Here is a 57,671-nt window from a genome sequence, read left to right on the forward strand (position 1 = left end):
GAATCCGCAGTTTTCCGACGACACCGCGGCCTGCATCATCATCGATCAGAATCTATTCGTGATGTTGCTGACCGAGGCGAAATTCGCCGGCTTTACACCCAATCCGGTGTGCGATGCACGCCAAAGTACCGAAGTGCTGGTCTGTCTTGGCTGTGACAGTCGAGCCGAGGTCGATGCCATGGTGCAGAAAGCGCTTGCCGCCGGGGGCAATACCTACAAGGAACCGGAGGATCATGGTTTCATGTACGGTCACGGCTTCCAGGACCCTGACGGTCATATCTGGGAGCTGATCCACATGGACGTCGGCTGAGCCAGGGGCCGGCGAACGTCGTCAGGGATCCAGCGGCTGGCTCGCCTTCTGAACCAGGCGATACTGCACCCGTATCAGCGCCAGCTGGCGGTAGAAGTTCAGCAGATCCCGGCTTGGCCCGGTTAGGCGTTCATAGCCGGATATGAAGGCGACCAGGGTTCCCACCTCCGCCTGGCCCTCGATCACCAGCCAGCCGCCGACGACCAGCACGCTCAGTGGCCCGAGATGGTTGGTCAGGTTATTGAGTTGCTTCACCGCGTGTTTGATCAGCGTGAAACGCAGTCGAAGCCGGTAAATGCGTTCGATCAGGCCGTCCGTTTCGGTTTCGTCTGTCCTGAGCAGGGCTTGTCCGAGGTCCCTGATCGCGCCGATCTTGCGCTCCGACAGCCGGTTCAGTAGAGGCTGGGTGAAGCCGACGAGCAGCAGTGACGGAATCAGAAAAGCCAGCGCGCCCAGGGCGATCAGGGGATCGACCAGGAGCATGTAGCCGGCCACGCTGATCAGGGTGCCAAGCTGCAATAACGGATTGGCAATGCTGTCGGCGACAAATCCGCCGATCTTTTCGGCTTCCGATGCCGCGATGGACTGGCGGGTGCCATCCACTGAAGCGGTATCAAGCGCTTCGGGATGGGCGACCCGGTGACGCAGTTGCCGGGTCACGCCTTCGGCGACGCGATCCATATAGGCATTGCGCAGAAACTTGAGTCCCGCCCGCAGCAGCGTCAGCAGCAGGTAAAGGGCGCCAAGCTGCACCAGCAGCTCGGGATCGCGCCCGACGATGGCATCGTCGATCAGCCGCCGCTGAAGCTCCAGTGGCGCCACGGTCAGCGGAAAGACACCGAGCGTCAACAGGCTGAGTCCCAACTGATGCCGGTGGCTGATTCGCCAGATGTAGCGGTAGAGGGACCGGGGCATCTGCGGCAATGGATGCCTGTGCACCGCCGGCAACAGGCGCCAGACCGAGTCGCTAAAGGGTTGTTTCCGGGCCACGGCAGGCACTGCTCCCTGTATCAGAATGCTCTGAAGAGCTTAGCAACCGAACGCTATCCCGGCGCCCTGATCAGCCGGCTCGGAAGCTATACTGGTGGTCAGATTCGTCCAGAGCGATGGGCCTTCAACTTACTGATAGCGGAGGGACGTTGAGGTGGCACATGCGGATGTTTTTCAGGACGCACTCGAACGTATCAGGGAATTGAGCGACGATGCGGAGATCGACGCCGACGTGCTCGAATCGCTGCTGCATCCGGCAATCATGCTGGAAACCACACTGCCGGTGCGCATGGATGACGGGGCCACCCGGTATTTCCAGGGTTTTCGCTGCCAGTACAACGACGTCCTCGGGCCGACCAAGGGCGGTATCCGATTCCATCCCGGCGTCCATCGCGAGGAGGTTCAGGCACTGGCGCTCTGGATGACCATCAAGTGCGCGCTGCTCGGTCTGCCATTCGGCGGTGCCAAGGGGGCGTGGTGGTGAATCCCAAGAAGCTGTCGCCGATGGAGCTGGAACGGCTGTCCCGTGCCTACATGCGCTCGGTGGTCGACTTCGTGGGCCCCGATACCGATATTCCGGCGCCTGATGCCTACACCAATGCGATGGTGATGGGCTGGATGGTGGACGAATTCGAGACGATCCGGCGGATGCGGGCACCGGCGGCCATTACCGGCAAGCCGATTGCGCTCGGTGGCAGCCAGGGACGGGAAGAAGCGACCGGACGGGGGCCTGGCTCTGCATCCGCGCGCTGGCCGAGCGGCAGCAGTGGCGGCCGGAGCGGATGCGCGTGGCCATCCAGGGGTTCGGCAACGGCGGTTACCACGCGGGCCGGCTGCTGCAACAGGACGGCTACCGTATCGTTGCGGTCAGCGATTCCAAGGGCGCCATCTATTCCGACGAGGGTTTCGACATCGAGCGCCTGTGGCAGGTCAAACAGCAGAGCCGAAAGGTCAGTGCGGTGTACTGCGAAGGATCTGTGTGCGAGACGAAAGATCACGAGGAGATCAGCAATGCCGAACTGCTGGCGCTCGACGTGGACCTGCTGATACCCGCTGCCCTCGAAGGCGTGATCGACTGCGGCAACGTCGAACGTATCCGTGCCGGCACCATCGTCGAGATCGCCAACGGGCCTGTGCGTTCAGATGCCGAAGCGGCGCTTGCAAAGCGGAATATCCGGGTGGTGCCCGACGTGCTGGCCAACGCCGGTGGCGTGACCGTCAGCTATTTCGAGTGGGTGCAGAACCGCTCGGGCTACCCCTGGTCCCTGGAACGGGTACGGGAGGAACTCAAGCGTTATATGACCCTTGCCTTCGACGAAACGTTCCGTATCGCAGAGGAGCAGGGCCGCACACTGCGCAATGCCGCCTACCTGCTGGCACTGCAGCGCATCGCAGACGCGATGCGGGCCCATGGCACCCAGGAATATTTCCAGAACGGCAAGGATTAGTCGATCGCAAAGGTTGCCAGCCAACCGCCCGGCGATTGCAGGTCGAGCCGACCGGGCTCCCGCGAGGCGCGGCCGGACAGCAGGTAGCGCCGGTCACGCCAGCTCCAGACCCGCAGGTCGCACCAGAGGCGGTGACCCTCGTCGTCCTCCAGGACCTCTTTGTCGACCCGCTGCTGGGCCACGTAAAGCTCGCCCCTGGCCAGTAAACGGCGCAGCCGGCTGCGCCCGACCTGCCGGCTGTCGAGTACGCCGAGGCCGGCATGACGCTGGGCCGGCTTGAACACCAGCTCATGCTTGCGTGCCGCCAGCACCTCGACGTTAGCCTCGGTCAGGCACCAGGTTGCGGGGACATGGGCGTCGAACAGGGCTCTTTCATCGCCGAGTATGCCGAGTTCGTTATCCCGCTCCGGGCGCGATAGCCAGGCAAACAGTCGTTTGTCGCTACGGGTCGCATAGCTGAACGGATTCGGGGCAACATAGACCCGTCCCGCTTTGCGGGCCTGTTTCAGCGCATCGAAAGCCGAAGATTGCCAGAGAAAATCGGTCGAACGGTTGACCACGAAGTCGACCGCAGTGCCGTTGGCCTTTAGGGCGCTTCCTGTCCAGACCAGCGCTTGCGGGGTGGCGATCACCGTTCTCCATCCATCTTTCGCGACCAGTTCGGCCAGCCGGCGATGCTCGTCGCGGAACTTGCCGGTCTTGAGCGAATCGGCGTCATCGAGAATCAGCAGGCCGTTACCGGGCGGCCGGGTAAGGAGGGCCCTGGCTTCCTCGTGGATCATCGCCAGTATTCGCTGGCCAAGATGGCGCTCTGTTTCGGGCGCCTGGATGCCGGGCGCGTCTGCCAGCATCAGTCGATGGCGCAGACGGTTGATCCGGGATGCGAACAGGAAACCGGAGCCGTTGTCGTTGAATTCGATCAACTGCCAGTCATGGGGTCTGCCCGGCGGCAGGTGAAAATCCCAGGCGCTGAAGAAGCAGTATTCGTCCCCGGGCGTGGGGGACGCGTCCGGCGACAGGGCCAGGGCCTCGCGTACCCAGGCGGGACGGGACGTGACGCGGTCGAAGAGGGTGATGAAACGGTCGATTTCATCCAGCACGGCAGCCGGAATGAACTGCTGTGCCGACGCGACCGAAATTTCCTGTGGCAGACCGTCGGCACCGCTGTAGAGCGCCTGTTCGAAACTTTTGGCCGAGACCGACATAGCGCCGGTTCCTCCGGATCATGACGACAGTCTCAGTGTAGCAAGGTGCTGATCCTGAACCGCGGCTCAGCCATGCCCGACGGTGGTAATCGAACGCAGTTTGTAGCGGGTGCCCGGATGGGTCAGGCAGGCGAAGCTGATAAGCCGGCCATCGGACCAGGTGCGCCGGTTGACCTGGATGCAGGGGGTATTGGCGTCGATATCGAGCAGATCCTGGACCTTTTCACTCGGCAGCACCGCTTCGACGATATGCTCGATGCTGGAGATCGGGCACATCTTTGACAGGTATTCGTTGGGCGTGTGCTCGGAAAAGTCCTGTTCGAGGTAGCCGGGCACCAGGGAGGCGATGACATAGCGGTTCTCGAGCTGGATGGGCAGGCCGTTCTCAAGATGCACGATCACCGAGCGGTACACCCGGGTCCCGACCGGTACCCCCATCTGCATCGCGACCGTCTCGCTCGCGGCGGTTTCCCGCAGCTTGACCAGCCGGCTGCCGTATTCGTGGCCACGCTGGCGCACCTCGTCGGCGATGTTCTTGATGTCGGCCAGCGGCGATTCCGCCTTGGCATCCGAAACGAAGGTACCCAGACCCGGGTAGCGAACCAGCATATTGTCCTGTACCAGATCCCGGATCGCTTTGTTGACCGTCATCCGGCTCACGTCGAACTGCTCGGCCAGCTGGGTTTCGGTCGGGATCTTGTTGCCCGGGCGGTAGGTCTGCTGCTTGATCCCGTCGAGGATGAAGCTCTTGATCTGCTGATAACGCGGCTTGTTGTTCACCCGGCCCCCGGATAATGCTGAAATTGACGATTGTATATACTTTTGTTTCCTATCACAACGCCCCATCTTGTTCAATATTGACCCGGCAGTATTTTATCGGGATTGCCAGGCTTGGCCGGGGCCTGCATGTCCATGCCCGGTCTCACTGAGCGTACGGTATTGTATTGCCGGTTCAATAGAAGCCATTTTGTTCAGCTGCAGCGCTGCCGATTTGCATAAAACAGTTTACATTCCAAAGTCGAATGTATATACATATACATACAAAAGGAAATCGGGCTCCTCGAGGTCCGGGCAGGATGCGTGTCGCGACGAACGGCAGCATGGCGCTGACGGTCGGCAAAGCGGCTTGGCTGCAGTGATTGAGGCTGCGGTTCGCAGGACGGGCAGGCGGGCCACCGGCCCAGCCGTCCCCCGACTGCTGGCATATTCCGATAAACCTGCGGGAGTCGAAAACGGTGAAGCGGCTGCAAGGACACGGTGCTTGTGGAGGGCTCGGGTCTGCGAGCGGTGCGATCGCCGTCGGGCTTCCTAGAATAAAGAAGATAGGCATTTCCATGAACAAGAATGGAACAGCGAGCTTGGTTTCCTTCAATCCGCTATCGATCGCCAAACTGATTCTGTTCAGTGCGGTCGGTATATTTTTCTTCTTCGTGCCGGTAGAAGTGGGGGCAAGTCCACCATCCCGCTTGACCATATCGTCTCTTGGATTCGCAGCAACCAGGCTGATAGCGCCGCGATCTATGCGCTGCTGGTGATCATCGCCGGCGGGCTCTATCCGTTCATCAAGGGTTCGTGGCGCAAGGATGCGACCCATATCGTGTTCTCTTTCTTGAAACTTGCGGGTGTCGCCGTCTCGATGATGGCCTTCTTCGAGTTCGGGCCGGCGCTGCTGTTCGAAAAGGACATGTTGCCGTTCCTGTTCAACAAGCTGGTGATCCCGGTCGGCCTGATCGTGCCGATCGGCGCCATCTTCCTGGCGTTCCTGATCAGCTACGGGCTGCTCGAGCTGATCGGGGTGCTGTTTCAGCCCATCATGCGGCCGCTGTTCAAGACCCCGGGCAAGTCGGCCATCGATGCGGTGGCGTCTTTCGTCGGCAGCTACTCGATCGGCCTGCTGATCACCAACCGGGTCTACAAGTCCGGACAGTACTCGGCGAAGGAAGCGGCCATCATCGCGACGGGCTTCTCCACGGTCTCGGCCACCTTCATGGTGATCGTCGCCAAGACCCTGGGGCTGATGGATATCTGGAACCTGTTTTTCTGGTCGACACTGGCGATCACCTTTATCGTCACGGCCATTACCGTGCGAATCTTTCCGCTGTCGCGGATGGATGATCAGGCCGTAGCGCCGGAGCACGAGGTGCTCGAGCATCACCGCCTCAAGCAGGCTGTACTGGAAGGGCTCGAGGCGAACGAAAAGGCATTGCCGTTGCTGGTCAATATCCGTCGCAACTTCGTCGAGGGCCTGCTGATGGCCATGAGCATCCTGCCGTCGATCATGTCGGTCGGGCTGATCGGTCTGCTGGTCGCCAAGTACACGCCGCTGTTCGACTGGATGGGTTACCTGTTCTATCCGTTCACGGCCCTGGCGCAGCTGCCCGACCCGCTGCTGGTGGCCAAGGCTTCGGCGACCGGTCTTGCGGAGATGTTCCTGCCGGCGCTGCTGATGGCCGAAGGGGCGATCGCCGCCAAGTTCGTCACCGGCTGCGTGGCGATCTCGTCGATCCTGTTCTTCTCGGCCTCGATTCCCTGCATCCTGTCGACCGAGATTCCGCTGACCATCCGCCAGATGCTGATCATCTGGTACCAGCGCGTCGCGCTGACCATTCTGCTTTCGGCCCCGGTGGCCTTCTATGCTGAAAGCCTGATCGGTTGACGGCTTTTCATCCGCACCCGAAAGCCCGGAACGGTTGACGCCGTTTCCGGGCTTTTTTCGTGGTGCGCGCCCACTATTGCCATTCCTTGCCTACTGCGCCTGCTCATCCTGCGCAAACATCGCCCTGATCTCGTCCATCACCGCCTGGGCAATCGGGGTCGGTGAGAAGTGGTGGGATTGCGCCATCACCAGTTTTTGGGTCGGCAGCTCGTCGGCGATGGGCCGGCAGACCAGGGTCAGGCCGTCGTAGGTCAGTTCCGACGCCGGGCGGGTGACCAGCAGCGAAACCCCCAGTCCGTGGGCCACCATGCCGCGTACCATTTCCAGCGAGGTCGTGCGGTAGGCGATGACCGGCTCCAGGTTGTAGTGCCAGAACGGCGACATCAGGAATTCCCGGCTCATGGGCAGGTCGATCTGGATAAAGTCCTCCTGAGCAAGATCCCTGAGGGAAACCCGTTCGTGCCGCGCCAGGGGTGGTCCCGCGGCAGCGCGGCATAGAACTGGTACTCCTTCAGCAGATGCACAAGGGGGCGTTCGCTCATGCCCAGATCGTAGGTCAATGCCAGTTCGACCTGTCCGGTATCCAGCATGCGGCTGATCGAGGCGAGATCGCCTTCGCGCAGTTGGACTTCGACCTTGGGCAGGTTGTCGCGCAGGCGGCGGATCAGGCGGGGCACGTACGAGGGGCCGAGCGTGGCGAAATAGCCGATGGTGATCTGTCCGCGCAGTTGCGAGCCGGCATCCGGCGGCTCGCCGAACATCTCGGCCCGGGAGAGCAGGGACCGGGCCTCCTCGAGCTTGCCGCGTCCGAACGGCGTGATCGCCAGCCCTCTGGGAGGGTTGCGGATAAAGAGTTCCGCGCCAAGCGCATCCTCCAGGGTGCGGACAGTCAGTGAGACCGCGGGCTGCGACAGGTGCAGGGCGCGGGAGGCGCCGGACGTGCCGCCGCATTCGGCCACCGCGACAAACACCTTGAGTTGATGAAGGGTAATCACTATCAGATTTATATATATTGAATATTGGTAACTAGTATTTTACGCAATAGTAGGGGGCTGGCAAACTCGATTTCAAGATCACCGAACGAACAAGCGAGTCCGCCCATGGAACAGAACAAGAATCGCCAGCCCCTCGATGGCATCAAGGTCGTCGACCTGACACGGGTCCTGTCCGGCCCTTTCTGCACGGCATTGCTGTCGGACCTTGGCGCCGAGATCATCAAGATCGAACCGCCCACCGGTGACGAATACCGTCATGTCGGTCCCTTCAGGGCAGGGGAGAGTGCACTCTTCACCCTGATCAACCGCAACAAGAAAGGGGCGGTCGCCGACCTCAAGAACCCCGGGCACCTGAACCGGGTGCTGGAGCTGGCCCGCGAGGCCGATGTGTTCGTCGAAAACTTCAAGCCCGGTGTCGCCGACCGTCTCGGTGTCGGCTACGAGGCGGTCCGCGCGATCAATCCCGATATCGTCTATGCCAGCATTTCCGGCTTCGGCCAGAGCGGCGAGAACAGCCAGTTGCCGGCATACGACCTGGTGGTGCAGGCGATGTCCGGGATGATGGCGATTACCGGTGAAGCCGATGGCGAGCCGACCAAGGTGGGAGAGTCCATCGCTGACCTCGTGGCCGGTCTTTATGGCTCCTGGGCCATTCTCGCGGCACTGTTCGACCGTCAGCGCACAGGCCTGGGGGTGCATCTGGACGTGGCCATGCTGGATTGCCTGTTTTCGCTGATGCCGACACCTGTCGCGCAGTGGATGTTCAGTGGCGAGGCGCCCGGGCGTGTCGGCAACCGGCATCCGCTGTCGACGCCTTTCGGCTCCTTCAGTGCGCGGGATGGCCGGGTCATTATCGCGGTATTGAACAACCGGCAGTTCAGTGCCCTCTGCGTTGCCATGGGGCGGCCGGAGATCGCCGAAGATCCCCGTTTTCGCTCCGACGAGGAACGAACCCGCCACGAACCGGCGCTGCGCGATCTGATCGAGTCCTGGCTGTCCGGACAGACGGTGGAATCGGCCATCGATACCCTGTCCGGGGCCGGGATTCCGGCGTCGCCGGTGCTGGAAATGCGCGATGTGCTGGCCCGCGCCAGCCGTGGTGAGCGCCAGTTGTTGCAGACCCAGCAACACCCCCGTCTCGGACCTGTTCCGGCGATGATGCAGCCCGTGCGTGCCAGCGCCTGGGCAAGGCCGGAACCGAACACGGCACCGGAGCTCGGCGAACACGACGACGAGTTGTTCGGCTAAGCCCCCCAGGGACCTCCGACTCACACTATCAGCAACGAAACACCCGCCTCCCGGCCGGTGGTGCGGATGCGTGCGGGCGAAACAAGCCGCGCGCAGCCGTATTGCAGGCGAATCGGGACTCTCAGGAGAAAAACGATGAATATCACCATCACCGAAGACGATCGCATGCTGTCAGACGCGTTGAATCGCTTTTGCCAGGAAGTGATTGCGCCAAAAGCTGCTGAAATCGATGAAGGCAGTCTGTCGTCTACCTGTCACCGTCAGGCGTTGTCCGATATCGGCATCATGGGCATGAATCTGCCGGAAGCCTGTGGCGGTACCGGTGTCTCCGCGGTGGCCCTCTATCTGGCCGTGGAAAACCTGGCCGGCGCCTGCGGCTCGACGGCATCGATGGTCACCGCCCATTTTCTTGCCACCGACTCGATTCTGCTCGGTGGCACCGAAGCGCAGAAACAGGCCTGGCTGCCGGATGCTGCCACCGGGTCCAAGCTCGGCGCTTTCGCGCTCACCGAACCGGCGGCCGGCTCGAATCCGGCGGCGATGCGCACCTTTGCCGAGAAGACGGCAACCGGTTACCGCCTGCGGGGCGTCAAGCACTTCATCTCCAATGCCGCCGAAGCGGACTTCCTGGTCGTCTATGCGAAGACCGACAAGAGCGCAGGTCATCGCGGCATCAGTGCCTTTATCGTCGACCGCCACTCGGCGGGGATCGAGGTCGCGTCGCCGGAGCGGACCATGGGGCTGAAGGGGGACATGTATTCGAAGTCGCGCTGGACTGCGAAGTGCCGGCGGAAAACCTGCTCGGCGGCGTCGAGGGCAACGGCTTTCGTACCGCCATGCAGGTGCTCGACAACGGTCGTGTCGAAATCGCCGCCAGTTGCACCGGCATCGCCCGCGCCGCCTATGAGGCTGCGCTGTTCTGGGCCAATACCCGCGAGGTCAACGACCATCCGATCGGCGAGTTCCAGGGACTGCAGTGGATGATCGCCGACATGGCCACCGATCTGGAAGCCGCGCGCCTGTTCGGTCTGAAAGCCGCCACCCGGCGCGAAGCCGGGGAGCGCTTCTCCCTCGAATCCGCGATGGCGAAGCTCTATGCCTCGGAGGCGGCCGGCCGCATTACCGACAAGGCGCTGCAGCTTCACGGCGGCTACGGCTACACCCGTGAAATGCCGCTCGAGCGCTATGTTCGCGACGTGCGCATCATGCGCATCTACGAGGGCTCTTCCGAAGTTCAGCGCAACATCATCGCCCGCACGGTGCTGAAGGGCTGAGGCTGTTGGCGGCCCCTCGAACTCGCCCGGGGGCCGCCAGCGAACGCATAACCGTAAAGGGGAGGATGATCCGGGGGATCGAGGCCTGTAACCTGGGGCGAACCCATCGCGCCAGCTATCAGTCCGGCGGCGCCTTCGCGGCTCGCGGGGCGACCGAGAATAATCATAATACTGGAGACAAAGCGATGAATAACGCTGAAGTGATGCGCAAAAGCAGCAGTGGCGGTGCCTTGAAGGCGCTTGTCGGCAGCCTGATCGGCCTGTCGATCTTCTTTATTCCCATTGCCGGCAACGAGGAGCAATCGAAGGTGCCGCTGGTCAGCATCATCGGTGCAATCAAGGACCTGCTGGGCGGGAGCCTCGAGTACCTCACGCTGGGCATTACGCTGCTGCTGAGCCTGACCTGGATCGGATCCCGGGTGACGGCGAACAGGGCGCTGAAAGACTATCACCGCAAGGACAACGGCATCGTCGGGTTCCTGTTCCTGCTTGGGGCGGTGTTCGCGGCGCTGCTGGTGTTCAAGGTCGGGCCCGACTGGTTCCTGCACAAGGACGTCGGCGGGCTTGCGCTCTACCTCGGCGGCAGCGTGTTCCTGACCGTGACCGTGGCCGGTTTCTTCGTGCTCTTCCTCACCGAGTTCGGGTTTCTCGAGTTTGTCGGCACCCTGATGGAGCCGCTGATGCGCCCGCTGTACCGGCTGCCGGGGCGTTCCGCGGTCGATGCGGTGGCGTCGTTTGTCGCGGCCCCTGCCGTCGGCATCTTCATCACCAACAAGCTGTACAAAAGCGGCCACTATACCCAGCGCGAAGCCGCAAGCATTGCCACCAACTTCAGCATCTGCAGCCTGGGCTTCTTCGCATTGCTGGCGTCGATCGGCGGTATCATGGAATACCTGCCGCACATGATCATCTCCTCTTTCATCATCAACTTCGTGCTGGCGGCCATCGTCACCCGCATACCGCCACTGAACAACAAGCCGGATACCTTCTTCGACGGCTGTGCGGCGCAGGACAATGACGACGACCGGCCGCAGACCGGCAATATCCTGGTGCGTGCCTGCAGTGCCGCGGCCGAGCGCGCCTCCCAGACCAGGTCTGACGTGTTTCAGAAGTATCTCTGGGAGGCGACCACCTTTGCCCAGAAGATCGTTGCCTACATTCTGTCGATCGCAACCCTCTCGCTGATAATCGGTACCTATACGCCGGTATTCGATTACCTGGGCGTCGTGATCGAGCCACTGATCAACCTGTTCAACCTGCCCGATGCCGACAAGATCGCGCCGACGGTGCTGATCTCGATCGCCGAAATCGCCTTGCCGGCGATCATGATTTCCGGTGGTGACGTCGCGCCGATGAGCATCTTCTTCGTCTGCACCCTGTCGACCATCCAGATCATCTTCTTCACCGAAAGCGCAAATGCGATGCTGGAGTCCGATATCCCGCTGTCGGTGAAGGACCTGGTCGTCATCTTCCTGATCCGAACCTTGCTGGCGATCCCGCTGGTGGCCGGGGCGGCCCATCTGATCTTCTGATTATTTGCCAAGAGCCGAACGACGGTTCGCACCGGGGCGGCGCTCCTACGGGACGGTGCGACCGTCACTGTGACGTAGGAGCCTCGCCCCGAGGCGAATGATGTCGGCACGGTGGTTAATCGCACCGGGGCGTCGCTCCTACGGGACGTGCCACCGTCATGGTGGCGTAGGAGCCTCGTCCCGAGGCGAATGATGTCGGCACGGAGGTTATTCGCACCGGGCGCCGCGAAGCCTTTCTGCGCTATATGTATATACATAATTATCTGTCTTCCTGCTGCACGACATCGGAAGGGCGTTGCCGGCATGCCTTCAAAGGCGCTGCCGGCGCGATTCTGACCGCTTTCGTCAAAGCGCCGCAGGAACTGCGGGGTGCTTCATAAAAAGCCATATATAACAAATAGATAAGTCAGTAAGTTCGACGTGTTCAAAGCCGTTCCGGCAAGGCTGTGAGGTGCAGCCTGAAAAAAATCCGGCAAAAGCTTTTGCCTTCTGAAAATCTTGTGGTATATATATGTATATACAAATCAAACGGCACGAAAAAGGTGGATGCAGTGTTCAAGACCTGTGACCGAATCTGGACCAACGCGAACCTCGCGACCTTCGATGGCGACATCGATCAGCCCTACGGGGCTCTGTCGAATCAGGCGATCGGGGTGCGCAGTGGTCGTATCGTCGCGATCGCGCCGATGGACCGGTTCGATTCCGGAGCCCTGTCCGCCGACGTGGTCGATGCCCGTGGCGGCTGGATGACCCCGGGTCTGGTCGATGCCCACAGTCATCTGGTGTTTGCCGGCAGCCGGGCACAGGAGTTCGAGCAGCGCCTGCTGGGCGCAAGCTATGAAGAGATCGCCCGCAGCGGCGGTGGCATCATCTCCACCGTACGTGCCACCCGCGGGGCGAGCGTCGACGAGCTGGTCGAACTCTCCGAGCCACGCCTGCTGGCGCTGCTGAAAGAGGGTGTGACCTCGGTCGAGATCAAGTCCGGCTACGGTCTGAGCCTCGAGGGCGAACTGAACATGCTACGGGCGGCCCGCCAGCTCGGCGAGCGCCATCCGGTGCGGGTATCGACCTCGCTGCTGGCGGCGCATGCGCTGCCGCCGGAATACAGCGACAACGCCGACGCTTATATCGATCTGATCTGCAACGACATCATTCCGGCGGCGGTCGCCGAAGGCCTGGCCGATGCGGTCGATGTATTCTGCGAAACCATCGCCTTCTCCCCGGCCCAGTGCGAGCGTGTATTCCAGGCGGCCAAGGCCCATGGACTCGGCATCCGCGCCCATGTCGAACAGCTGTCGAATCTGCACGGCGCGGCCCTGGCAGCCCGTTACGGTGCCTGGTCGGTGGATCATCTGGAATGGCTCGACGAGGACGGTGTCGAAGCGATGGCGCAGGCCGGTACCGTGGCGACCCTGCTGCCCGGCGCCTTCTACTTTCTGCGCGACACCAGGGTGCCGCCGATCCAGCTGTTGCGAAAGCACGGTGTCGGCATGGCAGTCGCCACCGATCTGAACCCGGGCTCGTCACCGTTGGCCTCCCTGCGCCTGGCGATGAACATGGCCTGCACCCTGTTCCGGCTGACGCCGGAAGAGGCCCTGGCCGGTGTCACCCGTTTCGGCGCCAGGGCACTGGGACTGGCGGGCGAGGCCGGTCAGCTCAAGGTCGGCATGCAGGCCGATATGCTGCTCTGGGATATCGAACATCCGGCCGAGCTGTCCTACCAGTTCGGCGTCAACCCGATCCGTCAGCGCATTGTCGCCGGGGAGGTGAAAAATGTCTGAAGTCGATTTCAACGAAATTTGGACCGGTCGCGTCGATTCCGAAGAGGAGGCCGCCCTGGCGACCCGCCTGCACCAGGTGATTTCGCCGTTGGGCGAGGGGCCGGCAGGCGTGGCACTGGTCGGATTCTGCTCCGACGAGGGCGTGCGCCGCAACAAGGGGCGGGTTGGTGCCCGCCAGGCGCCGGACCAGCTGCGCCGGGCGATCGCCAATCTACCCTGGTCGCCGGAGCGTGCCGCCTACGATGCCGGCAACGTGGTCTGCGAAGGGGAGCAGCTCGAAGCGGCGCACCTGGCGCTGGCGAATCTTGTCCAGGACTGCCTGTCGGACGGCCACTTCCCGGTCGTGCTCGGCGGCGGCCACGAGGTCGCGTTCGGCACCTGGTTGGGTCTGGCGCAGCACTTCGAGCGCCGGAGCGAGCAGCCGCGCATCGGTATCGTCAATTTCGATGCCCATTTCGACCTGCGTCTGGACAGCAACGGCGCGAGTTCCGGCACGCCCTTCTACCAGATCTCGCAACGCTGCAGCGAGAAGGGCTACGACTTCCGCTACTGCTGCCTGGGCGTGAGCGAGATTTCGAATACGCCGGCCCTGTTCAGACGCGCCGGGGAGCTGGGCGTCAGCTACCGCAAGGACGCCGATATGGGTGTCATCCAGCTGGATGACACCCGGGCACAGCTCGAGCGGTTCATCGACGACTGCGATGTGCTGTACCTGACCATCGACCTGGATGTGTTGCCCGCCAGCGTTGCGCCTGGTGTGAGCGCACCGGCTCCCAGAGGAGTGGGTCTTGAAATCCTGGAACCGCTGATCGCCGTGATCCGGCGCAGCGGCAAACTGAAAATAGCGGATATCGCGGAATACAACCCGACATTCGATATCGATAACTGGACTGCCCGCGCTGCGGCGCGTCTTATCCACTTTATTGTCAAGTGAGGCCTATAACAATGTCTAATACCCGTCATGATCCCAGCCGCGTCATCAAAGCCCCGACCGGTGCCGAGAAAACCTGCAAGAGCTGGCTGACCGAAGCCGCGATGCGCATGCTGATGAACAATCTGCATCCCGACGTCGCCGAGCGCCCGGAAGATCTGGTGGTATACGGCGGTATCGGCCGCGCCGCCCGTAACTGGGAATGCTACGACAAGATCATCGAAGTGCTGCAGCGCCTCGAAGACGACGAATCCCTGCTGATCCAGTCCGGCAAGCCGGTCGGCGTCTTCAAGACCCACCCGGATGCGCCGCGCGTGCTGATCGCCAACTCCAACCTGGTGCCGCACTGGGCGACCTGGGAGCACTTCAACGAGCTGGATAAGAAAGGCCTGATGATGTACGGCCAGATGACCGCCGGCTCCTGGATCTACATCGGTTCCCAGGGCATCGTCCAGGGAACCTACGAAACCTTTGCCGCGATGGCCAAGCAGCATTTCAACGGTGACGCCAAGGGGCGCTGGGTGCTGACCGGCGGCCTCGGCGGGATGGGTGGCGCTCAGCCGCTGGCCGCGACCATGGCGGGCTTCTCCTGTATCACCGTCGAGTGCGACGAAACCCGTATCGACTTCCGCCTGCGCACCCGCTACGTCGACAGGAAGGCCTACAGCCTGGACGAAGCGCTGCAGATCATCGACGAAGCCAAGGCCAACGGCGAAGCCGTCTCCGTCGGTCTGCTGGGCAACTGCGCCGATATCTTCCCGGAAATCGTCGAGCGTGGCATCGTGCCGGACGTGGTCACCGACCAGACCAGCGCGCACGATCCGCTGAACGGCTACCTGCCCAAGGGCTGGACCATGGAATATGCTGCCGAAATGCGCCTGAAGGACGAAGCGGCCGTCGTCGACGCCGCCAAGGAATCGATGGCGATCCAGGTGCGGGCGATGCTCGAGCTGCAGAAGCGCGGTTCCGCCACCACCGACTACGGCAACAATATCCGCCAGATGGCGAAAGAGAAGGGCGTCGAGAATGCCTTCGACTTCCCGGGCTTCGTGCCGGCCTATATCCGTCCGCTGTTCTGCGAAGGCATCGGTCCGTTCCGCTGGGTCGCGCTGTCCGGCGATCCGGAGGACATCTACAAGACCGACCAGAAGGTCAAGGAGTTGATTCCGGACGATCCGCACCTGCACAACTGGCTGGACATGGCGCGTGAGCGCATCGCCTTCCGGGCCTGCCGGCGCGTATCTGCTGGGTCGGCCTGAAGGACCGTGCCCGCCTGGCGCTGGCGTTCAACGAAATGGTTCGCAACGGCGAACTGAAGGCGCCGGTCGTCATCGGCCGCGACCACCTGGATTCCGGCTCGGTCACCAGCCCGAACCGCGAAACCGAAGCGATGAAGGATGGCTCCGACGCGATTTCCGACTGGTCGCTGCTGAACGCGCTGCTCAATACCGCCGGCGGTGCCACCTGGGTGTCGCTGCATCACGGTGGTGGTGTCGGCATGGGCTTCAGCCAGCACGCCGGCGTGGTCATCGTCGCCGACGGTACCGAGGCCGCCGGGAAGCGCCTGGGCCGCGTGCTGCGCAACGACCCCGGTACCGGTGTCATGCGCCACGCCGATGCCGGTTACGAGATCGCCATCAACTGCGCCAGGGAGCAGGGCCTCGACCTGCCGATGCTGGAAGACTGAGCACAGCCTGGCGGGGCGGCGCAAGCCGCCCCCACTCCTCTCTATCTATTGTCGTCCGGGGATCACTGCATAGCGTGATACTCATTTCGGCTGGCTGCGATACCGCACATATCCGCCAGCCGTTTTTTATACAGGGAGGTATTTATCCTGCGAATGCATGGATGCATAGGAGCAGGGTTTTAGCGCTCATCCGACTGTGGCCGCCGTGACTGGCCACAATCGAATGGGCACTGCTGCCCGTGCAGCAACCGGCTCCCGTCGAGGACGCCGGTTCGCCGGCGGCTGCGCCAAACCGTTTTCCTCTGTTTGTCCAAGTTGTCTGTCAGGAACACCCATGCGTAGAGGGCGGTGCATTCGCGATGCTTGAATCTTCGATAAGAAAAAACGACGTCATTTCACAGATACGGAACCTGATCCCGGGGCAGGCGAGAGCGTCCCGGACGCAGCCGCTCGATACCTTGTGCCGGCTGTTCTATTCCGAGGTTGGCTGCAGCACACTCGAGCGCGCGCGCCCCGACGACCTGGTCGCGGCGGCCCGGGGTCTGCTGGCGTTCATCGATGACCGGCGACCGGGGGAGGATCGGGTGCGGGCGTTCAACCCCGAGCGCCCGGATCATGGCTGGGAATCGGCCCACACTATCGTCGAAGTCGTGACCGAGGACCGGCCCCATCTGGTGGCATCGCTGAGCCTGGCGTTGCAGCGCGAGGGCGTGACGCTGCACCAGGTGGTGCATCCAGTCGCCGATATCGAGCGCGACGAGCATGGGCGGCTGCTGTCGATCGATGCCGGCCGGGGTGTCCGCGAGGCGATCCTGAGACTGGAAATCGACCGCCAGCGCGATCCCGTGCGGCTCGACGCCCTGGTTAGAACCCTTGGCGCGGTGCTCGAGGATGTCCGCATCCTGGCGACGGATTCCGACGCCATGCGGCAGCGCCTGGACGACGCCATCAGCGCCACCGCGATCGTCAAACTGGCAGCGGGCCGGGACAGCGCCTTGCTCGAAGAAACCCTGGATTACCTGCGCTGGCTGCGCGACGGGCGTTTCACCTTTATCGGCTATGCCCGTTACAGCCTGACCTGCGTGACGCAGGATCAGTGTCACCTGGCGCTGGACGGCGACAGCCGCCTTGGCATCCTGCGCTTCGAGCGTCACTTTCCCGCCGACAAGAAACAGATCGACCTGTCGGCCTACCTGTCCGGCCTGGTCATGAGCGAGGAGCCGCTGATCCTGACCAAGTCCACCTACCGTTCGCCGGTGGTGCAGGCCGGGCATCTGGATTACCTGGGCGTCAAGCAGTTCGACGCAGCAGGGCGGGTGATCGGCGAGCACCGCTTTTTTGGCCTTTACGCTACCTGCGCCTACAGCACCGCCGCATCCGGGGTGCCGCTGCTGCGCCTGCGTATCGAGCGCCTCCGGTCCCGCCTCGGCGCCCGCGATGACGGCTATCGCGGCCGCGTCCTGCAGCAGATCCTGGCACAGTATCCCCGCGACGAGATGTTGCAGTGCGACGCGGAAGAACTGGAGGAGATCCTGCGTGGCATGCTCGAGGCGCACGATCGTCCGCAGTTGCGGCTCTTTACCCGTACCGACGTCTATGGCCGTTTTGTCACCGCCATGGTGATGGTGCCGCGGGAGAAGTTCAACGCCAGCCTGAGGCGGCGCCTGCAGCAGATCCTGCTCGAGGGGCTTTCAGGCAGCGACGCCGAGTACCGCATCTGCGATATCGACGGTCTGCTGGTCACCATCCAGTATCGCGTTCATACCCGGGACGCCCACCGGCTGGTATTCGACAGCGAGGCGCTGGAGCGGCGCCTGGCCGACGCGATGCTGAGCTGGGAGGATCGTCTGCGCGCGGCGCTTATCGAGCGTCTCGGCGAGGAGCAGGGGCTGCTGCTGTTCGACCGTTACGGCGAGGCCCTGCCGGCGGGATACTGCGCCGACGTCTGCCCTGCAACCGCGGTGGCGGATGTTGTGCGCCTGGAAGGTCTGGACGACGACCGGCCGCTGGCGGCGAGCCTTTACCAGGGGCCGGATACGGCGTTGCGGTTCAAGCTGTACGGCCATGGCCGGCCCTGGCGCTGTCGTCGGTATTGCCGGTTCTGGAAAATCTCGGCGTCGAGGTCACCAGTGCGCACCCGTACGCTCTGGCGGTGCGCAGCGGCGCGGCGGCCTGGATGCTGGACTTCGAATTCGTCGGCGAGGCCCTCGACCCTGCCTGTGAGGCTCTGCGCACGCGCTTCGAAGAGGCCTTCGTCCGCACCTGCCAGGGGCAGGCCGAGAACGACGGTTACAACCGCCTGGTGGTGGCCGCCGGTTTCAACTGGCGTCAGGCGCTGCTGTTCCGGGCGCTCGGCCGCTATCTTTCCCAGATCCAGCTGCCGTTCTCGCAGCAGTACCTCCAGGATGCGCTGGTCCGCAACCCGGCGATCGCTGTATTGCTGAACGCGCTGTTCGACGCGCGCTTCGATCCGCAGCGGGCGTCCCAACCGCTCGCCGATGACCTGGTGCAGCAGTTGCAGCAGGCGCTGGACGCCGTCGGCAGCCTCGATGAAGACCGCATCCTCAGGGCGTTCCTGGCACTGATTCAGGCGTTGCTGCGTACCAACAGCTATCAGCGCGCGGCTGACGGCGGTCACAAGGATTATCTGGCACTGAAACTCGATCCGGGCCTGATCCCCGGCATTCCCCGACCCTGTCCGAAATTCGAGATCTTCGTCTATTCGCCCCGGGTCGAGGGCGTGCACCTGCGCGGCGGCAAGGTGGCGCGCGGCGGCCTGCGCTGGTCCGACCGGCGCGAGGATTACCGTACCGAGGTGCTGGGGCTGCTGAAGGCGCAGATGGTGAAGAATGCGGTGATCGTTCCGGCCGGCTCCAAGGGCGGTTTCTACTGCAAACGGTTGCCGGAGCAGGGCAGCCGCGACGAGATCCAGTCCGAGGCGGTGGCCTGTTACCGGACATTTATCCGCGGCTTGCTGGACCTGACGGACAACCTCGTCGATGGCGAAGTGGTGCCGCCGGCGGACCTGGTGCGCCATGACGACGACGATCCCTACCTGGTGGTAGCCGCGGACAAGGGCACGGCGACCTTCTCCGATATCGCCAACGGCCTGTCGCGGGAATACGGTTTCTGGCTCGACGACGCCTTCGCGTCCGGCGGCGCCCATGGTTACGACCACAAGAAAATGGGCATTACCGCCCGCGGTGCCTGGGAGTCGGTAAAACGCCTGTTCCTCGAACTGGGACGCGATACGCAGCGCGAAGACTTTAGCGTGGTCGGCATCGGCGACATGTCCGGCGATGTCTTCGGCAACGGCATGCTGTTGTCACCCCATATCCGTCTGGTGGCGGCGTTCAACCATCAGCATATCTTTATCGATCCGACGCCCGACGCCCGGGCGACCTTTGCTGAACGCGAGCGCCTGTTCCGGCTGCCGCGCTCCAGCTGGGCCGACTATGACAGCGCCCTGATCTCGCCGGGGGCGGGGTGTTCAGCCGCAGCGCCAAGCAGATTCGGGTCAGTCCCGAGATGCGCGCGGCCCTGGCGCTGGCGCCCGATGTGTCGGCGCTGACGCCGGCCGAGCTGATCCGCGAGATCCTCAAGGCGCCGGTCGACCTGCTCTGGAACGGCGGCATCGGCACCTACGTCAAGGCCGGTGACGAAAGCCATGCCGATGTCGGTGATCGCGCCAACGATGCCGTGCGGGTCAACGGCGGCGAACTGCGTTGCCGGGTCGTCGGCGAGGGCGGCAATCTAGGCCTGACACAGCGCGGGCGCATCGAGTTCGCCCGCCAGGGCGGCCTGATCAATACCGATGCGATCGACAACTCCGGCGGCGTCGACTGCTCCGACCATGAGGTCAACATCAAGGTGCTGATGAGCCAGGCGGCCGTGCAGGGCATTCTGGACGAACCCGAGCGCAATGCGCTGCTGGCGCAAATGGACGGCGACGTGGCCGATCTGGTGCTGCGCAACAATTATCGCCAGGCGGCGTTGCTGAGCCAGGCGGCGGCTTGGGCGCCGGCCGCGCTCGACAGCTGTCAACGGTTGATGCAGGGGCTGGAGCGGGCGGGCCGGCTCGATCCGGCACTGGAAAACCTGCCCGGCGCGCAAGAGCTGGCCGCGCGCGGCCAGCGGGGCGAGGGGTTGTCCCGTCCCGAGCTCGCGGTGCTGACCGCCTACGGCAAGATCAGCCTGGCGGAGCAGCTGGTCGAAGCGCGGCTGGCGGACAACCCCTGGTTCAGTGCCCGCCTGAGCGAATACTTTCCCGCGGCATTGGCGCATCGTCTGCCGGAGATGATGGCAGCGCATCCGCTGAAGCACGAGATCCTGGCGACCTGTTTCGCCGGCGAGCTGGTGAACCGCATGGGCCCGACTTTTGCGACGGTCATGATGGAAGAGCAACGTTGCAGCCCGGTCGAGCTGCTGGCGGCTTTCGACATTGCGCGGGACCTGCTGGGCATCCAGGCGCTCTGGGACGCCATCGATGCGCTTGGCACCCGGGTGCCCTATGGGTTGCAGCTCGAATTGCTGGCCGGTATTCGCGAACAGCTGGAACAGGCCTGCCACTGGCTGCTAGGCAGCACCGAAATCCTGAGCTCGGTGGCAACGACCTGCCGCCGCCTCGGGCCGGGCGTCGAAGCGGCAGGGCTGGCGCTGCCGGCACGCCTTGGCGACAGCGCCCGCGAGCGCCTGGCGTCGCAGCAGGAGGCTCTGGTCACGCAGGGCTTGGCGCCCGCGCTGGCCGAAGAGTACGCGCGGCTGCCGTATCGTCTGGCCAGTTTCGACATCGTGCGGATTTCGGAAATCAGCGGCGCGGGACTCGAACTGTCGGCGCAGGCCTTCTTCGAGTTCGAGCAGATGCTGGACCTCAACTGGCTGCGCCAGGCGATCCGCGATCTGCCGGGCGGGGATAGCTGGCAGCGTCAGGCGCGATCATCGCTGACGCTGGAGCTCAGCAGCCTGCTGTGCGAACTGAGCGTCGCCCGGTTGGCGGTCGCCGACGAACGGGGCCGGTACGGGCGGGCGCAGGAAGCAGTCGAGCGTACCCTGGCGCTGTTCGGGCGCGTCCGGGAGATCCCGGTGCCAAGCTTCGCCCAGCTGAGCGTGGCGGTGCAGGCACTCAAGCGCCTGGCGAAACCCGAGCCGGCCCCGGTTCGATCATGACCCGGGCCCCAAAAGCACCCGGAGGCCCCGTCGCAGGGGCGTCGGGTGCCGTCCAGACCCTGTAATCGAAAACACAACGAGCCGGAGGAAAACATGACCTGCGCATTGTCCATCGATCTAAACAAGCAAAGTCCGGCGGCCCACGCCTGCCGTGGCATCGCCGCTGACAGCTGGTGGGTGTACCGCCACGAAATCGGTGTCAATGGCCAGCCGCTGCCCTGGGGGCGTGTCGTGCACTACTGCCGCAGCGAGGTTGCCGCGAAGCGCTGGATCCGCGATGCCGAAACCAGTGTTCGGGCGGACCTGCCCCTTTAGCGGGGGCGAGGTTCGCTGCGATCCGTCCCTAGGTTTTCGACAGGACCCGGTCCAGCGCCTGCTCGAGCCGGGCGACGGTGCGGTCGAGATTGTGTAGCTTGTCGAGACCGAAGAGGCCGAGGCGAAAGGTCTGGAAGTCGTCCGGTTCGTCGCACATCAGCGGCACGCCGGCGGCAATCTGCAGCCCCTCCTCGAGGAACCTGCTGCCGTTCTGGATCTGCGCATCGCGGGTATAGCTGACGACGACCCCGGGCGCCTCGAAGCCCGGTGCCGCCACGCTGCGAATGCCCCGGGCCTCGAGCAATGCCCGCACCCGCTGGCCCAGTGCCAGTTGCTCCTCGCGCACGTTGTCGAAGCCATAACGGTGGGTTTCCTGCATCACGTCGCGCAGTCGCCGCAGGCCGTCGGTGGGCATGGTGGCGTGGTAGGCGTGGCCGCCGTTCTCGTAGGTCTCCATGATCTGCAGCCATTTGCGCAGATCGCAGGCAAAGCTGGTGCTGGTGGTGTCGTCGATGCGCTTGCGGGCCTCTTCGCCCAGCATCACCATGGCGCAGCACGGGGAGCCGCTCCAGCCCTTTTGCGGTGCGCTGATCAGGATATCGACGCCGGTGGCGAGCATGTCGACCCAGATGCAGCCCGACGCGATGCAGTCGAGTACCATCAGGCCGCCAACTTCATGCACCGCCTTGGACAGCTCGCGGATATAGTCGTCCGGCAGCATCATTCCCGAGGCCGTCTCCACATGGGGGGCGAACACCAGCGCCGGGCGCTCGCGACGAATGCTGTCGACGGCTTCCTCGATCGGTACCGGCGCCAGCGGCGCCTGGGGCCCGTCGCCCTGGGCCCGGGCCTTGAGCACGGTGCATTCGGACGGGATCTGCCCCATTTCGAAGATCTGGCTCCAGCGATAGCTGAACCAGCCGTTGCGGATCACCAGGCACTTCTGGCCGGTGGCGAACTGGCGCGCCACCGCTTCCATGCCGAAGGTGCCGCTGCCCGGTACGATGATCGCCGAGTGTGCACGGTAGACCTCCTTCAGCATCGAGGAGATATCCTTCATCACCTGCTGGAAGCAGCCGGACATATGATTGAGGGAGCGGTCGGTATAAACCACCGAATATTCGAGCAGGCCGTCGGGGTCGACCTCGGGCAGCAGACCGGGCATGGAATCCTCCTGATATCAGTCTATAAGCGCGTGCGGGCCGGCACCTGCCGGACCTTGCCGGCAAACAGAATAGCAGAAGCACCGGCGCGGGTTTTAGGGCCAGTCACCGCGAAACCTGACGGCAACTGGCCTCAGTCGGCCGGCGGTGCCTGCAACTGTTCCAGCATCTCGATCACTTCGTCGTCCGAGACCTGGGCGAAGTTTTCGTAATAGGCACCGACCGCGCCCCGGTAATGAAGGGGAGCATCGAGGGCAACGACAACGTCGACCTCGGATTTGAGCCGTTGAAAAGTGTCCTGCGGCACCACCGGTATCGCCACGACGATGGTCGCGGCTCCGCGCTGGCGCGCATCGCGGATGGCCGCTTCCATTGTCAGGCCCGTGGCGATGCCGTCGTCCACCAGAATCGCGGTCTTGCCGGCCAGTTCCAGCGGCGGGCGCCCCTGCATATAGTGTTCACGCCTGCGCACCGCCTCGCGATGCTCGGCCGCGACCTGTTGCTGCAGCCACTGCTGATCGACGCGATCGGCTTCGGCCCGGTTGCAGACCAGTTCGCCGTTTTCGGCCAGCGCACAGATGGCGTATTCCGGGTTCATCGGATGGCCGATCTTGCGCGGCACGATCAGATCGAGGGGCATCTGCAGCGCCTGTGCGACCTCGACGCCGAGGGTGACCCCGCCGCGGGGCAGGGGGAAGACGATTCCCGCCTCGCCGCGGTACTTTTTCAGTGCTTTTGCCAGTTGCCGGCCGGCGTCCCGGCGGTCTTTGAACATCATGGGTTGCCTCTTCCCTGTTTCACCTGTTAACCCTCCGACTCAATAACAGCTTAGTCCGCTGCGGGCGAGGTTTCTGGTTGACCGCATACCAACCGGTATGTTTAGATTCTCGGCATACCAAGCGGTATGCTTTCAAGGCTCAAACGCCTGGCCGATATAGTGCCTTGGGCGTGGGCGGCCGCTGAGCGGGATCAAACTGAAAGGGTAGCCCCCATGAACCTGTCAAAATTCTTTATCGACCGGCCGGTGTTTGCCGGCGTACTGTCCGTGCTGGTGTTCCTGGCCGGACTCCTGTCGATGTTTCAGCTGCCGGTTTCCGAGTATCCGGACGTGACGCCGCCATCGGTGGTGGTCAGCGCCCGTTTTCCCGGCGCCAACCCGCAGGTGATTGCCGAAACGGTGGCGACGCCGCTGGAGGAACAGATCAACGGCGTGGAGAACATGCTCTATCTCTATTCCCAGTCGACCACCGACGGGCGCCTGACGCTGACGGTGACCTTCGAGATCGGCACCGATCCGGACCTGGCGCAGCAACGGGTGCAGAACCGCGTCGCCCAGGCGTTGCCGCGCCTGCCCGAGGTGACACGGCAGCTCGGGGTGACGACGGTCAAGAGCAATCCGGACCTGACCATGGTGGTGCACCTGACGTCGCCGGACGATCGCTACGACATGCTGTACCTGCGCAACTACGCGGTACTCAACGTCAAGGATGAACTGGCGCGGATCCGTGGCGTGGGACAGGTGCGGCTGTTCGGCTCCGGCGACTACGCGATGCGGATATGGCTGAACCCGGACAGAATCGCCGAGCGTCGCCTGACAGCCGCCGAGGTCGTCGACGCGATTCGCGAGCAGAATGTCCAGGTCGCCGCCGGCCTGATCGGCGGCGCCCCCTACGCCGACATCGCCGAACTGCAATTGCCGATCAACGCCAGAGGTCGGCTGGAGAGCCCGGAGGCGTTCGGCGACATCATCATTCGCACCGGTGAGCACGGCGAGGTGACGCGGCTGTCCGATGTCGCCAGCATCGAGCTGGGCGCATCCGAGTACGCGCTGCGCTCGCTGCTCGACAACCGCGAGGCGGTGGCCATTCCGATCTTCGCAGCGCCGGGAGCCAATGCGCTGGACATCTCGCACGACGTGCGGGCGAAGATGGCGGAGCTGAAACAGCATTTTCCCGATGGCGTCGACTACAGCGTGGTCTATGACCCGACAGTGTTCGTTCAGGGCTCGATCAAGGCGGTGATCAAGACGCTGCTCGAAGCGGTGGCGCTGGTGGTGCTGGTGGTCGTGGTCTTCCTGCAGACCTGGCGCGCCTCGGTCATTCCGCTGCTGGCGGTGCCGGTCTCCATCGTCGGCACCTTCGGCCTGATGTACCTGTTCGGTTTCTCGATCAACGTGCTGACCCTGTTCGGTATGATCCTGGCCATTGGTATCGTCGTCGACGACGCCATCATCGTGGTGGAGAACGTCGAGCGCAACATCGCCTCGGGTCTGTCGCCGCGCGATGCGACCGTACGGGCGATGAGCGAGGTCACCGGGCCCATCGTCGCCACGACACTGGTGCTGCTGGCGGTGTTCGTGCCGATTGCGCTGATCAGCGGCCTGACCGGCCAGTTCTACCGCCAGTTCGCGCTGACGATCGCCATCTCCACGGTGATCTCGGCGCTCAACTCCCTGACGCTGAGCCCGGCGCTGTCACGGTTGCTGCTCAAGCCCGAAGGGGCCAGAGCCGACGGGCTGACGAAACTGCTGAACCGCCTGTTCGGCGGTTTCTTCCGGCTGTTCAACCGTGTCTTCGGCCGCGCCTCGAAAACTATGCCCGCAGCGTCGGCGGCGTGGTGCGACGCAAGGGCGCCGGCATGCTGGTCTATATGCTGCTGTTGGGCGCCACCTACGGCCTGTTCCAGACGGTGCCGGCCGGCTTCGTGCCGACCCAGGACAAGCAGTACCTGGTCGGCTTCGCGCAGCTGCCCGACGGCGCCACCCTCGAACGCACCGAAGCGGTGATCCGCGAAATGAGCGACATCGCCCTGCAAACGCCGGGCGTCGCCAACGCCGTCGCCTTTCCGGGACTATCGATCAACGGCTTCATCAACAGCCCCAGTGCCGGCATCGTCTTCGTCGCGCTGGACGATTTCGAGGCGCGCAGCGAGCCGGCGCTGTCCGGTTTCGCCATCAGCCAGCACCTGCAGCAGCGCTACAACGGCATCGAGGAAGCTTTTGTTGCCATCTTCCCGCCGCCGCCGGTCCCGGGGCTCGGGACCATCGGTGGCTTCAAGCTGCAGATCGAGGACCGTACCGACCAGGGGTACGAGGCGTTGCAGCAGGCGCTCGACGAGGTGATGACCCGGGCCCGGACAGCACCGGAGCTGGCCGGGGTCTTCTCCAGCTACAAGATCAACGTGCCGCAGCTGAGCGCTGAGCTGGACCGCACCCGGGCCAAGCAGCTGGGGCTCGACATCGATGCGCTGTTCGAAACGATGCAGATCTACCTGGGGTCGATGTATGTCAACGATTTCAATCAGTTCGGGCGGACTTATCAGGTCATTGCGCAGGCGGACGCGGCCTTCCGCGACTCCCCCGACGACGTGCTGCGGCTCAAGGTGCGCAACGACGACGGCGAAATGGTACCCCTCGGTGCGGTGATGCGGATCGGCGAAAGCTACGGGCCCGAATCGGCGCAGCGCTACAACGCCTACCGCGCCGCGGATCTGAACGGCAATGCGGCGCCGGGCTACTCGTCCGGCCAGGCACAGGCGGCGATCACGCGGATCCTTGAGGAGACGCTGCCGGCCGGCATGCAGTTCGAGTGGACGGAGCTGACCTACCAGCAGATCCTCGCCGGCAATACCGCGGTGATCATCATCCCCTGGTGATCTTCCTGGTATTCCTGGTGCTGGCGGCGCAGTACGAGAGCCTGGTGCTGCCGATCGCCATCGTGCTGATCATCCCGATGAGTATGCTTTCGGCGCTTGCAGGCGTCTGGCTTTCGGGCGGCGACAACAACATCTTCACGCAAATCAGCCTGTTCGTGCTGATGGGGCTGGCGACCAAGAACGCCATCCTGATCGTCGAATTCGCCCGCGAACTGGAACACCGGGGTCAGGGCGTCATCGCGGCGGCGGTGGAGGCGAGCCGGCTGCGGCTGCGGCCTATCCTGATGACGTCGTTCGCCTTCATCATGGGCGTGCTGCCGATGGCGGTTTCGACCGGCGCCGGCGCCGAAATGCGCAACGCCATGGGGATCGCGGTCTTTGCCGGGATGCTCGGTGTGACGCTGTTCGGGCTCTTCCTGACGCCGGTGTTCTATGTACTGCTGCGAAGCCTCAGGCTCCGGCGGCCCGTGCCGGCACAGCAGGAGCAAGCGCCGGGATGACGCCAGGCCGCGCCCCCGGCGGGAGCGCGGCTTGAGTACATACCAACTGGTTTGTTATAGTTCAGTCATATAACAAGTACGAGGTGACGATTGTGGTACGAAAGCCGACCGATACTCGCGAAAAGCTGCTCTGTACCGCGATGGAACTGATCTGGCAGAGCAATTACACCAGTGTCGGTGTCAACGAGATCTGCAAGCAGGCAGGCGTCACCAAGGGTAGTTTTTACCATTACTTCGAGACCAAGGCCGATCTCTATTATGCGGCGGTGCTCAATCACTGGGAGCACCTGAAGGTTGAGCTCGACCGTAATTTCGACCCCGCTCGCCCGGCGCTGGACCAGCTCGAAGGCTATCTCGACATGGTGATCGGACATGCCAGGGGCGAGGGCATGTTGCAGAACGGCGATACCACCCAGGTGGTCGTCGGCTGTCCGGTGTTCACTTCCGGCGGCCAGTGCGGCTGCGAAGAGATCAAGGTCCAGCAGGCGGCACAGGAGATGGCCGCCAACAAGATCGCCTACCTCTCGATCCTGATCTCGCGGCTCAGGGCCGAGGGGCTGCTCAGCGACGCGCCCGATCCGGAACAGGTCGGCCGACTGCTCTACCAGTTCGTGCAGGGACTACTGATCTACTGCCGTATCTACAACAGTGTCGACTGCGTTCTGTCGGACCTGCGTCCCGGTGTCTACCGGATGATCGGCCTCAAGGCCGAACACCGCCGCCTGGCTGCCGACGCCTCCAGCGCCGCCTGACAGCCGTACCGCATCCTCCGGGACTCGTCGCGGGCCCCGTCGACCTGACCGCCGTTCCTGGCGGTCATGGCTCAGCCCCAGGCTCAGCTCAATCTTTTTCACCTTTTGGCCGCTGTCGCTCATTGACGCATACCGACCGGTATGTTTAACTTGTTTTCAGGCTAGACCAACCGGTATGTATACTCGCGAAAAGGTCCGAAGGAGCAGCTGATGAATGCAAACGCAAACAGAAACAGGTCCGGCGTCATCCTCACCGGACTGGCTGTCGGCCTGGTCATGCTGGGTGGGGCGGCAGCACTCAGGTACGGTAATGCGGTACAGGCGGGCGCCGGATCGCCGGCTGCACAGATGCAGGCGCCGAGCGTCGACGTCGAAATCCTCCTGCCTGAGCCGGTGCAGCTGTGGCGGACTTTCTCCGGACGTCTCGAAGCGGTCGAAAGGGTAGAGGTTCGCCCCCGGGTCAGCGGTGCCATCGTCGAGGTGCTGCACGGGGAGGGCGGTCGCGTAAAGGCCGGCGATCCACTCTACGTCATCGATCCGCGACCCTTCGAAGTGGCGGTGGCCAGTGCCCGCGCCGAAGTCGAATCTGCCAGATCCCGCCTCGAGTTCGCTCGGGTCGAGCTGGCGCGCGTCAAGGGGCTGGAGAACAAGCGAGTGGTGTCCAGGAGCCACGTCGACTCGGTGCGCAACGACTACCGGGTGGCCGAAGCAGACCTGAGTGCCGCGCAAGCGGCGCTGGAGAGTGCGAAGCTCGAGCTTGACTACGCTCATATCGAAGCGCCGGTCGGCGGGCGTATCAGCCGCGCCGAAGTGACCCGCGGCAACCTTGTCGAGGCGGGGGCCAATGCCCCGGTACTCACGACCATTGTGGCCGACGACCGCCTTTACGCCGAATTCGAACTGGACGAGCAGACCTATCTCGACCTCGCACGCCGGGGCGCCGATACGCCCATTCCGGTCAGGCTCCAGCTGGACGGCGACATCGGGACCGGTGTGGATGGACGTTTGCACGCCTTCGACAACGAGATCGACAGCCGCACCGGCACCATCCGTGCCCGGGCGCTGGTCGACAATGCCGACGGCGTCCTGGTCCCCGGCATGTTCGTCCGCGTCAGCGTCGCCGCGCCCGGCACCGAGGCGGCGCTGCTGATTCCGGAGCGGGCCGTCGGCACCAACCAGAGCCGCAAGTTCGTCTATGTGGTGAACGCCGATGACCGGGTTACCTATCGCGAGGTTGAACTGGGCGCCGTCGTCGAAGGCCGGCGCCTGGTGCTGAGCGGGCTCGATGCCGGTGACCGGGTGATGGTGAACAGCCTGCAGCGGGTGCGTCCCGACATGCAGGTGACGCCGGTGGACGTGAATGCCGTCGACGCCGTTGCCAAAGCAGGCAAGCGGGACCTGGTCAGGCTTTGATCCTGGCCGCATGGGCATTCGCGGGCTGCCGCCCCTGATGCTGTCGAACGACGGCGAGGGGGCCGGCGCGCTGCCCCGGGCGGCCCTGACCCGGTGGCTGGAAAGAAGGCGGGTAGCGGCCCGGTCTCATGCCTGCTTGACGGCATTGACCCGCTCGGCGTTCTTCATCAGACCGGCGAACTGCCCGGCATCGAGGCGGATCAGTGTCTGGTGATCGCCGGATTCGATAAACACCTCGGGCTGGTCGAACAGGCTTTCGGCCACCAGGGTGCGCAGCCCGTAGACATCCCCCAGGGCCGGTATCGCCCCCTCGAAACAGTCGGGGAACAGGTCGACCAGTTCCGCTTCGGTCGCCGGCAGACCTCTTCGCCCATCAGTCGATGCAACTGGCCGAGCTGCACCCGGAAGTCGGCCGGCAGCACCATCAGCAGGAAGCGCTCGTCCGGGCGCTTCAGCACCACGGCTTTGGCCAGCTGATGGCCCGGTACATGGGCGGCCTCTGCAGCCCGGGCACTCGACGGCGTGAAGGTATGGGTGCGGGTCTCGTAGTCGATGTTGTGTTGTTCGAGGTAGTGACTGAGTCGCTCGGCGATGGGCATGGGCAGTCCCTCCGTGCAGGACAGGCTAGATCATGCTTACAGGTTAGTTCATGGCCCGAGTCCGGGTTGCCGGCATCGTCGAGGTTTTTCAGTACGTATTGCGTATCAAAAATACCGCCCGAAATTCAAATGCCGAACACCAGGCCGGCCAGCAGGTACATGGCGGCAAAAGTGACGAAGATGGCGATGATATTGAGCCAGAAGCCGGCTTTCACCATATCCGCCAGATGCATCTTGTCATAGGAAAATACGATGGCATTGGGCGGTGTGGCGACCGGCATCATGAAGGCCATCGAGGCGCCGACCGCGACCGGAACCGTCAACAGGCGCGGGTCGAGCCCCAGACCGACCGCGACTGCGCCGAGGATCGGCAGGAAGGTCGCGGTGGATGCGGTATTCGAGGTGATCTCGGTGAGGTAGACGATGGCGGCGGCGACGACCAGTACCAGCAGCCAGGTGCTGATGTCGAAGCTCGCGACCGAGTTGCCGATCCAGTCGGCCAGTCCCGTATTCTTGAAGCCGCCGGCCAGCGCCAGGCCACCGCCGAACAGCAGCAGCACGCCCCAGGGCAGATGAACGGCGGCGGACCAGTCGAGTGCGAATTCGGCGCGGGCGCGGGAAATGGGCCATGCGAAGAGTATCAGCGCTGCCACCAGCGCCACGGTGGTATCGTTGATCGGCAGTCCGGTCAGTGCCACCAACTGGGATCTGAAGATCCAGCCCAGTGCCGCACCGACAAAGACCGAGGCGACCACCTTTTCCGCCCGGCTCATCGCGCCGAGCGCCCGCAGCTCCTGATGGATCACCGCGCCGGCATCGCCGATGCGAATGCGGTGGGACGGAAAGGTGACCCGGGTGAGCAGCAGCCAGGCGGTCGGCAGCATCACCAGCACCACCGGTATGCCGAACGTCATCCAGGTGAAGAAGTCGATACGGATGTCGTAGGTGCTGGCGAGAAAACTCGCGAGCAGCGCATTGGGCGGCGTGCCGATCAGGGTGCCGACGCCGCCGATCGAGGCGCTGTAGGCGATGCCGAGCATCAGGGCGACGCCGAAGTTGCGTATCATCTCCTCGTCGTCGGTCTTGCGCGCAATGAAATCGATCACCGAGAGGCCCACCGCATACATCATGATGGTGGTTGCGGTGTTGGAGATCCACATCGATAGAAAGGCCGTCGCCAGCATGAAGCCGCCGATGACATTGCCGGGGCCGGTGCCGACCACGGCGACGATGCGCAGGGCGATGCGCCGGTGCAGCCCCCAGCGCTGCATGGCCGACGCCAGCAGAAAACCGCCGAGGAACAGGAAGATCAGTGGGTTGGCATAGTTGGCGGCCACCGGTGCCATATCGCCGATGCCATAGAGCGGCATCAGCGGGATCGGCAGCAGTGCCGTTGCCGGGATCGGCACCGCCTCGCCAAGCCACCAGATCACCATCCAGGACGCCATCGAAACCAGGCGCCAGGCTTCAGGTGCCATGCCCTCGGGGGGCGGTAACAGAAACAGCACCAGGGCGATGGCCGGTCCCGCCACCAGGGCGCCGAGGCGCAGGACGGAGAGGGGCTTGGGATCGGTGGGTGCTGTCCCGGGGGCTTGAGTGATCTGATGAGGGGCGAGTTCGGGGTCTTTGCTGTCGCTCATCGCTTTTCCCTGTCGTTTTGCCTGGCAGACAAAGCATAGCAGCCCGACGCAAAGTGGAAATTTGCTGCAGGGTTGGCGGAAAAGCTTGAAAAATTCGCCGGATGGCTGAAACTCAGTGCATGATACTGAAACATGGATTGATTCCCCTGTTCCTGGTGACGGGAACCCTGGCGGCACAGGGATGGGCAGACGAAATCAGGCGTATCACGCACCCCGACGGTCGCGTGGAGTATACCAATGTCGGCTCGCCATCCCGCGGCGAAACGGTGCTCGGCGGCCAGCCGTCCGGTACGGCCATTTACAAGTACCGCAAGGCTGACGGCGTGATCAGCTTCACCGATCAGAAGCCGCGCGGTCACGAGTACGAAATCGTCAGAATCGAGTGCTATGCCTGCAACCCGGCGTCGCGGGTGAACTGGCGCAACACCCGCCTCAATATGACCGCCTATACCGAACTCGTCGTCAGGGCCGCACGGGCCCACGAGGTGGATCCGGCCCTGGTCAGGGCGGTGATCCATGCCGAGTCGGCGTTCAATCCGGCTGCCGTGTCCAAAAAGGGTGCCCAGGGGCTGATGCAGCTGATGCCGGCGACGGCCGCCGAGCTCGGCGTCAATGACGCTCTCGATGCCGAGCAGAATATCCTCGGGGGGTCAGGTATCTGGCCGACCTGCTGCGTGTCTTCAACGGCGACAGTCGGCTCGCCGTCGCCGCCTACAACGCGGGCCCCGGTGCGGTGCGCAAGTATGGCGACGTCCCGCCCTATGCCGAGACCCGCGTTTACGTCGAACGGGTGGCGATTCTGCGCCAGCGCTACCGCAATGCCGGCATTACCTTCTGAGCGGCCCGTCGCGGGCTTTTTCCGCTGGGCAGCAGTATGATTTGGGTGGTGCGGGGGCGCCGTTGCAGGTACCCTTAGCGCGCTGTCGGAACCGTCCCGGCGCCGGGCTGTTGCGGTCCGCAGCGAAGGGCTGCCCGGTTCCGGCCGGCACTCAACCATGCAGTAATTCCAGGGGAGTTCGTGACGATTTTGAACCAACTGCGCATCCGCCGTCCCGATGACTGGCACCTTCATGTGCGTGACGACGCGGTGATGCACCAGGTGTTGCCTGAAAGCACCCGCTGGTTCGGCCGGGCCATTATCATGCCGAATCTGAAGCAGCCGGTCGTGACCACCGCCCAGGCGATCGCCTATCGCGGCCGAATCGAAACTGCGATTCCGGCGGGCGCCATCTTCAAGCCGCTGATGACGCTCTACCTGACCGAACAGACCGATCCGGCCGACGTCCGCGAGGGGTTCACCCGGGGCCATATCGTCGCAGCCAAGCTCTATCCCGCTGGCGCGACCACCAATTCCGCCGCGGGCGTGAAACAGGTCGATAAGATCTTCCCTGTGCTGGCGACCATGGAGGAGATCGGCATGCCGTTGCTGGTGCACGGCGAAGTGGTCGACCCCGAGATCGATATCTTCGACCGGGAGGCGGTCTTTATCGATCGCGTGCTGAGCCGCGTGCGCGAGCGCTTCCCGCGCCTCAAGGTCGTGCTCGAGCATGTGACCACCCGGCAGGGTATCGAGTTCGTGCAGTCCTGCGATGAATTCACCGCCGCCACCATCACCCCCATCACCTGGTGATCAACCGCAACGCCATGCTGGTCGGAGGCATCAAGCCCCATTACTACTGCCTGCCGGTGGCCAAGCGCGAACAACACCGCCTGGCACTCTGCGCCGCTGCGACCTCCGGAGACCGGCGATTCTTTCTGGGTACCGATTCCGCGCCCCATTTACGCTCGGCGAAGGAAACCGCCTGCGGCTGTGCCGGCATCTTCAATGTCCAGGTCTGTCTCGAAACCCTCGCCGCGGTGTTCGAACGGGAGCAGGCGCTGGACCGGCTCGAGGCCTTCACCTCGCTGAACGGACCGGCGTTCTACGGCATGGATGTCAACAGTGACTACCTGGTGCTGGAGAAGAGCGACGCAGCCCTGCCGCTGCCGCCGCCGGTCGAGGCGATGGGGGAAACCATCGAAGTCTTCGATCCGGGCTTTGCGCTGCACTGGCGCGTGCGCGCAGCCTGAGCACGTAGGTTGGAATGACTGCCATGGACGGCGGAAGGCCGCTCCGCGTAAATACCGGTAATGCAGGAGCAATTGCCGGTGATGCCCCGAAGGAGCGAATTCCGACAATAAGCAAGGCGCCGTTGGCGCCTGTGATGGGTTTCGCCGCCGCAACCCGCCCTGGGGAGGGTATGATCAGTACCACTGGCGGCTTTACCCATCCTACTGTCTCACCCTTATTTGGCCAGTAGCAGCGCGGTCTTGCGACGCTCGTAATCCCGGGCGGCACCGGCGATCTTGCCACCGTCGCCGGTCTGGAGCCATTGGCGGATGCGGCCGGCATCGCCGACCGGGGTGCGCTTGCCGAACGAATCCAGCATCACCATCACCACTTCGCGGTTGCCGACATCGGCGACCATGACCAGCAGCGGCCGGCTTCGTCGAGATAGCCGGTCTTGCTGATGGAGATATCCCAGCCGCCACCGCGCACCAGCGGGTTGGTGTTGGTGTAGCCCAGACGATAGCGGGGGCGGCTGAAATTGGCGGTGAACACCTTGGTTGTGCTGTAGTCGCGAATCGCCGGATAACGTGCCGCCGCGCGCACCAGGCGGCTCAGGTCGGCGGCCGTCGACACATTCTCCGGTGACAGGCCGCTGGGGCCGACGAAGCGGCTGCGGCTCATGCCCAGTTCCCGCGCCTTGGCGTTCATCGCCGCGACGAAGGCGTCGAAGCCCCCGGATAGCTCGTCGCGAGGGCTGTCGCCGCCAGGTTTTCCGAGGACATCAGCATGATGCGCAACAGATCGTCGCGACTGAGTTCGGAGCCGGTTCGAATGCGGGAGTAGTAGTTGTGGGCCAGCTTGCGATCGCGCTTGGTGATGCGGATCCTTTCGTCCATAGGCTGCTTGGCTTCAAGAATGACGATGGCCGTCATCAGCTTGGTGATGGACGCGATCGAGACGACCAGGCCGTCATTCTTGGCGACCAGGGGCTCGCCGCTTTTCAGGTCGACCACCGAGGCGCTGACGGAGGCGAGCGCCAGTCTGGTCTCCTGTTTTTCATGGGCCGGCGCGAGCGGGGAGAAAATCAGTGCGGATGCCAGTAGAAGCCGGGCAAAGGGGTGTATGCGTTTTGGTTTCATGATGTCGGTAACGGGTTGATTCAGAGGATCCGGGCGCTCGCATGATACAGGAGGCACCCGGCCCCCTGCCATGGCAATCAGTTCACGGCATGGGCTTGCATAACGAAAAAGCCTTATTATTTCAGTTTCTTAAGCCGGCGGTCCTGGCTGGCTCAGGCATCTTCCTCATGCATCATGCCGTCGACCAGCTCCATCTTCTCGATCAGGTCGTCGTCGTGCCGCGCGAGGCGGTAGCTGCCGTTGAGCATGTTGATCAGGTAGATGCTGCTGCCGTCGCGTGCCCCGAGTGCCTCGATGACGTCCGCAGGCAACTCGACCCCGAGGCCGTCGCCGACCGGGCGCAGTGTCAGTTCAATCATGATTCTGTCCTTCTTTGGCGGTTCCTCTTCCAAGTGTAGACGGCAGAGGTCGTGCGCAGGGGCGATGGCGGGTGGCACAGGGGGCCGTACCCGCATCAGCGGGACTGCAGCCGGACAGGGCCGCGCTGCCGGTAGTGGCTGACCCGGTTGCGGCCGCCTTCCTTGGCTTCGTAGAGCGCGAGGTCGGCCCGCAGCAGGATGGTTTCCAGGTCATCGCCGTCGTCGTAAAGGTAGGTGCCGGCGCTGATGCTGAACGGCACCGGTATGCCATCGTGCCCGTCGACATGGCAGCTGGTTGCGACCGCCGCGCGAATGCGCTCGCTGAGGAGCTCCAGGGCCGGCCCATCGCACTGTTGCAGCAGCATCAGAAACTCGTCGCCGCCCCAGCGCGCGGCGCTGTCATAGGGCCTTATAATCGAACGGATGAGTCGGGACACCTTGATCAGGGCTTCGTCGCCCCGCTTGTGCCCGTGCTGGTCGTTGATGTCCTTGAAGCGATCGAGGTCGAGCCAGACGATGCCGAAACGGCTGTTGTTCCGGCCGGCCCGGCTGATCTCTGCCTCGAGTCGCTCGGTCATGCCGCGACGGTTGAGAAGTTCCGTCAGCGGGTCGGTCTTGGTCAGGTGATCGAGGGCCTCGGTGCGCTCCCGTACCTTCTCCTCGAGGCTGTGACGGGACTCCTGCACCGATTGCCGCATGGTCCTGAAATGGGCGACGAGACGGCCGATCTCGTCGTCCCGCGCCGGCGGCAGCGACTGTTCGGAATAATCGCCTTTCTCGACCTGACGCATGGCTCCGGCCAGGCGCTCAAGTGGCCGCAGAATGCTTCGCCCGAGCATCAGATTGAACAACAGCAGCGCGATCAGCAGTGTTGCGCCGTAGACCAGCAGGATATCGCCGAAGAGGCTGAACGGCAGCAGTACCTCGAGATCGAGGAGGGTGATCTCGTACCAGTCGATTTCGGGAATGTAGGCGATGCCGGCCAGGTAGCGCTTGTCCTCGACGTGTACGAAGCGGGTGATGACCCGGCTGTCCAGGGTCTCGAGTTCCTGCATCGCCGCCCGTACGGCGGTCCGGTCCGACGGCCTTTCAAACAGACGCTCGAGGCCGTTCTGCGGGTTGCCGTTGCTGGAGATGGTCGCGAAGTCGATGAGGCTCTGGTCGCGATACAGCTGTATCGCCCCTGGTGGTCGACAAAGAGACTGGTGATACCGGGCGTCCGTTCGTCGACTACCTTTTCGAGGAACTGCGTCAGGTCGAGGCCCGTACCCACCACCCCGAGAATCTGCTGGCCGTCACGCAGCAGCACGTCGATCCAGAGTTTGGTGACCCCGAGGGGGATATCGGGATTGACGTTCAGGTGCATGTCGCGCTGCTGCTCGATAATGTCGTAGAACCAGCTGTCGGCCGGTTTGTCCGGGTCCAGCACGTAGCGAAACTCGCGCCCGGCATATTCGTTGTCGGCATTGTTGTGGTAGTAGCGGCCGGACTCCAGCAGGGCGACGAAATAGCTTCTGTCGGCAAAGTTGAGACGAAAATTCTCCATCTCGGTCATGGCACGCGCCGTCAGCGCTTCGTCATCCGGATCCCGGGCCCACTCGCGGATCTGCTGCGAGTCGGCGAACTGGCGCGACAGCGCTATCTCGCGAATGATGGGCTGCAGGGCGCGGGACTTGTCGTAGAGCACCTGCTTTTCGGCGTACCGGATGGCCCACTGTTCGATGATATCTTCGGCCAGCAAGCGAACCGACACCCAGACCGCCATCCCGGAAAGGACGAACAGGAGCATCGTAAGCAGGAGAAAACGCGGTTTGAGTTTCATGATTCCGTTCATGTCCGAGGCTGTCCCTAGGTATCAGAATACCACCATTTCCAAGGCCGGGGACATAGATGGAAATATCGGAAAGCGTCGCCGGGCATCGGCTGCGGAATCCTCCTTGTCTATACTCTCGGTACCGCCTTGCGGCAGGCCGTGGGGCGGCAGGTAAATCCAACCGATAACGGGGTGCCGATGCGCCCGGGATCAAGACAATGTCAGAATTGGACAAGAGTCAGGTCGTCGATGTACTGAACCGCATACTCGAAGCCGAGTTGGCGGGCGTGGTGCGTTATACCCATTATTCGTTGCTGGTATTCGGCTACGGCCGCATACCGATCGTGTCCTGGTTGCGGGAGCAGGCCGACGAATCGTTGCTGCATGCTCAGCAGGTGGGGGAGTGGATCACCACCCTGGGCGCCTATCCGTCGCTGGAGATTGGCCGCCTGCTCGACTCGCACAAGACCGACATAGGCGCCATTCTGCGCGAGTCGCTGGAGGCCGAAGGCGAGGCGCTGGCGCTTTACCGCGAACTGCTGTCGCTGGTCGAGGGGCGCTCGGTGGCACTGGAGGAATTCACCCGCCAGATGATCCAGACCGAGGTGATGCACCAGGCCGACGTCGACAAGATGCTGCGCAAGCCCGGCGAAGTGTCGTCCTTCTGCAAGGAATCTATTTAGACAGTAAACGGTAAAAGCAGTGAACAGCGGGTAGGATGGATTAGCCGCCATTGGCATTGTCTGTGCGTTTACCAAGGGAGTTTACCGGCGGCGTAACCCGTCATAGGCGCCCTTGGCGCCTTGCTTTCGGTCCGCAGGTCGTTGACCGGGAAATGGACGGGGTAGGTGACGTGCAGAACAAGGCGGTCGCCCTGGGCCAGGGTGTCGATGCGTCGCTAACATCTACGGCTCAACTTCAAACTGCAGCCGTGCCAGGCGGGCGTAAAGTTCGCTGCTTTGAAGCAGCTGCCGGTGGCTGCCGAGGGCTTCGAGGCGGCCCCGGTTCAATACGGCGATACGGTCGGCGCTCTGGACCGTGGCGAGACGGTGGGCGATGACCAGGGTCGTGCGTCCGCGCATTAGCCGCTCCAGCGCCAGCTGAACCGCGTGCTCGCTTTCGGCATCGAGGGCGCTGGTGGCTTCGTCGAGTAGCAGTATCGGGGCGTCGGCGAGGATCGCGCGGGCGATGGCCAGGCGCTGTTTCTGGCCGCCGGAGAGTCCGCTGCCGGCGTCTCCCAGTCGCGTGCCATACCCTGCGGCAGCGCCTCGATAAAGTCGTGGGCATTGGCCGCCTTCGCCGCGGCGACGAGGTCCGCATCGACGACCCCTGGCTTGCCGTAACGCAGGTTATCCTCGATCGTGCCGTAGAACAGCACCGGCGACTGGGACACCAGGGCAAAGCAGCGGCGCAGCCTGTCCGGCTCGAGCTGTCGGATATCGATGCCTTCGAGACGTATCTCCCCGTCGCCGCAGTCGTAGAAACGCAGCAGCAGGTCGAACAGGGTCGACTTGCCAGCGCCCGAAGGGCCCACCAGCGCCAGGGTTTCCCCCGGTCGAACGTCGAGGCTGAGGTGGTCGATCGCCGGCGGTTCCGGGCGGGACGGGTAGGCAAAACTGACATTCTCGAGCTGCAGCCTGCCCGAGACCCGGTCCGGCAGCTGTCGCAGACCGGCGCGGGGCGGGAGAATCTCGTTGCGGGCCGACAGCAGCTCGACCAGGCGTTCGGCGGCGCCGGCGGCGCGCTGCAGCTCGCCGATCACTTCGCTGACAGCGCCCACCGCCGCCCCCACGATCACGCTGTAGAACACGAAGGCGGCCAGCTCCCCGGCGCTGATGCGGCCGGAGACCACATCGAGACCGCCGACCCAGAGCATCAGCCCCACGGCGCCCAGTACCAGCACGATCACGACGGTAATCAGCAGGCCGCGCTGCACGGTCCGGCGGATCGCGACGGCGAACGCCTGCTCCACAAAGGCGCCGAAGCGCGACTTGTCGAGATCCTGGTGGTTGTAGGCCTGCACGGTCTTGATCTGTCCCAGCACCTCGCCGACATAGGCGCCGATATCCGCCACCCGATCCTGGCTGTGGCGGGACAGGCGGCGTACGCGGCGGCCGAAGAGCAGGATCGGCGCCACCACCAGGGGCACCGACAGCAGCACCAGGGCCGAGAGCCTGACATTGGTCAGAAACAGCCAGACGATGCCGCCGGCCAGCAGGATCAGGTTGCGCAGTGCGACCGACAGCGACGAACCAATGACGGCCTGCAGCAGCGTGGTATCGGCGGTGAGGCGGGACTGGATCTCGAGTCCCCGGTTGGTTTCGAAAAAGCCCGGGTGCAGCTCGATCAGGTGTTCGAAGACCCGGCGTCGAATATCGGCGACGACCCGCTCGCCGAGCCAGGTGACCCAGTAATAGCGGGCAAAGGTGCCGCCGGCAAGGGCCACTACCAGCAGCAGGAAAAGCTGTACGTACAGACCCAGGCGCTCGGCGGAGCCGGTCACCAGCCCCTCGTCGATGATCAGGCGTACCCCCTGTCCGATCGACAGCGTGACGCCTGCGGTGAACATCAGCGCAAGCAGCGCGTAAAGTACCTGACGGCGATAGGGCCGCACAAAGCGGACTATGGTTCTGATCGGTTGCCAGCGCGGCTCGGCTGTTGTCGACATCGAGGCATCTTCCGGATAAGAATGCAGGCAGCTTAGCGGTGGCGCCGGTTCGCTGGCAAACACCGGGGTCAGATTCCCGGTCACGGCGCCATTCCCCTTGTAACCGGCACCCAGAGGAGCTGTTGCCGTGAAAATCGCGATTCCGGACGACTATCAGTCCGTCATACCCGGGCTGGACTGTTTCTCGCTGTTGCAGGGCTTCGAGGTCCTGACCTGGAACGACAGCGTCGATGATATCGATACCCTCGCCGCACGCTTCGCCGGCGCCGATGCTCTGGTGCTGACACGCGAACGCACGCGCATCGACGGGGCCCTGCTGGAACGCCTGCCCGGTCTGCGGCTGATCAGTCAGACCGGCAAGGTGTCGGAACATATCGACGTCGGCGCCTGCAGCCGGCACGGCGTTGCCATTGCCGAGGGTGTGGGTTCGCCGGTCGCGCCGGCGGAGCTGACCTGGGCCCTGATCATGGCGTCCATGAGACGGCTGGTGCCGGCGGTCGAGTCGATGAAGAGGGGACGCTGGCAGACCAATATCGGCGACTGTCTTGCCGGCAAGACCCTGGGTATCTGGGGCTACGGCAAGATCGGTCAGCGGATCGCGCGCTTCGCCCGTGCCTTCGACATGGAGGTGCTGGTGTGGGGCCGGGACGGATCGCTTCGGCGGGCCCGGGAGGACGGCCTGGCGCTTGCAGGGAGCCGCGAGCGGCTGTTCGAGCTGGCCGATGTGGTGAGCCTGCATTTGAGACTGAACGACGAAACCCGCGGCATCGTGCGTTACCGGGATCTGGCGCGGATGAAACCCGAAGCGCTGTTCGTCAACACCAGCCGGGCCGAGCTGGTCGCACCCGGTGCATTGCGCCGAGCCCTGCAGGACGGTCGCCCGGGACGTGCCGCCCTGGATGTGTACGAACAGGAGCCGCTTACCGATCCGCATCACTGGGCGCTGACGAACGGCCAGGTGCTTTGCACGCCCCATCTGGGCTATGTCGAACGCCAGAGCTACGAGCTCTATTTCGGCACGGCGTTTCAGAATCTCGTCAATTTTTTTGCCGGTCATCCGACGGGCATCCTCAATCCCGAAGTACTCGGCTGACAGCGGAGGTGAACGGTTGCGCGGTTGCGGCCGGTCAGGCGGCCGCTACGCCCCTGACGCACAGCTGGACTAAGCTGTAGCCAGAATGACGAAGAGGAAACGGCGATGAAGATCACCTTTCTGGGGGGACCGAAACCGTCACCGGGTCGAAATTTCTGGTCAGCAGCGGTGATACCCAGGTGCTGGTGGACTGCGGGCTTTTCCAGGGCTACAAATGGTTGCGCGAGCGTAACTGGCAGGGCCTGTCGCTGGACCGTGACCGGCTCGATGCGGTGGTGTTGACACACGCGCATCTCGATCATTCCGGCTATGTACCCGTGCTTTATCGCGATGGCTATCGCGGGCCCGTCTACTGCCACGAGGGCACCCGTCAGCTGTGCGGGGTGTTGCTGCCGGACAGCGGCCACCTGCAGGAGGAGGATGCGCGCTTCTACGAGCGTCACCGTATCGGCCGCCACCCCCATCCCGAGCCCCTCTACGACCAGCGATGCGCGGAGCGCTGTCTCGACCTGCTGCGTCCGGTCGAGTTCGGCCAGCGCTTTCAGGTCGGTTCGATGCGCATCGAGCTTCATCCGGTCGGGCATATTCTCGGGGCGGGCTGCGTGATCGTCGAGGCGGAGGGCAAACGTATCGGCTTTTCCGGTGACGTCGGGCGGCCCGACGACCTCTTCATGCGCGCACCCGAACCGCTGCCGCCGCTGGATCTGCTGATGCTCGAATCGACCTATGGCAATCGTCGCCACGAGCCTGGCGACCCATTCGATCAGCTGGAGGCGGTGGTCAACGAAACCGCCGGAAGCGGCGGTGTCCTGCTGATCCCGAGTTTCGCCGTCGGCCGGGCCCAGGTGCTGCAGCACATGCTGGCCCGCCTGATGGACGAGGGGCGCATACCGAAACTGCCGGTATTCCTCGACAGCCCGATGGCGATAGACGTCTCCGATATCTACTGGCGTTTTCACACCGAGCACCGGCTGACGAAAGCGGACTGCCAGAGGCTCTGCCGGCTGGTGAAATACGTGCAGTCGGTGGACGGATCCCGGGCGCTCAACGAGCTGACCTATCCCCATATCATTATCGCCGGCAGCGGCATGGTTACGGGCGGCCGTATCCTGCATCATCTCAAGCGCCTGTTACCGGATCACCGTACGACCGTATTGCTGACCGGCTATCAGGCCGGCGGTACCCGGGGCGCCAAAATGGAGCAGGGGGTCGAGAGCGTCCGTATTCATGGCGAGTGGGTCGAGAACCGTGCGCGACTGCGGGTTCTGCACGGGCTGTCCGGTCATGCCGACTTCGTGCAGCTGGGTGACTGGCTCAAGGCGTCGGCGCTGAAACCGGATACCGCCATCCGCCTTGTGCACGGCGAGCCCGAGGCGCTGGAGGCGATGCGGGACTACCTGCGTCGAACCAGCAGGTTTAATGTCGAGGTGGCCGGGTACCGTCATATACTGACGCTTTGAACGGTCGCCGCACCGGGTTTTGAGCGCGCACGGGCAGGATGGCCTTTTGTTTCGGTCGCCACTGCCGTTAATATGCTTCTGGTCCGCATAATCGCGAGGCTGGCGGGGACCGTCGCGTTGTCGGCGGCCAGGGTCATCGACGGCTTGCTGCCGGCCCGTATTCAAGGAAGGAATCATGCCCCGGACCGATCGTTCCCGCATCCGTCGTTACGCAACCCTCTGGAGCTGCGCCGCGCTGATGGCGGGGGTGGCCCTGGCCGGTGCGGCCGGTACCCCGTCTGCGGTCCGCGAGGTGCGGGTCGGTGTCTACGAAAACGAGCCCAAGATCCTGACGGATGAAAACGGCGACGCCTCGGGCATTCTGGGCGAACTGCTGACAGAGGTCGCATTGCGGGAGCGCTGGGCGTTGCAACCGGTCGGCTGCGAGTGGAGCCGTTGTCTGGCGCTGCTCGAGGCCGGTGAAATCGACCTGCTGCCCGATGTGGCCTGGAGCGAGCAGCGCGATCAGGTGATGGATTTTCACAAGGTGCCTTCGCTCTACAGCTGGTCGGCGCTGTACCGGCATCCGGACATCCGCCTGGATTCGGTACTGGATCTGCAGGGGCTGCGCGTGGCGGTCCTCGGCGGCTCGATCCAGCAGGGCTATCTGCAGTCCATGCTCGAGAGCTTCAATATCGACGCCGAATGGGTACCGGTTCAGAGTCCGCGCGACGGTTTTGCGCGGGTCGCCGATGGCGACGCCGATGCGGTGGTCGGCAGCCGGCATTTTGGCGAGTTCGTGGTTTCGGACTACGGGCTGCGGGTCACTCCGGTGATCTTTCAGCCGGTCAAGCTCTACTACGCGACGGCAGATGGCCGCAATGGCGAGCTGCTTGCAGCGCTCGACAACTACCTGCAGAGCTGGACCCGCGACCCCGGTTCGGTCTATTTCCGCATCCTGGAACGCTGGGGCGACAGGCAACCGTTGATCGTGCTGCCGTCCTGGGCCCGCTGGGGCCTGGCGTCCCTGAGCCTGATGCTGATGTTCACCCTTGCCGGTGTGGCGCTGTTGCGCTGGCAGGTGAGGAAAAAGCCGTCGGCTGGTGTCCAGCGAACAGAAGCACTCGGCGATCCTCAACAGTGTCGAGGCGGCGATCTTCATCAAGGATTCGGATCTTCGCTATCGCTATGGCAACCGTCACCTCAGCACGCTGTTCGGCCGTCCGCTGGACGAGATTATCGGCCGTAGCGACTTCGATTTTTTCCCGTCGGACAAGGCGCAGGCGCTGCGCTCGGCCGATCTGCAGGTGCTGCACAAGGGGGAGCGTGTCGTCAGCGAGTTGCATCTGGCCGGCTCCGACGATGCCGCCGTCAGGACCTTCCTGTCGTCCAGAATTCCGCTGCGCGATGATGCCGGCAACGTGACATCCCTCTGCGGCATCGCCACCGATATAACGGCGCACAAGCAGAATCTCGAAGAGATACACCAGCTCGCCTTCTATGACCCCCTGACCGGGCTGCCCAATCGCCGCCTGCTGCTCGACCGGCTGGAGCATGCGCTGGCGACGAGATCCCGGCATCATCAGGATGGCGCCCTGCTTTTCATCGACCTCGACAACTTCAAGAACCTTAACGATACGCTGGGACATGATATGGGCGACCTGTTGCTGCAGCAGGTTGCCCGGCGCCTCCGGGAGCAGACGCGCGAGATCGATACCCTGGCACGACTGGGGGGACGAATTCGTGCTGATGGCCGAGGGACTCGCCAGTAAACCCGGGGAGGCCATGCACCAGGCCGAACTGGTCGCCGAGAAGGTGATAGGCCTGCTCGCTGAGCCCTACCTCCTGCCGGGGCGGGAGTACAGCGGCGGCGCCAGTATCGGCGTGACGTTGTTCTCCGATGGCGACGACACCGTTGAGGAGTTGCTCAAGCGTGCCGACCTGGCGATGTACAAGGCCAAGTCCGCGGGCCGCAACCGGGTGCGCTTCTTCAATCCGCAGATGCAGGAGGAAGTGACCGCGCGGGCGAACCTGGAGGCCGATATGCGCCGCGGACTGAGGGAGCGGCAGTTCTATGTCGAGTTCCAGCCGGTGGTCGATGCATCGGGTAACGTGACCGGTGCCGAAGTGCTGGTGCGATGGCGCCACCCTAAAAAAGGTGTCATCTCACCCGCGGACTTCATCCCGGTGGCCGAGGCGACCGGTCTGATACTGCCGCTGGGGCGCTGGATACTCGAGAGCGCCTGTCAGCAACTGGTCGCCTGGTCCCGGGATCCGCGGCTGGGACGGCTGAAACTGGCGGTGAATATCAGCGCCAGCCAGTTCCACCATCCGGAGTTTGTTCGGGATGTCATCGAGGTGCTGGCGGACACCGGCGCCGACCCGCGGCTGCTGGAGCTGGAGCTGACGGAAAGTCAGCTGGTCGAGGATGCGGAGGCGATGATCGTCAACATGAACCGGCTGCGGGACCAGGGTGTTCGCTTCTCCCTCGACGACTTCGGCACCGGCTATTCGTCGCTGAGCTACCTCAAGCGGCTGCCGCTGGATCACCTCAAGATCGACCAGTCCTTCGTCCGTGATCTGCTGGTGGACCCGAACGATGCAGCCATCGTCAGGACCGTCATCGCCCTGGGCCGGAGTCTCGACCTGGAGGTTATCGCCGAGGGCGTCGAGAACGATGCGCAGTGGCAGTCGCTGCAGGCACTGGGTTGCGATCTCTATCAGGGATACCTGTTCAGTCGCCCCGTCGCGGTAGAGGTTCTGCAGCAGCTGTGCCGGCAGCGAGGGTCCGACTGAACGGTAGCGGCGCCGGCCAGTCAGAAGAGACAGGCCCCGAGGGAGAATACCGATGCCAGTCCGGACCCTGTTGCTGCTCTTTCTGCTTTCCCTGTTCCCCGGCGTTGTCGCGCATGCGGACCGGGCGCTCTTCGCGGGCGGCTGTTTCTGGTGCATGGAGCAGGCGTTTCAGGAGCTGCCGGGTGTCACCTCGGTGGTTTCGGGCTTTACCGGCGGCCGCCTCGAGAATCCGACCTACGAGGGCAATCACGAGGGGCATCTCGAAGCGGTCGAGGTCGTATTCGATGCGCAGCGCATCGACTATCGCCAGTTGCTGTCGGTGTTCTGGCGCAATATAGACCCTTTCGACGACGGCGGGCAGTTCTGCGACAGGGGGCCGAGCTACCGCAGTGCGATCTTCGTCCTCGATGCGTCGCAGCGCCGGCTGGCCGAAGCGTCCAGGCACGAGGTCGAAGCCCGCTTTCCGGACCGGCAAGTGGTGACCCCGGTGCGCGATGCCGGCCCCTTCTATCCGGTGAAGGCCTATCATCAGGACTATTACCTCAAGAACCCGATCCGCTATCGTTTCTACAAGGCCAGCTGCGGCCGTTCTGCCCGGCTGCACGAGGTCTGGGGGCGTTGACCGGCCGGGTCTCGCGTCCTGTCCCGGGGACCTTGCCCCGCCGACCGCCGATGGCGGCCGGCGGGGCGGTGCCGGGCATCAAGGCCGCCCGGGGCTTCAGGGCTCGTCGGCGTAGAGTACGCCCTGGTTGATCAGCGCGGTCAGCAGGTCGATGGCGAAGTCGCGGTTGTCGGCATCGCCGAGATCGAGGCCTCCGCCATCGCAGATGCTCATGAACAGCGGTCCCTGGCGGGCATCGCCCTCATAGGCCTGGCCATCGGCGAACAGCTGCCAGCGCTCGCCGTTGCGGCGCCATGCCAGGCGCGCGCCTTCGTTGCGGCTCAGGCTGCCGCCGGACGCCAGAAACGCCAGCAGCTCTTCCCGGTCTGCCGGTGTCTCGGGCGCCTGTTCGAGTTCGGGGTACTTGGGTTCGGTCATATAGCGGCCGAACCAGTCGCCGAGCAGGTCTTCGTCCCTGCAGTAGCGTTCCAGCAGGGTACGCAGGCGCAAAATGGCATCCGGCCCGATCTCGCCGGCCCGCTCGGGCAGCTGCAGATCGGGGTCCCGGTAGCGGTCTTCACCGGTGAGGCGCTCGCCGACAAAATCGGTGAAGTGGCGCATGATCTCGCCATGGGACGGGGCCCGGAAGCCGACCGAATAGGTGATGCAGTCATCGCCGATGGCGAAGCCGTTGTGGCCCACCTGGGGCGGCACGTAGAGCATGTCGCCGGGCTCCAGGGTCCAGGCCTCCTCGGCCTGCCACTCGGGCAGTATCATCACCGGTGCGTCCTTGCGCCGCGGCGAGTGCTGGTCGAAGCGTCCGCCGATCTCCCAGCGGCGCCGGCCCGATGCCTGGATCAGGAAAACGTCATAGTTGTCGTAGTGGGGGCCGACACCGCCGCCGTCGACGGCGTAGCTGACCATCAGGTCGTCGCGGCGCCAGCTCGGAATGAAGTCGAACTGGGCCATCAGCTCTGCAGCCTCCGGCACCCAGTGGTCGACCGCCTGGACCAGCAGGGTCCAGTGGGACGGCGGCAGCGTAGCGAAATCGGCCTCGTCGAAAGGACCCTGACGCAGTGCCCAGTCATCGTTGTCGGGCGACTGCACGACGAGACGGGACTCGACATCCTCTTCGCAGGCGAGGCCCGCCAGCTCGTCCGGCTCAATCACCGGCTGCAGATCGGGGAAGGCCTGGCGGATCAGCAGCGGTTTTTTCTGCCAGTATTCGGCGAGAAAACGTTCGGGCGTGAGTTCGCCCAGGTTCAGAATGTTCATCGGGTCCTGTGGAATTCAGGTTACGTTTCGATTGCAGGAGCCGCGCCTACCGTTTGATCAGCTCCTGCAGCTCCTCGACCGCGCTTTCGAGCTCGGCCATCACCTTGCGCTGATCCTTGGACGGCAGTGCCGCGGTACGGTTGTTGCCCACCAGCCTGACGCAGCGCTGAATGGTGTCGACGCAGCGTTCGATACCGGTGAGGTTGTACTGGTAGTTGCGGTTGACGTCGGCCAGATGATGAATGCCGTTGCGCAGTTCATCGGCCTGGGTCATCAGCTGTTGCAGTTGGCTGTCCATCGAATACCTCTTCTCGGCTGCAGGCTTGACTGCTGCTTACAGTACCGCGGTATGGCCGGTCTCGACAACTGCCCGGCGGCCGATGCCCGGGCCCGGTGATCAGCCCTTGCCTTCGCCGTCCAGAACCTCCTCGACCGAGGCGAGTACGCCGCGGAGCATGTTCAGTTCGGTGCGCTCGGGACGGGACCGGTTGAAGTAGCGATGCAGTTTGTCGAGTACCCGGCCTTCATGCTGGGGAATGATGAAGCGGGTCCTTCGCAACACCCGTTCCAGGTGCTCGTAGAACAGCTCCATTTCGCCATGACGCGGATATTCGGAACGCCGCTCCGGCAGCATTTCGGCCTGCTCGTGGGCCATCCAGACCTCGTAGCACAGCAGCTGGATCGCCTGGGCCACGTTCAGGACCGGATATTCGGGATTGGCCGGGATGTAGACATGGAAGTTGCAGCGCTTGATCTCGTCGTTGTGCATGCCCATGGTCTCGCGGCCGAACACCAGCGCGACCTGGCCGTCACGGGATTCATCAGCGCACTTGAGACCGCATTGGCGGGCGTCGAGCAATGGCAGATCGAAGGTGCGGTTGCGGGCGCTGGTGCCGATCACCAACTGGCAGTCGGCGATCGCCTCGTCCAGGGTCGAGACGACACGGGCCGACTCGATCAGGTCTTTGGCGCCGGCGGCGCGGGACTCGGCATCGGGGTGGGGGAACTCGACCGGGTCGACCAGCCAGAGCCGGGATAACCCCATGTTCTTCATCGCCCGCGCGGCCGCGCCGATATTGCCGGGATGGAAGGTGTTGATCAGTACGATACGGATGTTGTCGAGCATTGGGATCGTGTCGTGAGTGGCGGGCAAACATGTAGGATGGGTGGAGCCGCAATGGCACTGCGATACCGCTGTGCCTTGGCGCTTATTGCGGCGTAACCCATCAGGGACTTCGGATTCCGTATTACGAAACAGACCGTGAAAGATGGGTTACACGGCGCCCGCAATACCTGCCTAGCGGAAGATATCGACCGGGGCGCCGTTACACCCATCCACCGCTAGATTTTCTCGGCCTGGGCGACGGCATTGCCGATATAGCTCTGCGGCGTCAGCGCCTTGAGCTGGGCCTTGGCCTCGTCCGGCATTTCCAGGGTGTCGATAAAGGCCTGGATGGTTTCGCGGTTCATGGTGCGGCCACGGGTCAGGGCCTTGAGCTTTTCGTACGGCTCTTCGATGCCGTAGCGACGCATCACCGTCTGGATCGGCTCGGCCAGGACTTCCCAGGCGTTCTCGAGGTCCTCGTCGAGGCGGGCCGGGTTGATCTCGAGCTTGCTGATGCCTTTCAGGGTGGCCTGATAGGCGATCAGACTGTGGCCGAAACCGACGCCGAGGTTGCGCAGGACCGTGGAGTCGGTGAGGTCGCGCTGCCAGCGCGACACCGGCAGCTTGGCGGCCAGGTGCTGCATGATGGCGTTGGCGATGCCGAGGTTGCCTTCGGAGTTCTCGAAGTCGATCGGGTTGACCTTGTGCGGCATGGTCGAGGAGCCGACTTCGCCGGCGATGGTCTTCTGCTTGAAGTACGCCAGGGAGATGTAACCCCAGATATCGCGATCGAAGTCGATCAGGATGGTGTTGAAGCGGCAGACCGCGTCGAACAGCTCGGCGATATAGTCATGCGGCTCGATCTGGGTGGTGTAGGGGTTCCAGTCGATACCCAGGCGCTTGACGAAGGCCTCGGCATTGGCCTGCCAGTCGATCTGCGGATAGGCCGAGAGGTGGGCGTTGTAGTTGCCGACCGCGCCGTTGATCTTGCCGAGGATCTCGACCTGTGCCAGCTGCTTGAGCTGGCGCTGCAGGCGGTAGGCGACGTTGGCCATCTCCTTGCCGACCGTGGTCGGAGAGGCGGTCTGGCCATGGGTGCGGGACAGCATCGGCTGGTCGGCAAAGCCGCGGCCCAGTTCGGCGATGGCATCGGCCACCTGCTGCATCTGCTGCTGCACGACCGCCAGGCCGTTTTTCAGCATCAGCGCATGGGACAGGTTGTTGATGTCCTCGGAGGTGCAGGCGAAGTGGACGAACTCGCTGATCGCTGCCAGTTCTTCGTTGTTGCCGAACTTCTCCTTGATGAAGTATTCGACCGCCTTCACGTCGTGGTTGGTGGTGCGCTCGATCTCCTTGACGCGCTGTGCATCGACTTCGCTGAAATCGCTGACGATGGCGTTGAGCAGCGCATCGGTCTGGGCGCTGAACGGCTTGACCTCGGTGATGCCGGGGTGATCGGCAAGCTGCTGCAGCCAGCGGATCTCCACTTCGATGCGGAAACGGATCAGGCCGAACTCGCTGAAGATGGGGCGCAGGTCAGCGGTTTTGCTGCCGTAGCGGCCGTCGACGGGAGAAAGGGCGGTAAGGGCAGAGAGCTCCATGTATCGTCTCGCTGTAGCTAAGGGGTTTCGAAAAGTGCGCGCATTATAGCGGAAACAGCTCCGCGGGCGCATGTCTTTAACGGGTGCATCGCGCTATCGCGCGGATCCGGGTACCGGAGCTTGTCTTTATCTGCGTAGGGTGAAATGAGTGAAACGAATTCCACCGGCGACATCTCTACCGGCGGGGCCGATTTGAAACAAGCAGCGAAGCATGCTGAAAACACCGGTGGAATTCGCACCTTCGCTACTCATTCCACCCTACGTTCTGTCGACTCGGTCTTCAATCGTGCGCCTGCAGGCGCTGCAGCGACGGCCGTACGCGGTGCTTGAAAAACAGCAGGTGCCAGCGGCGCCGCCGACCTGGCGCCAGAGCATCGCCGCGCGGATGCCGGCCAGCAGCAGGGCGCGGATCTTGGCGGCATTTTCGGCATTCTGCAGATGGCGCGGGTCGCCGCCGACATTGATGCGGAAACTGAAGGTGCTGATCGTTTCCTGGTAGAGGCTGGCAATGTTGGCGACGATGCTGCTGTGGGTGAACACCTCGGGGTGCTCGAGCGGATCCCCTCCTGGTCCTGGCCGCTGAAGTAGCGGGCCTGCTGGCGGATCTGTTCGATGCGCCGGCCCAGGGTGTCCATCATCTGGTCGTTGGCCGCCAGTTTCATCTGCAGCGTGATCATGCTGAGCACATAGTTGATCTGATTGCGGTTCTGCTCGCCCCGGCGCTTTTCGACAAGATCGGACAGTGTTTTCAGGCCCAGGCTCAGGTCGTAGGGCAGGTCGTGGGCGCCGCCGTAGATCTCTTCGGTGTTCCTTGGATTGGTGACGAAGATGCTGCGCAGGCAGGTTTCGTAACTGTTCTGCGGCACCATCCCGCGCGTGGCGATCTGATCGACCAGGGCGGCTGCCTGACACATGGCAGCGAGGGCGATTGTCTGTTGATCCTGTTGGCGTGACATCCTGATGTTTACTCCGCGCCGTTTTTGCCGGTGGTTTCAATGACGCCGCCGCCGAGGCAAACCTCGCCGTCGTAGAAAACGACGGATTGGCCCGGCGTGACGGCCCGCTGGGGCTGGTCGAAGCGCACCCGATAGCCCTTTGCCGGACAGGCTTCGATCACGCAATCCTGATCTGCCTGGCGGTAGCGGACCTTGGCCTTGCAGCGGTAGGGCAGGGGCGGGCACTCGCCGTTGATCCAGAAAATGTCGCCGGCGGTCAGCCAGTCGCTGAACAGAAGATCGTGCTGCTTGCCCTGGACGGCGATCAGTACGTTGCGTTCGAGATCTTTCGCGGCGGCGAACCAGGGGTCTTCCGGATAATCCCTGAGTCCGCCGATGCGCAGTCCCTGGCGCTGGCCAATGGTGTAATACATCAGGCCGGCGTGTTCGCCAATCGGGTCGCCGTCCGGCGTTTCGATCCTGCCGGGCTGGGCCGGCAGGTACTGCTTCAGGAAGTCGGCAAAGCGACGCTCGCCGATAAAGCAGATGCCGGTGCTGTCCTTCTTGTCGTGGGTGACAAGGTCGTGCTCTTCGGCGATCCGGCGCACCTCGGGTTTCTCGAGTTCGCCCACCGGGAACAGCGTCTGGGCCAGTTCCGCCTCGCCGACCTGGTGCAGGAAGTAGCTCTGGTCCTTGTTGTTGTCCAGGCCCTTGAGCAGCAGGGTGCGGCCGTCCCGATCGAGACGGCGCACATAGTGACCGGTCGCGATCAGTTCGGCGCCCAGTTCCCGGGCATAGTCGAGGAAGGCGCGGAACTTGATTTCGCGGTTGCAGAGAATATCCGGGTTCGGTGTGCGGCCGGCACGGTACTCCTCGAGGAAGTGCTCGAACACATGATCCCAGTATTCGGCGGCGAAATTCGCCTTGTGCAGGCGGATACCCAGGCGGTCGCACACCGCCTGGGCGTCTGCGAGGTCGGCGAGGGCGGTGCAGTATTCGGTGCCGTCGTCCTCGTCCCAGTTCTTCATGAAGAGACCTTCGACCTGGTACCCCTGCTGCATCAGCAACAGGGCCGAGACGGAGGAGTCGACGCCGCCGGACATGCCGACGATAACCTTGGTGTGCTGTGGATCGCTCATATAGTAATCGATGGATCTCTAAACGGAATGTTCTACCACAAAGTCGAGCGGAAAACGCCGGCCGGACAGATAATCGTCGATGCAGCGCAGTACCAGCGGGCTGCGCAGATCCTTTTCGCGTGCCGCAAGTTCTTCCCGGGTCAGCCAGAGCGCGCGCAGGATATCGCTGTCAAGCTCCGCATCCGGTACCTGTTGCACCGCCCTGGCGGCGAAACAGAAACGGTAATAGGTCACGCCATTGCTCGGGGCCCGGTAGGTGTACAGGCCAACGAGGTGTTCGGGCTCGACATGCCAGCCCGTTTCCTCGAGGGTTTCACGGACCGCTGCGGCCGTGATCGCCTCGTTTTCCTCGATATGGCCCGCCGGCTGGTTGATCACCCGGCGTCCGGCCGAGATCTCCTCGACCACCAGAAAGCGCCCGTCCCGCTCGACGATGGTGGCAACGGTGGCGTGGGGTGTCCAGCACATCGGTTTTGTCCGGTCGTTAAAGGCGCACAAGATACCATTAATGGTATTATTTTGCGCGTACGGTCGGGCTGCGTTCAGTCGGGCCGCGTTCGGCTGGCTGCAGGCCGGAACAACAGCTGCCCGTTACGGAGTGAATGATGAGCGATCATATCAGTATCCAGACCGAAGACTTCGATATTGCCCGACTGCATGGCGAGTTGCGGGCCGAGGATGCCAGCTGCGGCGCCATCGTGACCTTTACCGGTATCGTCCGGGAACTGGCCGACAGCGACCGGTTGCGCGGCATCTTTCTCGAACATTATCCCGTGATGACCGAAAAGGCGCTGACCAGGATCGTTGACCAGGCACGCGAACGCTGGGCGCTGGGCGACGTGATCCTGATTCATCGCGTGGGCGAACTGCTCGCCAACGACAATATCGTCTTTGTCGGCGTCGCGTCACGCCATCGTGCATCGGCCTTCGAGGCCGCACAATTCATCATGGACTACCTCAAGCGCGACGCGCCCTTCTGGAAGAAGGAGCTGCTCGCCGATGACGAGCGCTGGGTCGAGCAGAAGGCAAGCGACCTCGATGCCGCTAAACGATGGTAGATGGCAAAATGTGGGAGATTCTATGGTTCATGGCCACCCCTGATCGTGGCAGGTGCCATGGCCGATATTGCGTAGGAGCCTCGCCCCGAGGCGAAAGGCTCCGGTACCGAGGCTGTTCGCACCGGGGGCGGCGCTCCTACGGCGGGCGCTGAAATTTCCGTGGGCTTTAGCCGCGAAGGAGTAGCGGCACCGATGCTATTCGCGACTGAAGTCGCTCCCACAGTTGGCCGGTGCTCAGCGACGGCGGCGGCGCCGGTCCTGTCGCCGGGGCGGGGGCGCGATACTGACCTCCTCCAGGCGGTATTCGCCAGGAGCCAGGCCGTCGAGCGCCCAGGGGCCGATGGCGGTCCGGATCAGCCTCAGGGTCGGAAAACCGACCGCCGCGGTCATGCGCCGGACCTGGCGGTTGCGGCCCTCGCTGATCGTCAACTCGATCCAGCTGGTGGGGATGCTGGCGCGCTCGCGGATCGGCGGATTGCGCGGCCAGACCGCGGGTTCGGCGACCTGCCGGGCCTTTGCGGGGCGGGTCGGGCCGTCCTTGAGCACTACGCCCTGGCGCAGCTGGCTCAGCGCACCTTCGCTTATTTCGCCTTCGACCTGGGCCAGATAGGTCTTCTCCATCTTGAAGCGCGGATGGCTGAGCTGGTGCTGCAGCGCACCGTCATCCGTCAGAATCAGCAGACCCTCCGAGTCGTAGTCGAGCCTGCCGGCCGCATAAAAACCCTCCCGGTCGATATAGTCGGCCAGGGTGGCGCGGTTGTCACTGTCGGTAAACTGGGTAAGTACCTGGAACGGCTTGTTGAACAGGATGATCTTAGACATAGGTCCAATTCGGTGGCACGGCCATTTCGCCGTGGGAGGGTATATACTGACGGGGCCAATAATACTACGAACGCTTTGAGTGGAGTTAGAGAATGGGCTACCAGAAGATTCAGGTACCGGCGACCGGCGAGAAAATCACCGTCAATGAAGACTTTTCCCTCAATGTCCCCAATCATCCGATCATCCCCTATATCGAGGGTGACGGCATCGGTGTCGACGTAACGCCGCCGATGATCAAGGTCGTCGATGCGGCAATCGACAAGGCCTATGGTGGCGAGCGCAAGATCTCCTGGATGGAGGTGTACGCCGGTGAAAAGGCGACCCAGGTCTACGAGCAGGACACCTGGCTGCCGGAGGAAACCCTTGCCGCATTCAAGGAGTTCGTGGTCGGCATCAAGGGGCCCCTGACCACCCCTGTCGGAGGGGGTATCCGCTCGCTCAACGTGGCGCTGCGCCAGGAGCTTGACCTCTATGTCTGCCAGCGCCCGGTACGCTGGTTCAAGGGCGTTCCGAGTCCGGTGGTCAACCCCGGCGATGTCGATATGGTGATCTATCGCGAGAATTCGGAAGATATCTACGCCGGTGTCGAGTGGAAGGCGGGCTCCCCGGAAGCCGACAAGGTGATCCGGTTCCTCAAGGAGGAGATGGGCGTCACCAAGATTCGCTTCGATACCATGTGCGGTATCGGTATCAAGCCGGTATCGGAGCAGGGCACCAAGCGACTGGTGCGTCAGGCGATCCAGTATGCGGTCGATAATGATCGCGCCTCGGTGACGCTGGTGCACAAGGGCAATATCATGAAGTTCACCGAAGGCGCCTTCAAGGACTGGGGCTACGAGCTGGCGAAGGAGGAGTTCGGCGCCGAACCGCTGGACGGCGGTCCCTGGATGCAGTTCAAGAACCCCAAGAGCGGGCGCCAGATCGTGGTCAAGGATGTCATCGCCGATGCGATGCTGCAGCAGATCCTGCTACGTCCGGCGGAATACGATGTGGTCGCGACCCTGAACCTCAACGGCGACTACCTCTCCGATGCGTTGGCGGCCGAGGTCGGCGGTATCGGTATCGCGCCCGGATCCAATCTCTCTGACAGTGTCGCCATCTTCGAGGCGACCCATGGCACGGCCCCGAAATACGCCGGCCAGGACAAGGTGAACCCGGGTTCGGTGATTCTCTCCGCCGAGATGATGCTGCGCCATATGGGCTGGACCGAAGCGGCCGACCTGATCATCAAGGGCATGGACGGAGCCATCGCGGCGAAGACCGTGACCTACGATTTCGAGCGCCTGATGGACGGCGCGACCCTGCTCAAGAGTTCCGAGTTCGGCGACGCCATCATCAGTCACATGTAACAAAAAGCCCCTGCGCCGCGGCGCAGGGGCTTTTCAGGTGTGCTCGATCTGGCGGGAAGAATGCACGACTGTAGGATGGGTGGAGTCGCCATCGGCGCATTCTGTCGACTGGTACGCCGCCCTGATGGCGACGAAGCCCATCATAGGCGCCGAAGGTGCCTTCGTTTCGGCCAGCACGGACAGTATTGAAACGAGCCTTCAGCCGGGGCGTCCTGTAATCCATCTTTAGGTGTCAGTTCCGCACTTCACAAGCCGGAGCCATTGATGGATTTCGCCGCAATCGACATCTTGCGCGCTGACAGTACACTGCCGTCGCGGCTTCACCCATCCTAAGGTTCTCACCGCCTGAAGCTTTCTGTTCAGCTTGACTCTATCGGCTTGATATTGACGGCATGGATGCCCTTGGGGCCTGCCTTGGTTTCGAATTCAACCAGCTGTCCGGCCTTCAGGCTGCGGTACCCTTCGGACTGGATCGCGGAATAATGGGCGAACAGATCCTCGCTGTGGTCATCGGAAAGAATGAATCCATATCCTTTCGCGTTGTTGAACCACTTCACTTTCCCTGTCTGCATACAGTAACTCCCGTCATAATCTCCATGAGCGCTTGTCTGCAGGCAACAAGGCTCAAATGCCAGGCATGGGGACCTGCGAATAAGTCCCGCTGTCCTCTTCGGGCTCTACGGGACTGGCATGTTCGCAGGCTCCCCTGGTCTTGCTACAATGTGGAAGCAAACCCGAGGGTGTCTTCTTTACATCGGGGCAGGTACTGCTGATACTGGATCCCTCCTGCTCCACGGCAGTATAGCAGTCGCTGTCCGGGGCGCTACTACCCCTCGCATTTTCATCTACCGTCCAGAGTAAGGCTAGAATTCAGGCATGAGCAGTTCCCAAACAGTCAGGATGTCATCGGATGATGACAACGGGCCTGAGCACCACCAGGACCGCGGTGCCGGGCTTGCCACCGAAGAGGCAAAGCCCCAGCTCAAGCGTCCGCCCATGTACAGGGTCGTTCTGATGAACGATGACTACACGCCAATGGACTTTGTCGTCGAAGTGCTGATGATTTTTTTCTCGATGAACGAGGAAAAGGCGACACAGATCATGCTGGCCGTCCATACTCAGGGTAAGGGCGTCTGTGGAATCTTTACCCGGGACGTGGCTGAAACTAAAGCCGCCCAGGTGAATCAATACTCAAGGGATAACAAGCACCCCTTGCTGTGTGAAGTTGAAAGTGTCTGATACAGGAGGCCGCCGCCATGCTTAACCGAGAGTTGGAAGAGACCCTCAGCGCAGCCTTCCGGGCCGCGAGGGACAAGCGGCATGAGTTCATGACGGTCGAGCACCTGTTGCTTGCACTGCTGGACAACCGTGAAGCCCAGGGCGTTCTCAAGGCCTGTGGTGCGGACATCGACAAACTGCGTCAGGCGCTGACGGCATTTATCGATGAAACCACGCCGCTGCTGCCGGAGAACATTCCCAATATGGAGACCCAGCCGACACTGGGCTTTCAGCGCGTGCTGCAACGCGCCGTATTCCACGTGCAGTCGTCCGGCCGTCACGAGGTCACCGGTGCCAACGTGCTGGTGGCTATCTTCAGCGAGCAGGAAAGCCAGGCCGTTTATGTTCTGCAGCAGCAGGGGATCGAGCGGATCGACGCGGTAAACTATATCTCCCACGGCATCTCCCGGGTGTCCGACCACGAGGCGCCCGACAGCGATGCGTCGGTCGAGGGGGAATCGTCCGAAGACAAGGAAAAAAGCGCGCTGGCGAAATATGCCGTCAACCTCAACATGCTGGCCCAGCAGGGGCGTATCGACCCCCTCGTCGGTCGCGATGCCGAGGTCGAGCGGGTAATCCAGATTCTCTCGCGCCGGCGCAAGAACAATCCGCTGCTGGTCGGTGAGGCCGGCGTCGGCAAGACCGCCATCGCCGAGGGGCTGGCGAAGCTGATCGTCGAAGGCAAGGTGCCGGAGGTGATCGAACGCAGCGTGGTCTATTCGCTGGATCTGGGTGCGCTGCTGGCCGGTACCAAGTACCGTGGCGACTTCGAGAAGCGTCTCAAGGGGTTGCTGAGCGAGATACGCGGCCAGGAGCATGCGATTCTCTTTATCGACGAAATCCATACCATTATCGGGGCCGGCGCGGCATCCGGCGGGTCGATGGATGCCTCCAACCTGCTCAAGCCGATGCTCAGTTCCGGCGAGATCCGCTGTATCGGCTCGACCACCTTCCAGGAGTTTCGCGGCATCTTCGAGAAAGACCGCGCCCTGGCGCGCCGTTTTCAGAAGATCGATGTGCTCGAGCCGAACGTGCAGGATACCTACCAGATTCTGGTCGGCCTGAAGAACCGCTTCGAGCAGCATCACCAGCTCAAGTATACCGACGGCGCCCTGCGGGCCGCGGCCGAGCTGGCGGATCGTTACATCAACGACAAGCACATGCCCGACAAGGCGATCGACGTGATCGACGAGGCCGGTGCCTACCAGCGGCTGCTGTCGGAGGATCATCGCAAATCGGTGATCGACGTCGGCGACGTCGAGGTGGTGGTGGCCAAGATCGCGCGCATCCCGCCGAAGAGCGTGTCCGCGTCCGACAAGGACCTGCTGAAGAAGCTCGATACCAATCTGAAGATGGTGGTGCTGGGTCAGGAGCAGGCGATCGATACGCTGTCGTCCGCGATCAAGCTTTCCCGTGCCGGGCTCAAGGAGCCGAACAAGCCGGTCGGCTGTTTCCTCTTCGCCGGCCCGACCGGCGTCGGCAAGACCGAAGTCACCAATCAGCTGGCGCGGATTCTCGGCATCGAGCTGGTGCGCTTCGACATGTCCGAGTACATGGAGCGTCATACCGTATCCCGCCTGATCGGCGCACCGCCGGGCTATGTCGGCTACGACCAGGGCGGTCTGCTCACCGAGTCGATCACCAAGTCGCCGCACTGCGTGCTGCTGCTCGACGAGATCGAGAAGGCCCATCCGGAAGTCTTCAATCTGCTGCTGCAGGTCATGGACAACGGTACCCTGACCGACAACAACGGCCGCAAGGCGGACTTCCGCAACGTTATCCTGGTGATGACGACCAATGCCGGAGCGGAGGCGATGAGCCGGCCGTCGATCGGCTTCACGCACCAGGACCATGCCTCCGATGGCATGGCGGCCATTCGCAAGATGTTCTCG

General features: G+C 63.3%; 47 protein-coding genes and 10 pseudogenes (2 of these 57 only partly in view). 31 read left to right on the forward strand and 26 right to left on the reverse strand.

Going from position 1 to position 57,671, the window contains the following annotated elements:
• Nucleotides 1-310 carry the 3' portion of a VOC family protein gene (locus ACFQDL_RS25795; RefSeq protein ID WP_379911510.1) on the forward strand. It extends 83 nt beyond the left edge of the window, so the window shows 310 of its 393 coding nt (coding positions 84-393); the start codon falls outside the window, past its left edge; it ends in the stop codon at nt 308-310.
• A 21-nt stretch (nt 311-331) separates the two neighbouring features.
• Here ACFQDL_RS25795 and ACFQDL_RS25800 read toward each other — a convergent pair whose 3' ends face one another.
• Nucleotides 332-1,300: an ABC transporter ATP-binding protein gene (locus tag ACFQDL_RS25800; RefSeq protein WP_379911511.1), complete on the reverse strand. Its 969-nt coding sequence runs from the start codon at nt 1,298-1,300 to the stop codon at nt 332-334.
• 289 nt (nt 1,301-1,589) lie between these two features.
• Between ACFQDL_RS25800 and ACFQDL_RS25805 the strand changes: the two are divergent.
• A pseudogene (locus ACFQDL_RS25805) lies at nt 1,590-1,876 on the forward strand (Glu/Leu/Phe/Val dehydrogenase dimerization domain-containing protein); the annotation flags it as partial.
• A 206-nt stretch (nt 1,877-2,082) separates the two neighbouring features.
• Entirely contained in the window at nt 2,083-2,748 is a 666-nt protein-coding gene (locus ACFQDL_RS25810; RefSeq protein WP_379911512.1) for a Glu/Leu/Phe/Val family dehydrogenase, read from the forward strand.
• On the opposite strand, the gene ACFQDL_RS25815 is transcribed toward ACFQDL_RS25810, so the two are convergent.
• The 3 genes from ACFQDL_RS25815 to ACFQDL_RS25825 all read right to left on the reverse strand — a co-directional run bounded on the left by ACFQDL_RS25815 (nt 2,745) and on the right by ACFQDL_RS25825 (nt 5,547).
• Nucleotides 2,745-3,953: a hypothetical protein gene (locus tag ACFQDL_RS25815; RefSeq protein WP_379911513.1), complete on the reverse strand. Its 1,209-nt coding sequence runs from the start codon at nt 3,951-3,953 to the stop codon at nt 2,745-2,747. The two genes, ACFQDL_RS25810 and ACFQDL_RS25815, sit on opposite strands and share 4 nt — an antisense overlap.
• Before the next feature lie 66 nt (nt 3,954-4,019).
• The gene (gene hutC / locus ACFQDL_RS25820; protein WP_379911514.1) at nt 4,020-4,733 is read right to left on the reverse strand and encodes a histidine utilization repressor; all 714 of its coding nucleotides are present in this window, start codon (nt 4,731-4,733) and stop codon (nt 4,020-4,022) included.
• A gap of 172 nt (nt 4,734-4,905) precedes the next feature.
• Nucleotides 4,906-5,547 (reverse strand): hypothetical protein, encoded by a 642-nt coding sequence (locus ACFQDL_RS25825; protein WP_379911515.1) that lies wholly within the window; start codon nt 5,545-5,547, stop codon nt 4,906-4,908.
• Nucleotides 5,548-5,550: 3 nt separating this feature from the next.
• On the opposite strand from ACFQDL_RS25825, the gene ACFQDL_RS25830 reads away from it, so the two are divergent.
• Complete coding sequence (locus ACFQDL_RS25830) at nt 5,551-6,609, forward strand: YjiH family protein (RefSeq protein ID WP_379911516.1); 1,059 nt, start codon at nt 5,551-5,553, stop codon at nt 6,607-6,609.
• A 90-nt stretch (nt 6,610-6,699) separates the two neighbouring features.
• Here the strand turns inward: ACFQDL_RS25830 and ACFQDL_RS25835 are convergent.
• Nucleotides 6,700-7,604: pseudogene (locus ACFQDL_RS25835) on the reverse strand (LysR family transcriptional regulator).
• 105 nt (nt 7,605-7,709) lie between these two features.
• Here ACFQDL_RS25835 and ACFQDL_RS25840 point away from each other — a divergent pair.
• The 10 genes and pseudogenes from ACFQDL_RS25840 (at nt 7,710) to ACFQDL_RS25885 (ending at nt 21,538) form a co-directional block, all read left to right on the forward strand.
• Nucleotides 7,710-8,852: a CaiB/BaiF CoA transferase family protein gene (locus ACFQDL_RS25840; protein WP_379911517.1), complete on the forward strand. Its 1,143-nt coding sequence runs from the start codon at nt 7,710-7,712 to the stop codon at nt 8,850-8,852.
• Between the two features lie 135 nt (nt 8,853-8,987).
• Nucleotides 8,988-9,836, forward strand: coding sequence for an acyl-CoA dehydrogenase family protein (locus ACFQDL_RS25845; RefSeq protein WP_379911518.1), 849 nt, complete (start codon nt 8,988-8,990; stop codon nt 9,834-9,836).
• On the forward strand, nt 9,719-10,126 hold the full coding sequence (locus ACFQDL_RS25850) for an acyl-CoA dehydrogenase family protein (protein ID WP_379913349.1): 408 nt from the start codon (nt 9,719-9,721) through the stop codon (nt 10,124-10,126). Before ACFQDL_RS25845 ends, ACFQDL_RS25850 begins: the two co-directional genes overlap by 118 nt.
• Nucleotides 10,127-10,311: 185 nt before the next feature.
• Nucleotides 10,312-11,658 carry a YjiH family protein gene (locus tag ACFQDL_RS25855; protein ID WP_379911519.1) on the forward strand — a complete coding sequence of 449 codons (1,347 nt, stop codon included), beginning with the start codon at nt 10,312-10,314 and terminating at the stop codon, nt 11,656-11,658.
• A gap of 551 nt (nt 11,659-12,209) precedes the next feature.
• Nucleotides 12,210-13,439 carry an imidazolonepropionase gene (gene hutI / locus ACFQDL_RS25860; RefSeq protein WP_379911520.1) on the forward strand — a complete coding sequence of 410 codons (1,230 nt, stop codon included), beginning with the start codon at nt 12,210-12,212 and terminating at the stop codon, nt 13,437-13,439.
• On the forward strand, nt 13,432-14,373 hold the full coding sequence (hutG, locus tag ACFQDL_RS25865) for a formimidoylglutamase (RefSeq protein ID WP_379911521.1): 942 nt from the start codon (nt 13,432-13,434) through the stop codon (nt 14,371-14,373). The genes hutI and hutG overlap by 8 nt, the downstream gene beginning before the upstream one ends.
• Nucleotides 14,374-14,384: 11 nt before the next feature.
• Nucleotides 14,385-16,057, forward strand: a pseudogene (gene hutU, locus ACFQDL_RS25870) (urocanate hydratase).
• Between the two features lie 359 nt (nt 16,058-16,416).
• Nucleotides 16,417-18,036, forward strand: a pseudogene (locus ACFQDL_RS25875) (hypothetical protein); the annotation flags it as partial.
• An 85-nt stretch (nt 18,037-18,121) separates the two neighbouring features.
• Nucleotides 18,122-21,220 (forward strand): annotated as a pseudogene (locus ACFQDL_RS25880) (NAD-glutamate dehydrogenase domain-containing protein); the annotation flags it as partial.
• Between the two features lie 96 nt (nt 21,221-21,316).
• Entirely contained in the window at nt 21,317-21,538 is a 222-nt protein-coding gene (locus tag ACFQDL_RS25885; protein WP_379911522.1) for a hypothetical protein, read from the forward strand.
• 28 nt (nt 21,539-21,566) lie between these two features.
• On the opposite strand, the gene ACFQDL_RS25890 is transcribed toward ACFQDL_RS25885, so the two are convergent.
• Nucleotides 21,567-22,703: an aminotransferase class V-fold PLP-dependent enzyme gene (locus ACFQDL_RS25890; RefSeq protein WP_379911523.1), complete on the reverse strand. Its 1,137-nt coding sequence runs from the start codon at nt 22,701-22,703 to the stop codon at nt 21,567-21,569.
• Nucleotides 22,704-22,834: 131 nt separating this feature from the next.
• Nucleotides 22,835-23,479: a phosphoribosyltransferase gene (locus tag ACFQDL_RS25895; RefSeq protein WP_379911524.1), complete on the reverse strand. Its 645-nt coding sequence runs from the start codon at nt 23,477-23,479 to the stop codon at nt 22,835-22,837.
• A 213-nt stretch (nt 23,480-23,692) separates the two neighbouring features.
• On the opposite strand from ACFQDL_RS25895, the pseudogene ACFQDL_RS25900 reads away from it, so the two are divergent.
• From ACFQDL_RS25900 to ACFQDL_RS25910, 3 genes and pseudogenes are all read left to right on the forward strand, one after another.
• A pseudogene (locus ACFQDL_RS25900) lies at nt 23,693-26,855 on the forward strand (efflux RND transporter permease subunit).
• 92 nt (nt 26,856-26,947) lie between these two features.
• A complete protein-coding gene (locus ACFQDL_RS25905) occupies nt 26,948-27,607 on the forward strand; it encodes a TetR/AcrR family transcriptional regulator (RefSeq protein WP_379911525.1) in 660 nt (219 codons plus the stop codon).
• 210 nt (nt 27,608-27,817) lie between these two features.
• Nucleotides 27,818-29,020 carry an efflux RND transporter periplasmic adaptor subunit gene (locus ACFQDL_RS25910; protein WP_379911526.1) on the forward strand — a complete coding sequence of 401 codons (1,203 nt, stop codon included), beginning with the start codon at nt 27,818-27,820 and terminating at the stop codon, nt 29,018-29,020.
• Nucleotides 29,021-29,220: 200 nt separating this feature from the next.
• Here ACFQDL_RS25910 and ACFQDL_RS25915 read toward each other — a convergent pair whose 3' ends face one another.
• Nucleotides 29,221-29,619 carry an aminoacyl-tRNA deacylase gene (locus ACFQDL_RS25915; RefSeq protein WP_379911527.1) on the reverse strand — a complete coding sequence of 133 codons (399 nt, stop codon included), beginning with the start codon at nt 29,617-29,619 and terminating at the stop codon, nt 29,221-29,223.
• Nucleotides 29,620-29,744: 125 nt separating this feature from the next.
• Nucleotides 29,745-31,259 (reverse strand): SLC13 family permease, encoded by a 1,515-nt coding sequence (locus tag ACFQDL_RS25920; RefSeq protein ID WP_379911528.1) that lies wholly within the window; start codon nt 31,257-31,259, stop codon nt 29,745-29,747.
• A 119-nt stretch (nt 31,260-31,378) separates the two neighbouring features.
• Here ACFQDL_RS25920 and ACFQDL_RS33070 point away from each other — a divergent pair, with 119 nt between their 5' ends.
• The 3 genes from ACFQDL_RS33070 to ACFQDL_RS25935 all read left to right on the forward strand — a co-directional run bounded on the left by ACFQDL_RS33070 (nt 31,379) and on the right by ACFQDL_RS25935 (nt 33,329).
• On the forward strand, nt 31,379-32,137 hold the full coding sequence (locus ACFQDL_RS33070; protein WP_465263995.1) for a lytic transglycosylase domain-containing protein: 759 nt from the start codon (nt 31,379-31,381) through the stop codon (nt 32,135-32,137).
• Between the two features lie 140 nt (nt 32,138-32,277).
• Entirely contained in the window at nt 32,278-32,889 is a 612-nt protein-coding gene (locus ACFQDL_RS25930) for an amidohydrolase family protein (protein ID WP_379911529.1), read from the forward strand.
• Entirely contained in the window at nt 32,886-33,329 is a 444-nt protein-coding gene (locus ACFQDL_RS25935) for a dihydroorotase (RefSeq protein ID WP_379911530.1), read from the forward strand. Before ACFQDL_RS25930 ends, ACFQDL_RS25935 begins: the two co-directional genes overlap by 4 nt.
• A gap of 215 nt (nt 33,330-33,544) precedes the next feature.
• Here ACFQDL_RS25935 and ACFQDL_RS25940 read toward each other — a convergent pair whose 3' ends face one another.
• From ACFQDL_RS25940 to ACFQDL_RS25960, 5 genes and pseudogenes are all read right to left on the reverse strand, one after another.
• The gene (locus tag ACFQDL_RS25940; RefSeq protein ID WP_379911531.1) at nt 33,545-33,727 is read right to left on the reverse strand and encodes a hypothetical protein; all 183 of its coding nucleotides are present in this window, start codon (nt 33,725-33,727) and stop codon (nt 33,545-33,547) included.
• Nucleotides 33,694-34,520, reverse strand: a pseudogene (locus tag ACFQDL_RS25945) (serine hydrolase). The gene ACFQDL_RS25940 and the pseudogene ACFQDL_RS25945 overlap by 34 nt, the downstream one beginning before the upstream one ends.
• 80 nt (nt 34,521-34,600) lie before the next feature.
• A complete protein-coding gene (locus ACFQDL_RS25950; RefSeq protein WP_379911532.1) occupies nt 34,601-34,807 on the reverse strand; it encodes a hypothetical protein in 207 nt (68 codons plus the stop codon).
• A 95-nt stretch (nt 34,808-34,902) separates the two neighbouring features.
• Nucleotides 34,903-35,646, reverse strand: a complete 744-nt coding sequence (locus tag ACFQDL_RS25955; protein ID WP_379913351.1) for a GGDEF domain-containing protein — start codon at nt 35,644-35,646, stop codon at nt 34,903-34,905.
• A 23-nt stretch (nt 35,647-35,669) separates the two neighbouring features.
• Nucleotides 35,670-36,560 carry a hypothetical protein gene (locus ACFQDL_RS25960; RefSeq protein ID WP_379911533.1) on the reverse strand — a complete coding sequence of 297 codons (891 nt, stop codon included), beginning with the start codon at nt 36,558-36,560 and terminating at the stop codon, nt 35,670-35,672.
• 278 nt (nt 36,561-36,838) lie between these two features.
• On the opposite strand from ACFQDL_RS25960, the gene ACFQDL_RS25965 reads away from it, so the two are divergent.
• The gene (locus ACFQDL_RS25965; RefSeq protein ID WP_379911534.1) at nt 36,839-37,303 is read left to right on the forward strand and encodes a ferritin-like domain-containing protein; all 465 of its coding nucleotides are present in this window, start codon (nt 36,839-36,841) and stop codon (nt 37,301-37,303) included.
• 222 nt (nt 37,304-37,525) lie between these two features.
• On the opposite strand, the gene ACFQDL_RS25970 is transcribed toward ACFQDL_RS25965, so the two are convergent.
• Complete coding sequence (locus ACFQDL_RS25970; protein WP_379913353.1) at nt 37,526-37,816, reverse strand: hypothetical protein; 291 nt, start codon at nt 37,814-37,816, stop codon at nt 37,526-37,528.
• The gene (locus ACFQDL_RS25975) at nt 37,702-39,372 is read right to left on the reverse strand and encodes an ABC transporter transmembrane domain-containing protein (RefSeq protein ID WP_379911535.1); all 1,671 of its coding nucleotides are present in this window, start codon (nt 39,370-39,372) and stop codon (nt 37,702-37,704) included. Before ACFQDL_RS25975 ends, ACFQDL_RS25970 begins: the two co-directional genes overlap by 115 nt.
• A gap of 43 nt (nt 39,373-39,415) precedes the next feature.
• On the opposite strand from ACFQDL_RS25975, the gene ACFQDL_RS25980 reads away from it, so the two are divergent.
• The 6 genes and pseudogenes from ACFQDL_RS25980 (at nt 39,416) to msrA (ending at nt 45,238) form a co-directional block, all read left to right on the forward strand.
• Nucleotides 39,416-40,381 (forward strand): D-2-hydroxyacid dehydrogenase family protein, encoded by a 966-nt coding sequence (locus tag ACFQDL_RS25980; protein ID WP_379911536.1) that lies wholly within the window; start codon nt 39,416-39,418, stop codon nt 40,379-40,381.
• Nucleotides 40,382-40,560: 179 nt separating this feature from the next.
• Entirely contained in the window at nt 40,561-41,841 is a 1,281-nt protein-coding gene (locus ACFQDL_RS25985; protein ID WP_379911537.1) for an MBL fold metallo-hydrolase, read from the forward strand.
• A gap of 175 nt (nt 41,842-42,016) precedes the next feature.
• A complete protein-coding gene (locus tag ACFQDL_RS25990; RefSeq protein WP_379911538.1) occupies nt 42,017-43,069 on the forward strand; it encodes a transporter substrate-binding domain-containing protein in 1,053 nt (350 codons plus the stop codon).
• Nucleotides 42,981-43,241, forward strand: a pseudogene (locus ACFQDL_RS25995) (PAS domain-containing protein); the annotation flags it as partial. The gene ACFQDL_RS25990 and the pseudogene ACFQDL_RS25995, both read left to right, overlap by 89 nt.
• Nucleotides 43,242-43,344: 103 nt before the next feature.
• Complete coding sequence (locus ACFQDL_RS26000; protein ID WP_379913355.1) at nt 43,345-44,616, forward strand: putative bifunctional diguanylate cyclase/phosphodiesterase; 1,272 nt, start codon at nt 43,345-43,347, stop codon at nt 44,614-44,616.
• A gap of 52 nt (nt 44,617-44,668) precedes the next feature.
• A complete protein-coding gene (msrA, locus tag ACFQDL_RS26005; RefSeq protein WP_379911539.1) occupies nt 44,669-45,238 on the forward strand; it encodes a peptide-methionine (S)-S-oxide reductase MsrA in 570 nt (189 codons plus the stop codon).
• Nucleotides 45,239-45,334: 96 nt separating this feature from the next.
• On the opposite strand, the gene ACFQDL_RS26010 is transcribed toward msrA, so the two are convergent.
• The 8 genes and pseudogenes from ACFQDL_RS26010 to ACFQDL_RS26045 all read right to left on the reverse strand — a co-directional run bounded on the left by ACFQDL_RS26010 (nt 45,335) and on the right by ACFQDL_RS26045 (nt 51,740).
• Nucleotides 45,335-46,492 (reverse strand): ribosomal protein uL16 3-hydroxylase, encoded by a 1,158-nt coding sequence (locus tag ACFQDL_RS26010; protein ID WP_379911540.1) that lies wholly within the window; start codon nt 46,490-46,492, stop codon nt 45,335-45,337.
• 46 nt (nt 46,493-46,538) lie between these two features.
• Complete coding sequence (locus ACFQDL_RS26015) at nt 46,539-46,790, reverse strand: hypothetical protein (protein WP_379911541.1); 252 nt, start codon at nt 46,788-46,790, stop codon at nt 46,539-46,541.
• A 99-nt stretch (nt 46,791-46,889) separates the two neighbouring features.
• Nucleotides 46,890-47,618 (reverse strand): tRNA (cytosine(32)/uridine(32)-2'-O)-methyltransferase TrmJ, encoded by a 729-nt coding sequence (gene trmJ, locus ACFQDL_RS26020; RefSeq protein WP_379911542.1) that lies wholly within the window; start codon nt 47,616-47,618, stop codon nt 46,890-46,892.
• A gap of 215 nt (nt 47,619-47,833) precedes the next feature.
• Nucleotides 47,834-49,198: an adenylosuccinate lyase gene (purB, locus tag ACFQDL_RS26025; protein WP_379911543.1), complete on the reverse strand. Its 1,365-nt coding sequence runs from the start codon at nt 49,196-49,198 to the stop codon at nt 47,834-47,836.
• Between the two features lie 258 nt (nt 49,199-49,456).
• Complete coding sequence (locus ACFQDL_RS26030; RefSeq protein ID WP_379913357.1) at nt 49,457-49,738, reverse strand: DUF489 family protein; 282 nt, start codon at nt 49,736-49,738, stop codon at nt 49,457-49,459.
• A gap of 83 nt (nt 49,739-49,821) precedes the next feature.
• Nucleotides 49,822-50,154: pseudogene (locus ACFQDL_RS26035) on the reverse strand (DUF489 family protein); the annotation flags it as partial.
• 8 nt (nt 50,155-50,162) lie between these two features.
• Nucleotides 50,163-51,272, reverse strand: coding sequence for a tRNA 2-thiouridine(34) synthase MnmA (gene mnmA / locus ACFQDL_RS26040; RefSeq protein ID WP_379911544.1), 1,110 nt, complete (start codon nt 51,270-51,272; stop codon nt 50,163-50,165).
• 18 nt (nt 51,273-51,290) lie between these two features.
• On the reverse strand, nt 51,291-51,740 hold the full coding sequence (locus tag ACFQDL_RS26045) for an NUDIX hydrolase (protein WP_379911545.1): 450 nt from the start codon (nt 51,738-51,740) through the stop codon (nt 51,291-51,293).
• A 137-nt stretch (nt 51,741-51,877) separates the two neighbouring features.
• On the opposite strand from ACFQDL_RS26045, the gene moaE reads away from it, so the two are divergent.
• A complete protein-coding gene (moaE, locus tag ACFQDL_RS26050; RefSeq protein WP_379911546.1) occupies nt 51,878-52,330 on the forward strand; it encodes a molybdopterin synthase catalytic subunit MoaE in 453 nt (150 codons plus the stop codon).
• A gap of 234 nt (nt 52,331-52,564) precedes the next feature.
• On the opposite strand, the gene ACFQDL_RS26055 is transcribed toward moaE, so the two are convergent.
• Nucleotides 52,565-53,152, reverse strand: coding sequence for an rRNA large subunit pseudouridine synthase E (locus ACFQDL_RS26055; RefSeq protein WP_379911547.1), 588 nt, complete (start codon nt 53,150-53,152; stop codon nt 52,565-52,567).
• A gap of 92 nt (nt 53,153-53,244) precedes the next feature.
• Here ACFQDL_RS26055 and icd point away from each other — a divergent pair, with 92 nt between their 5' ends.
• Nucleotides 53,245-54,501: an NADP-dependent isocitrate dehydrogenase gene (gene icd, locus ACFQDL_RS26060; protein WP_379911548.1), complete on the forward strand. Its 1,257-nt coding sequence runs from the start codon at nt 53,245-53,247 to the stop codon at nt 54,499-54,501.
• A gap of 359 nt (nt 54,502-54,860) precedes the next feature.
• Here icd and cspD read toward each other — a convergent pair whose 3' ends face one another.
• Complete coding sequence (cspD, locus tag ACFQDL_RS26065) at nt 54,861-55,073, reverse strand: cold shock domain-containing protein CspD (RefSeq protein ID WP_379911549.1); 213 nt, start codon at nt 55,071-55,073, stop codon at nt 54,861-54,863.
• 328 nt (nt 55,074-55,401) lie between these two features.
• On the opposite strand from cspD, the gene clpS reads away from it, so the two are divergent.
• Together clpS and clpA are read left to right on the forward strand one after the other, a co-directional pair.
• Nucleotides 55,402-55,740: an ATP-dependent Clp protease adapter ClpS gene (gene clpS, locus ACFQDL_RS26070; RefSeq protein ID WP_465264018.1), complete on the forward strand. Its 339-nt coding sequence runs from the start codon at nt 55,402-55,404 to the stop codon at nt 55,738-55,740.
• A gap of 17 nt (nt 55,741-55,757) precedes the next feature.
• Nucleotides 55,758-57,671: pseudogene (gene clpA, locus ACFQDL_RS26075) on the forward strand (ATP-dependent Clp protease ATP-binding subunit ClpA) (it continues 356 nt past the right edge of the window).

Origin of the sequence: Marinobacterium aestuariivivens, assembly GCF_042661465.1 — a bacterium.
In the GTDB taxonomy this organism is placed as follows: Bacteria; Pseudomonadota; Gammaproteobacteria; order Pseudomonadales; family Balneatricaceae; genus Marinobacterium_A; species Marinobacterium_A aestuariivivens.

Coding starts and splice junctions, on each gene's coding strand:
- ACFQDL_RS25955 (WP_379913351.1), bottom strand. CDS start 35,646: ATGCTCGGGCGAAGCATTCTGCGGCCACTTGAGCGCCTGGCCGGAGCC.
- ACFQDL_RS25845 (WP_379911518.1), top strand. CDS start 8,988: ATGAATATCACCATCACCGAAGACGATCGCATGCTGTCAGACGCGTTG.
- trmJ (WP_379911542.1), bottom strand. CDS start 47,618: ATGCTCGACAACATCCGTATCGTACTGATCAACACCTTCCATCCCGGC.
- icd (WP_379911548.1), top strand. CDS start 53,245: ATGGGCTACCAGAAGATTCAGGTACCGGCGACCGGCGAGAAAATCACC.
- ACFQDL_RS25855 (WP_379911519.1), top strand. CDS start 10,312: ATGAATAACGCTGAAGTGATGCGCAAAAGCAGCAGTGGCGGTGCCTTG.
- cspD (WP_379911549.1), bottom strand. CDS start 55,073: ATGCAGACAGGGAAAGTGAAGTGGTTCAACAACGCGAAAGGATATGGA.
- ACFQDL_RS25940 (WP_379911531.1), bottom strand. CDS start 33,727: ATGGTCGCCGATGTCGGCAACCGCGAAGTGGTGATGGTGATGCTGGAT.
- purB (WP_379911543.1), bottom strand. CDS start 49,198: ATGGAGCTCTCTGCCCTTACCGCCCTTTCTCCCGTCGACGGCCGCTAC.
- ACFQDL_RS25990 (WP_379911538.1), top strand. CDS start 42,017: ATGCCCCGGACCGATCGTTCCCGCATCCGTCGTTACGCAACCCTCTGG.
- ACFQDL_RS25885 (WP_379911522.1), top strand. CDS start 21,317: ATGACCTGCGCATTGTCCATCGATCTAAACAAGCAAAGTCCGGCGGCC.
- moaE (WP_379911546.1), top strand. CDS start 51,878: ATGAGCGATCATATCAGTATCCAGACCGAAGACTTCGATATTGCCCGA.
- msrA (WP_379911539.1), top strand. CDS start 44,669: ATGCCAGTCCGGACCCTGTTGCTGCTCTTTCTGCTTTCCCTGTTCCCC.
- ACFQDL_RS26010 (WP_379911540.1), bottom strand. CDS start 46,492: ATGAACATTCTGAACCTGGGCGAACTCACGCCCGAACGTTTTCTCGCC.
- ACFQDL_RS25910 (WP_379911526.1), top strand. CDS start 27,818: ATGAATGCAAACGCAAACAGAAACAGGTCCGGCGTCATCCTCACCGGA.
- ACFQDL_RS26045 (WP_379911545.1), bottom strand. CDS start 51,740: ATGTGCTGGACACCCCACGCCACCGTTGCCACCATCGTCGAGCGGGAC.
- ACFQDL_RS25895 (WP_379911524.1), bottom strand. CDS start 23,479: ATGATGTTCAAAGACCGCCGGGACGCCGGCCGGCAACTGGCAAAAGCA.
- ACFQDL_RS25890 (WP_379911523.1), bottom strand. CDS start 22,703: ATGCCCGGTCTGCTGCCCGAGGTCGACCCCGACGGCCTGCTCGAATAT.
- ACFQDL_RS26055 (WP_379911547.1), bottom strand. CDS start 53,152: ATGTCTAAGATCATCCTGTTCAACAAGCCGTTCCAGGTACTTACCCAG.
- ACFQDL_RS25825 (WP_379911515.1), bottom strand. CDS start 5,547: ATGGGTCGCATCCTTGCGCCACGAACCCTTGATGAACGGATAGAGCCC.
- ACFQDL_RS25950 (WP_379911532.1), bottom strand. CDS start 34,807: ATGATTGAACTGACACTGCGCCCGGTCGGCGACGGCCTCGGGGTCGAG.
- ACFQDL_RS25815 (WP_379911513.1), bottom strand. CDS start 3,953: ATGTCGGTCTCGGCCAAAAGTTTCGAACAGGCGCTCTACAGCGGTGCC.
- ACFQDL_RS25965 (WP_379911534.1), top strand. CDS start 36,839: ATGTCAGAATTGGACAAGAGTCAGGTCGTCGATGTACTGAACCGCATA.
- ACFQDL_RS33070 (WP_465263995.1), top strand. CDS start 31,379: ATGATACTGAAACATGGATTGATTCCCCTGTTCCTGGTGACGGGAACC.
- ACFQDL_RS25840 (WP_379911517.1), top strand. CDS start 7,710: ATGGAACAGAACAAGAATCGCCAGCCCCTCGATGGCATCAAGGTCGTC.
- ACFQDL_RS26015 (WP_379911541.1), bottom strand. CDS start 46,790: ATGGACAGCCAACTGCAACAGCTGATGACCCAGGCCGATGAACTGCGC.
- ACFQDL_RS25920 (WP_379911528.1), bottom strand. CDS start 31,259: ATGAGCGACAGCAAAGACCCCGAACTCGCCCCTCATCAGATCACTCAA.
- hutG (WP_379911521.1), top strand. CDS start 13,432: ATGTCTGAAGTCGATTTCAACGAAATTTGGACCGGTCGCGTCGATTCC.
- ACFQDL_RS25915 (WP_379911527.1), bottom strand. CDS start 29,619: ATGCCCATCGCCGAGCGACTCAGTCACTACCTCGAACAACACAACATC.
- mnmA (WP_379911544.1), bottom strand. CDS start 51,272: ATGAGCGATCCACAGCACACCAAGGTTATCGTCGGCATGTCCGGCGGC.
- ACFQDL_RS25810 (WP_379911512.1), top strand. CDS start 2,083: ATGCGCGTGGCCATCCAGGGGTTCGGCAACGGCGGTTACCACGCGGGC.
- clpS (WP_465264018.1), top strand. CDS start 55,402: ATGTCATCGGATGATGACAACGGGCCTGAGCACCACCAGGACCGCGGT.